General features: G+C 67.6%; 51 protein-coding genes (2 of these 51 only partly in view). 33 read left to right on the top strand and 18 right to left on the bottom strand.

The genetic code is table 11. The features are described from left to right. The 5 genes in view from ACJEIK_RS00300 to ACJEIK_RS00320 are tightly spaced (at most 55 nt apart) and all read left to right on the top strand, a layout consistent with a single transcriptional unit that may run on beyond the window. A protein-coding gene (locus tag ACJEIK_RS00300; RefSeq protein ID WP_234789627.1) for a metallophosphoesterase crosses the window boundary here: on the top strand, positions 1-539 show its final stretch. The gene continues 1,093 nt to the left of window position 1, outside the view; only the last 539 of its 1,632 coding nucleotides appear in the window; the start codon falls outside the window, past its left edge; the stop codon is at positions 537-539. Between the two features lie 48 nt (positions 540-587). Beyond that, positions 588-2,270 (top strand): serine/threonine-protein kinase, encoded by a 1,683-nt coding sequence (locus ACJEIK_RS00305; RefSeq protein ID WP_409430840.1) that lies wholly within the window; start codon positions 588-590, stop codon positions 2,268-2,270. 55 nt (positions 2,271-2,325) lie between these two features. Further along, positions 2,326-2,952 carry a TetR/AcrR family transcriptional regulator gene (locus ACJEIK_RS00310; RefSeq protein ID WP_135357135.1) on the top strand — a complete coding sequence of 209 codons (627 nt, stop codon included), beginning with the start codon at positions 2,326-2,328 and terminating at the stop codon, positions 2,950-2,952. Next, on the top strand, positions 2,949-3,605 hold the full coding sequence (locus ACJEIK_RS00315) for an enoyl-CoA hydratase-related protein (RefSeq protein ID WP_135357136.1): 657 nt from the start codon (positions 2,949-2,951) through the stop codon (positions 3,603-3,605). Before ACJEIK_RS00310 ends, ACJEIK_RS00315 begins: the two co-directional genes overlap by 4 nt. Positions 3,606-3,638: 33 nt before the next feature. Further along, on the top strand, positions 3,639-4,145 hold the full coding sequence (locus ACJEIK_RS00320; protein WP_409430841.1) for a pyridoxamine 5'-phosphate oxidase family protein: 507 nt from the start codon (positions 3,639-3,641) through the stop codon (positions 4,143-4,145). Positions 4,146-4,194: 49 nt separating this feature from the next. Here ACJEIK_RS00320 and ACJEIK_RS00325 read toward each other — a convergent pair whose 3' ends face one another. Together ACJEIK_RS00325 and ACJEIK_RS00330 are read right to left on the bottom strand one after the other, a co-directional pair. Then, positions 4,195-4,506: a GNAT family N-acetyltransferase gene (locus ACJEIK_RS00325; protein ID WP_061010601.1), complete on the bottom strand. Its 312-nt coding sequence runs from the start codon at positions 4,504-4,506 to the stop codon at positions 4,195-4,197. 78 nt (positions 4,507-4,584) lie between these two features. Then, on the bottom strand, positions 4,585-4,881 hold the full coding sequence (locus ACJEIK_RS00330; RefSeq protein ID WP_029104857.1) for a WhiB family transcriptional regulator: 297 nt from the start codon (positions 4,879-4,881) through the stop codon (positions 4,585-4,587). A 350-nt stretch (positions 4,882-5,231) separates the two neighbouring features. Here ACJEIK_RS00330 and ACJEIK_RS00335 point away from each other — a divergent pair, with 350 nt between their 5' ends. Further along, positions 5,232-6,002, top strand: a complete 771-nt coding sequence (locus ACJEIK_RS00335) for a transcriptional regulator (RefSeq protein ID WP_409430842.1) — start codon at positions 5,232-5,234, stop codon at positions 6,000-6,002. 12 nt (positions 6,003-6,014) lie between these two features. On the opposite strand, the gene ACJEIK_RS00340 is transcribed toward ACJEIK_RS00335, so the two are convergent. Further along, positions 6,015-7,199, bottom strand: coding sequence for a MinD/ParA family protein (locus ACJEIK_RS00340; protein WP_082762263.1), 1,185 nt, complete (start codon positions 7,197-7,199; stop codon positions 6,015-6,017). A 519-nt stretch (positions 7,200-7,718) separates the two neighbouring features. On the opposite strand from ACJEIK_RS00340, the gene ACJEIK_RS00345 reads away from it, so the two are divergent. The 16 genes from ACJEIK_RS00345 (at position 7,719) to ACJEIK_RS00420 (ending at position 28,452) form a co-directional block, all read left to right on the top strand. Beyond that, complete coding sequence (locus ACJEIK_RS00345) at positions 7,719-8,579, top strand: ESX secretion-associated protein EspG (RefSeq protein WP_138247555.1); 861 nt, start codon at positions 7,719-7,721, stop codon at positions 8,577-8,579. Between the two features lie 2 nt (positions 8,580-8,581). Then, complete coding sequence (locus tag ACJEIK_RS00350; RefSeq protein WP_409430843.1) at positions 8,582-9,100, top strand: YbaB/EbfC family DNA-binding protein; 519 nt, start codon at positions 8,582-8,584, stop codon at positions 9,098-9,100. Beyond that, positions 9,093-10,814 (top strand): type VII secretion AAA-ATPase EccA, encoded by a 1,722-nt coding sequence (gene eccA / locus ACJEIK_RS00355; RefSeq protein WP_061000020.1) that lies wholly within the window; start codon positions 9,093-9,095, stop codon positions 10,812-10,814. Before ACJEIK_RS00350 ends, eccA begins: the two co-directional genes overlap by 8 nt. 3 nt (positions 10,815-10,817) lie before the next feature. Further along, positions 10,818-12,293, top strand: coding sequence for a type VII secretion protein EccB (eccB, locus tag ACJEIK_RS00360; protein WP_133425722.1), 1,476 nt, complete (start codon positions 10,818-10,820; stop codon positions 12,291-12,293). Next, positions 12,290-14,527 (top strand): type VII secretion protein EccCa, encoded by a 2,238-nt coding sequence (eccCa, locus tag ACJEIK_RS00365; RefSeq protein WP_409430844.1) that lies wholly within the window; start codon positions 12,290-12,292, stop codon positions 14,525-14,527. The genes eccB and eccCa overlap by 4 nt, the downstream gene beginning before the upstream one ends. Further along, positions 14,524-16,269 (top strand): type VII secretion protein EccCb, encoded by a 1,746-nt coding sequence (eccCb, locus tag ACJEIK_RS00370; RefSeq protein ID WP_064858597.1) that lies wholly within the window; start codon positions 14,524-14,526, stop codon positions 16,267-16,269. The genes eccCa and eccCb overlap by 4 nt, the downstream gene beginning before the upstream one ends. Positions 16,270-16,441: 172 nt before the next feature. Then, a complete protein-coding gene (locus ACJEIK_RS00375; RefSeq protein WP_061000009.1) occupies positions 16,442-16,738 on the top strand; it encodes a PE family protein in 297 nt (98 codons plus the stop codon). A 72-nt stretch (positions 16,739-16,810) separates the two neighbouring features. Further along, the gene (locus ACJEIK_RS00380) at positions 16,811-18,115 is read left to right on the top strand and encodes a PPE family protein (RefSeq protein WP_409431777.1); all 1,305 of its coding nucleotides are present in this window, start codon (positions 16,811-16,813) and stop codon (positions 18,113-18,115) included. Between the two features lie 96 nt (positions 18,116-18,211). Then, entirely contained in the window at positions 18,212-18,517 is a 306-nt protein-coding gene (locus ACJEIK_RS00385) for a WXG100 family type VII secretion target (RefSeq protein WP_061000007.1), read from the top strand. A gap of 47 nt (positions 18,518-18,564) precedes the next feature. Next, positions 18,565-18,849, top strand: a complete 285-nt coding sequence (locus ACJEIK_RS00390) for a WXG100 family type VII secretion target (protein ID WP_061000005.1) — start codon at positions 18,565-18,567, stop codon at positions 18,847-18,849. 105 nt (positions 18,850-18,954) lie between these two features. Next, complete coding sequence (locus ACJEIK_RS00395) at positions 18,955-20,352, top strand: MinD/ParA family protein (RefSeq protein WP_061000004.1); 1,398 nt, start codon at positions 18,955-18,957, stop codon at positions 20,350-20,352. Further along, positions 20,349-21,893, top strand: a complete 1,545-nt coding sequence (eccD, locus tag ACJEIK_RS00400) for a type VII secretion integral membrane protein EccD (RefSeq protein WP_082762262.1) — start codon at positions 20,349-20,351, stop codon at positions 21,891-21,893. Before ACJEIK_RS00395 ends, eccD begins: the two co-directional genes overlap by 4 nt. A 100-nt stretch (positions 21,894-21,993) precedes the next feature. Then, positions 21,994-23,055, top strand: coding sequence for a hypothetical protein (locus ACJEIK_RS00405; protein WP_064858596.1), 1,062 nt, complete (start codon positions 21,994-21,996; stop codon positions 23,053-23,055). A gap of 101 nt (positions 23,056-23,156) precedes the next feature. Next, a complete protein-coding gene (locus ACJEIK_RS00410) occupies positions 23,157-24,635 on the top strand; it encodes a neutral zinc metallopeptidase (protein WP_064858595.1) in 1,479 nt (492 codons plus the stop codon). Positions 24,636-24,690: 55 nt separating this feature from the next. Beyond that, positions 24,691-27,738, top strand: a complete 3,048-nt coding sequence (locus ACJEIK_RS00415) for an ATP-binding cassette domain-containing protein (protein ID WP_163693174.1) — start codon at positions 24,691-24,693, stop codon at positions 27,736-27,738. A gap of 33 nt (positions 27,739-27,771) precedes the next feature. Then, positions 27,772-28,452: a sensor domain-containing protein gene (locus ACJEIK_RS00420; protein WP_064858593.1), complete on the top strand. Its 681-nt coding sequence runs from the start codon at positions 27,772-27,774 to the stop codon at positions 28,450-28,452. Between the two features lies 1 nt (position 28,453). Here the strand turns inward: ACJEIK_RS00420 and ACJEIK_RS00425 are convergent, their stop codons facing one another. The 11 genes from ACJEIK_RS00425 to ACJEIK_RS00475 form a co-directional block, all read right to left on the bottom strand. After that, the gene (locus tag ACJEIK_RS00425) at positions 28,454-30,472 is read right to left on the bottom strand and encodes a serine/threonine-protein kinase (protein WP_061000557.1); all 2,019 of its coding nucleotides are present in this window, start codon (positions 30,470-30,472) and stop codon (positions 28,454-28,456) included. 10 nt (positions 30,473-30,482) lie between these two features. Further along, a complete protein-coding gene (locus ACJEIK_RS00430) occupies positions 30,483-31,676 on the bottom strand; it encodes a hypothetical protein (protein WP_064858592.1) in 1,194 nt (397 codons plus the stop codon). A 138-nt stretch (positions 31,677-31,814) separates the two neighbouring features. Continuing rightward, positions 31,815-32,999 carry a hypothetical protein gene (locus ACJEIK_RS00435; RefSeq protein ID WP_061000554.1) on the bottom strand — a complete coding sequence of 395 codons (1,185 nt, stop codon included), beginning with the start codon at positions 32,997-32,999 and terminating at the stop codon, positions 31,815-31,817. 10 nt (positions 33,000-33,009) lie between these two features. After that, entirely contained in the window at positions 33,010-33,348 is a 339-nt protein-coding gene (locus tag ACJEIK_RS00440; protein ID WP_020099970.1) for a YbaB/EbfC family nucleoid-associated protein, read from the bottom strand. Further along, positions 33,345-34,910, bottom strand: coding sequence for a PPE domain-containing protein (locus ACJEIK_RS00445; RefSeq protein WP_064858590.1), 1,566 nt, complete (start codon positions 34,908-34,910; stop codon positions 33,345-33,347). The genes ACJEIK_RS00440 and ACJEIK_RS00445 overlap by 4 nt, the downstream gene beginning before the upstream one ends. Before the next feature lie 14 nt (positions 34,911-34,924). Next, positions 34,925-36,310 carry a type VII secretion protein EccE gene (gene eccE, locus ACJEIK_RS00450; protein WP_064858589.1) on the bottom strand — a complete coding sequence of 462 codons (1,386 nt, stop codon included), beginning with the start codon at positions 36,308-36,310 and terminating at the stop codon, positions 34,925-34,927. Next, positions 36,307-37,653, bottom strand: coding sequence for a type VII secretion-associated serine protease mycosin (gene mycP, locus ACJEIK_RS00455; protein ID WP_061009391.1), 1,347 nt, complete (start codon positions 37,651-37,653; stop codon positions 36,307-36,309). The genes eccE and mycP overlap by 4 nt, the downstream gene beginning before the upstream one ends. A 193-nt stretch (positions 37,654-37,846) precedes the next feature. Next, on the bottom strand, positions 37,847-38,104 hold the full coding sequence (locus tag ACJEIK_RS00460) for an HPr family phosphocarrier protein (RefSeq protein WP_061000546.1): 258 nt from the start codon (positions 38,102-38,104) through the stop codon (positions 37,847-37,849). 44 nt (positions 38,105-38,148) lie between these two features. After that, on the bottom strand, positions 38,149-40,167 hold the full coding sequence (locus ACJEIK_RS00465; RefSeq protein WP_064858587.1) for a fructose-specific PTS transporter subunit EIIC: 2,019 nt from the start codon (positions 40,165-40,167) through the stop codon (positions 38,149-38,151). A gap of 25 nt (positions 40,168-40,192) precedes the next feature. After that, complete coding sequence (gene pfkB / locus ACJEIK_RS00470; RefSeq protein WP_409430845.1) at positions 40,193-41,170, bottom strand: 1-phosphofructokinase; 978 nt, start codon at positions 41,168-41,170, stop codon at positions 40,193-40,195. Further along, a complete protein-coding gene (locus ACJEIK_RS00475) occupies positions 41,167-41,946 on the bottom strand; it encodes a DeoR/GlpR family DNA-binding transcription regulator (protein ID WP_064858585.1) in 780 nt (259 codons plus the stop codon). Before ACJEIK_RS00475 ends, pfkB begins: the two co-directional genes overlap by 4 nt. Before the next feature lie 102 nt (positions 41,947-42,048). Between ACJEIK_RS00475 and ptsP the strand changes: the two genes are divergently transcribed. Continuing rightward, a complete protein-coding gene (gene ptsP, locus ACJEIK_RS00480; protein ID WP_409430846.1) occupies positions 42,049-43,788 on the top strand; it encodes a phosphoenolpyruvate--protein phosphotransferase in 1,740 nt (579 codons plus the stop codon). A 63-nt stretch (positions 43,789-43,851) separates the two neighbouring features. Further along, positions 43,852-44,826: a pirin family protein gene (locus ACJEIK_RS00485; RefSeq protein ID WP_409430847.1), complete on the top strand. Its 975-nt coding sequence runs from the start codon at positions 43,852-43,854 to the stop codon at positions 44,824-44,826. On the opposite strand, the gene ACJEIK_RS00490 is transcribed toward ACJEIK_RS00485, so the two are convergent. Then, positions 44,827-47,001, bottom strand: a complete 2,175-nt coding sequence (locus ACJEIK_RS00490; protein WP_409430848.1) for an FUSC family protein — start codon at positions 46,999-47,001, stop codon at positions 44,827-44,829. A gap of 257 nt (positions 47,002-47,258) precedes the next feature. Here ACJEIK_RS00490 and ACJEIK_RS00495 point away from each other — a divergent pair, with 257 nt between their 5' ends. The 7 genes from ACJEIK_RS00495 (at position 47,259) to ACJEIK_RS00525 (ending at position 53,318) form a co-directional block, all read left to right on the top strand. Next, the gene (locus ACJEIK_RS00495) at positions 47,259-47,894 is read left to right on the top strand and encodes a TetR/AcrR family transcriptional regulator (protein ID WP_061001337.1); all 636 of its coding nucleotides are present in this window, start codon (positions 47,259-47,261) and stop codon (positions 47,892-47,894) included. Between the two features lie 27 nt (positions 47,895-47,921). Further along, complete coding sequence (locus ACJEIK_RS00500) at positions 47,922-48,854, top strand: class I SAM-dependent methyltransferase (protein ID WP_061001336.1); 933 nt, start codon at positions 47,922-47,924, stop codon at positions 48,852-48,854. Positions 48,855-48,935: 81 nt separating this feature from the next. Then, positions 48,936-50,336 (top strand): aldehyde dehydrogenase family protein, encoded by a 1,401-nt coding sequence (locus ACJEIK_RS00505; RefSeq protein ID WP_061010633.1) that lies wholly within the window; start codon positions 48,936-48,938, stop codon positions 50,334-50,336. A gap of 109 nt (positions 50,337-50,445) precedes the next feature. Then, positions 50,446-51,309, top strand: coding sequence for an SDR family oxidoreductase (locus tag ACJEIK_RS00510; RefSeq protein WP_133425754.1), 864 nt, complete (start codon positions 50,446-50,448; stop codon positions 51,307-51,309). Positions 51,310-51,312: 3 nt separating this feature from the next. Beyond that, complete coding sequence (locus ACJEIK_RS00515) at positions 51,313-52,284, top strand: NADPH:quinone oxidoreductase family protein (RefSeq protein WP_409430849.1); 972 nt, start codon at positions 51,313-51,315, stop codon at positions 52,282-52,284. Then, a complete protein-coding gene (locus ACJEIK_RS00520) occupies positions 52,285-52,770 on the top strand; it encodes a DUF456 domain-containing protein (RefSeq protein ID WP_409430850.1) in 486 nt (161 codons plus the stop codon). It abuts the gene before it with no gap. After that, complete coding sequence (locus tag ACJEIK_RS00525; RefSeq protein WP_409430851.1) at positions 52,740-53,318, top strand: YceI family protein; 579 nt, start codon at positions 52,740-52,742, stop codon at positions 53,316-53,318. The genes ACJEIK_RS00520 and ACJEIK_RS00525 overlap by 31 nt, the downstream gene beginning before the upstream one ends. Here ACJEIK_RS00525 and ACJEIK_RS00530 read toward each other — a convergent pair. The 3 genes from ACJEIK_RS00530 to ACJEIK_RS00540 form a co-directional block, all read right to left on the bottom strand. Then, on the bottom strand, positions 53,315-54,124 hold the full coding sequence (locus tag ACJEIK_RS00530; RefSeq protein WP_061000482.1) for a tyrosine-protein phosphatase: 810 nt from the start codon (positions 54,122-54,124) through the stop codon (positions 53,315-53,317). The genes ACJEIK_RS00525 and ACJEIK_RS00530 overlap by 4 nt on opposite strands. Next, complete coding sequence (locus tag ACJEIK_RS00535; RefSeq protein ID WP_406783984.1) at positions 54,124-55,341, bottom strand: acyl-CoA dehydrogenase family protein; 1,218 nt, start codon at positions 55,339-55,341, stop codon at positions 54,124-54,126. Before ACJEIK_RS00535 ends, ACJEIK_RS00530 begins: the two co-directional genes overlap by 1 nt. 126 nt (positions 55,342-55,467) lie before the next feature. Next, entirely contained in the window at positions 55,468-55,698 is a 231-nt protein-coding gene (locus ACJEIK_RS00540) for a hypothetical protein (RefSeq protein ID WP_061000477.1), read from the bottom strand. Positions 55,699-55,904: 206 nt separating this feature from the next. Here ACJEIK_RS00540 and ACJEIK_RS00545 point away from each other — a divergent pair, with 206 nt between their 5' ends. Together ACJEIK_RS00545 and ACJEIK_RS00550 are read left to right on the top strand one after the other, a co-directional pair. Then, positions 55,905-56,546, top strand: a complete 642-nt coding sequence (locus ACJEIK_RS00545) for a response regulator transcription factor (protein WP_061000475.1) — start codon at positions 55,905-55,907, stop codon at positions 56,544-56,546. Positions 56,547-56,556: 10 nt separating this feature from the next. Beyond that, a protein-coding gene (locus ACJEIK_RS00550; protein WP_061000473.1) for a sensor histidine kinase crosses the window boundary here: on the top strand, positions 56,557-57,671 show its 5' portion. It continues 109 nt past the right edge of the window; the window shows 1,115 of its 1,224 coding nt (coding positions 1-1,115); it begins with the start codon at positions 56,557-56,559; its stop codon lies off the right edge, out of view.

Genomic DNA, 57,671 nt, shown 5'->3' on the forward strand with positions numbered 1-57,671 from the left:
ACCCCAACATCGATTTCATCGTCTGCTTCTTCCATCACTGCGCGTACTCGACCACCGACTCGCACGCCAGCGACGGTGGCGTGCGGGCGGCCTGGTGCGAGCTGTTCGACCGTTATCAGGTCGATCTCGTGCTGCAGGGACACAACCACGTGTACGAACGCACGGACCCGATCCGCGGCGACCGCCCCACCAAGGTCGCCGGGGACAACTCGACCGTCGACGCGGAAACCGACGGCACCGTGTACTACACCGTGGGCTGCGCCGGCCGGCCACGGTACGGCTTCCAGCCGGGCGAGCCCGAGAGCTACCGCGGCCACGAAGCGCCCGACACCTTCGTTCCGAACAGCTATGTGTGGACTGCGGACGGCAAGAAGAAGGCGGAGGCAGTCGGCTGGTCGCGGGTGCGTTTCCGCAATTACGCCTTCATCCGCGTCGACGTCCGGCCCGGGCAGCTGCTGAGCGAGATGGACGTGACCGCGGTCGACGAACACGGCCGGGAATTCGACAAGGTCACCTATCGCCGCAGGGTGCGTGCGTAACCACGCATCAGCCGGGTACGGCGGTCATGCCTGTCTTATGGTTAGCCGGTGGAAGGGACACCGTTCGGCCGGTACCGGCTGATTGAGCTGCTCGGTCGTGGCGGCATGGGTGAGGTGTGGAAGGCCTACGACACCACCATGAAGCGCGTCGTCGCGATGAAGGTGCTGCCGCCGACCTTCGCCGACGACGAGCAGTACCAGGTGCGTTTCCGCCGGGAGGCCCACGCCGCGGCCGGGCTCGATGAACCGCACATCGTGCCGATCCACGATTTCGGTGAGATCGACGACCGGCTGTTCGTGACGATGCGGCTGATCGACGGCAAGACCGTTCAGCAGCTGTTGGCCGACGGCCCGCTGGCACCCGAGCGCGCCGTCTCGATCGTCGAGCAGATCGCTGCCGCGCTCGGCGCCGCGCACGGTGTCGGGCTGGTGCACCGCGACGTGAAACCCGCCAACATCCTGGTCACGCCAGACGATTTCGCATACCTCATCGACTTCGGCATCGCCCGCGCCGCCGGCGAGACGAAACTGACCCACACCGGCGCCACCATCGGCACCGTCGCATACATGGCGCCCGAACGCTTCACCAGCGACCGGTGCGACGCGCGGTCCGACATCTATGCGCTGACGTGCGTACTGCACGAATGTCTCACCGGCGGCCCGCCATTTCCGGGCGACAGCATGGAGCGGCAGATCACCAGCCACCTCTACTCGGATCCGCCACGGCCGTCGACCATGCGGCCGGGGATTACCGCATACATGGATCAGGTCATCGCCACCGGCATGGCCAAAGATCCCGAACTGCGTTACGCCACAACCAAAGACCTGGCCGGCGCCGCCCGCGCCGCGCTGACCGGGCCGGCGCAGAATGCGCAACCCGCTCAGCAGACACCGCCGCCGGCGTGGGCCGCGCCGGCGGTCCCGTACCCCACGACCGGCCCCGAGTCCTACCCCGCGCACGCGCACACGCAGTACGCGACCCCGGCACACGGTCCGGGTGCCGGGTCCGCGCAGTGGTCGCCGCCCCAGATGACGAATGCCCAACCCGCACAGTCATGGTGGCGCAACTCGGCGGTGGTGATCGTCGCGGCGTTGGTCACGGTGGTGATCCTCGGGGGCGCCGGCGTGGCCTATGTGATGTGGTCCGACAGCGGTTCGGGCGACCAGCCTCAGGCAACCAATGACCCCAGCGCACAACTGTTTCCGTCGCGGCCCACCGGCACCGGCGGGACGGGCGCGTACCCGACCGGTGGCATGTCCACGCCGGCGTCGACCGCCGCGTCGACGCCGGCGGGACCGAGCCAGCTGCAGACTGCTGACGGTCTGACCGACCTGATCGGGACCATCAAGGCGAAGTTCGGGGACGCCATGGGATTCAAGCTGGTGGTCTACCCGGATTACGCGATCATGGATCGCGTCTCTCCCACGAACAAGCACGTCGACCAGAGCTTCATGTACCGCGGCGGCAGCTGGAACAAGTGGGGCTCGGACACCTCCACCAGTTCGTTCGATGTGCTGGCCGACCTAAGCGCCATCAACGCCCAGGCCGTGGCGGCCACCATGGCCGGCGCGCCGCCGCAACTGGGCGCGGAGCCCGGCTCGCAGATGTACCTCATCATCGAGGGTGAAGAGGGCGGCGGTCTGGGTCTGGCGATCCACTCCACGGCGCCGGGGACCGGATACATGCAGGTCAATGCCGACGGGACCATCAAGCAGATCTATCCGCCGTAACGGGCCGCGCCCCCGCTGCGCAGTAACGGAGCGATTGCTCTGTTATGGTGTGCCGGTGCCCCGGCCTCGTGTGTATGACCTCGACTCGGTGCTCGACGCCGCCGAATCGGTGGCCGTCGAGGCCGGGCCGGCCGGTGTCACCACCCGTTCGGTGGCGGCCGCGGCGGGCGTCTCCAACGGCGCGATCTATCACAACTTCGGTTCGCGAACCGAGCTCGTCGCCCGCACGTGGCTGCGCGCCGCACGCCGATTCCTCGATGTACAAACGGAATTGGTCGACGCCGCGCTCGCTGACATCGCAGCAGACCCCGTGGACGCCGTCGTCGCCGCCGCCCAAGCACCCGCGGTGTTCTACGAACGTCAGCGGCAGTCGGCCCAACTGGTGTGGCGGGTGCAGCGCGACCAGCTGCTGGGCCCCGACCTACCGGCGCCCCTGGCAGCCGAACTCCAAGACCTCGACCGTCAGCTGATCGACCTGATGGTCCGGCTGTCATCGCGTCTGTGGGACCGGCGCGACGGCGCGGCGGTCGATGCCATCACGGTCTGCATCGTCGACCTGCCGACCGCAATCATCTTGTCCCGCAACAGGATCAGCAACAGCTGGGCGCGTGATCGGCTGGCCGCAGCCGTGCGTGCCGTCCTTGCCGCCGAACCCACCCCAACCAGGAGGAAACAACCATGACCATCACTGTCACCTACCAGGACAAGATCGCCATCCTGAACCTCGGCGACGACGAGAACCGCTTTTCGCTCGGTTTCCTCGACGACATCAACGGCGCCATCGACGATCTCGTCGCGGGTGGCGCTCAGGCTCTGGTAACGACCGGCGCCGGGAAGTTCTACTCCAACGGGCTGGATCTCGACTGGCTGATGGCGCACGGCGACCAGATGCAGTCGTACGTCGGGCGGGTCCATGCGCTGTTCGCGCGCGTGCTGACCCTGCCGATCCCGACGGCGGCCGCGGTCAACGGGCACGCCTTCGGCGCCGGCGCCATGCTGGCGATGGCGCACGACTACCGGACCATGCGCTCCGACCGCGGGTTCTTCTGTTTCCCCGAGGTCGACATCCGGATTCCCTTCACCCCCGGCATGGCCGCACTGATCCAGGCCAAGCTGACGCCGCAGGCGGCCATCGCGTCGATGACCACCGGCCGGCGTTTCGGCGGTGACGACGCCGCCAAGTACGGGCTCGTGGAACTCGCCGCGGCCGAGGACGCGGTGGTCCCCGCCGCGGTGGAGCTCGTGATTCCGGTGGCGGGCAAGGATTCCCAGACCATGGCCGCCATCAAGTCGACGATGTTCGGCCCGGCGATCGCGGCGCTGCGGGGCGAGTAAACGCCGACCGGCGGGGCCTGATAGGCATAGAGCGTGGGACAGAACGAGCGCAAGAAGATCGTCATGACCGACGACGAGATCGTCGAGTTCATCGATCGCAGCCGGACCGCGACCATGGCCACCGTCCTGGCTGACGGCCGGCCGCACCTGGTGGCCATGTGGTACGCCGTGCTCGACGGCGAAATCTGGTTCGAGACCAAGGCCAAGTCGCAGAAGGCCGTCAACCTGCGCCGCGACCCGACCATCACCGTGATGATCGAGGACGGTGACACCTACGGCACCCTGCGCGGCGTGTCGATCGACGGCACCGCCGAGATCGTCGACGATCCCGACACGTGCCTGCGTGTCGGGATCAGCGTGTGGGAGCGCTACACCGGTCCCTACACCGACGAGGTGCGCCCGTTCGTCGACCAGATGATGAACAACCGCGTCGCGGTCCGCGTGGTGCCGAGCCGCATGCGCAGCTGGGACCACCGCAAGCTGGGCATGCCGGACATGCCGATCAGCGGCTCGACCGCGCAGTACCTGGACCGGCAGTGATCTCGGCGCGCCCCGTATCACTCTCCGATACGGAGCGCGCCCAAACCACTCAGGCCGGGTCGACCAGCGGCGCGTACTCCGGATGCTTGTCGATGTATCCGCTGACCATCGAGCACGCCGGGACGATGCGCAGCCCGGCGGCGCGGGTCGCGTCCAGTGCCTCGGCGACAAGGATCGTCGCCAGCCCGCGGCCGCCGTACTCGGGCTGAACTTCGGTGTGCGGGAAGATGCGTCGGCCGTCGCGGTCGATGTAGTCGATCAGCCCGACCGTCTTGCCCTCGACGGCGATGGTGAATCGTCCGTCTTCGGCGGTGACGGTGGTGGGTGCTCCGGTCTTGTCGGTGGTGCTCACAGTGGCCATACGAGCCACGGTAACCCTCGTGCGTAAAACCGCTGCCCGCGCTGCCGCCCCCTCAAACGGCAGCGTGGGCAGCGGGTACTACGCGACTTCGAGGAAGATGCGGCGCTGGCGGCGGACCGGGTAGCCATTGGCTTCGGCCAGGGATCGCAGCTGCTTCAGCGCGAACGTCCGGCCGCGGCCCTCTTCGGCCGGGATGACGATGCCGGCCCAGAGCCCTTCGGCACGGGGCAGTTCGACGGCGTCACGCGCGCAGGCCCAGCGGCGCGGGCACTGGCGGCAGAGGCTCTTCGCCTCTTCGCTGGCGATCGTCGTCCACTGCTCCGGGCTCCGGGTGCACTCGCCGAGCGGCAGGCCGTCCATGGCAATTGCGGTCATCGGAGTACTCCTTTGTTGTTGCGCTGCGACTGTTCCGTCGCGGTTGAGAAGAATCTATAGCACCAGACTGCAGTAACGCAACAGTTAAACCGTAGCGTTACGAATAATCGCAGGTCAGCGGGCTGTAACGAGACCCAAATCATCCGAATGGTCCGGAATAACATTGGTGAAAGTCGGTGTTTGGGGAGGGTGTACGGTCTAACTGAAGCGCTTGGCGCCACACCGATACGGTTCAGTGACTGTCAACGCAATAGTTATGCGGGACTGAACGGGCTAAGCTGTATCGGGCTGCCGACGGTGCTCCGGATTTCGTGTTGAGCGCGGGCCGCAAGGGATGGAGGTGACATCGGGTGCCGAACATCGATCCCGATGACGTCACCGAATACATCGCCCTGCCCGCAGTCGATCCCGGAATGGAGCGCGCCGGCGCGGCCGCTGCCGCTCGGCGCCGTGAACTGGACATCAGCCAGCGCAGTCTGGCAGCCGACGGCATCATCAACGCCGGAGCGCTGATCTCCTTCGAGAAAGGCCGGAGCTGGCCGCGGGAGAGAACGCGCTTGCGCCTCGAAGAGGTGTTGCAGTGGCCACCGGGAACCATCGCACGGATCCGTAGCGGCGAGCCGGTCCCTACGCAGATGCCGGCCGTGCCCCAGGTGCAGGCCGCTCCTGCCCCGCCGTTGACCAACGCCGGCGAGGTGCCGCTGATCGCGCAGGCCGTCGTCGCGGCGGTGAACACGTTGGGCGCCACGGCCGATGCCCTGCCGGCGATCGAGGATTCCGAATTCACGCCGTGGGTCACGCAGATCCTGTCCGACCTGCGGCAACTCGAAGCCGTCGCCGCCAGCGCCGCCCGGCTCGGGCCGGTGTCGCCGCCGCTGATCAAGGCATTGGGACTGGTGCGCGCCCGGATCGACGAACTGACGTTGCTCGGCGCGAAAGCGCCTACCGCGACGCTCGGACAGCGGCTGTACGCAGCCCGCCGCGGTGCCAATCTGACCATTCAGGAGACGGCGCTTGCGGCCGGGGTCCCGGAGTCTGTCGTGGTGGGTGCCGAGGCCGAAGCGGCGGTGTCCGACCAGGACAAGGAATTGGTCGAAAAGCTGCTAGTGCAGCTCGTCTAGCCACCCCAGGCGTCAGGATCGCTCGCGATGCCGGTCGTCACTGGTCGGGAAGTTCGCCGCGAGCGCGGCGGCGATCTCGATGAACTTGCGCCGCGTCGCCGGTGCCATCTCCCGCGTGCCGGCGATGACGCCGCCCGGCCGCAGGTGCCCGTCGAACGGCACCTCGACGACGGCCTGTCCCTGCCCAGCGAACTGCTGGGCCAGCACCGAACGCGTGCGTTTGTCGGCGTGACCGTCGGAATCGTTGAGTACCACCACGGTTCGCTGCAGCAGGCCATTGAGGCCGTGTGCCGCCAGCCAGTCGAGCGTCTGCCCCGCGGCGCCGGCACCGTCGACCCACGGTGACGACACCACGATGAGCGCGTCCAGATCCCGCAGCACCTCCTGCGTGACGGGGCTGTCCATGGTGGAACTGCAGTCGATGATCGAGATGGTGAAATGGCGGTCCAGCCGGGACGCGGCCTCCCGGTAGACGGCGGGATCCAGCACCCTCCGGCGGGCTGGGCTCGCCTCGCCGGCCAGCACGAACAGCCCGGCGGCGTTGCTGCCGACGCGGTTGCGGATGTCGGCGAAACTCTCCAGGTGCTGGTCGGAAGCCAACTCCCAGTACGAGCTCAGGGCCTTGGGGTCGACGCGGCTGCCGAGCTTGCCGAACGCGGTGTCGGCATCGACGGCCACCACCCGATCCTCCTGCCGGAGCTCGGCGAACAGCGACCCGATCGAGGCCGACACCGTCGTCTTGCCGACGCCACGCTTGCCCATCACGCCGACCTTGTAATGGCCCGACAGCGCCGACCGGATCCGGTTGATCTGCTGCGCCTCCTGGATCTCGTCGGGTGACGGACCCAGGTTGACCAGCCCGAACGTCGCCTTGAACAACGTCTTGCGCCAGCCGCGACCGGGCTCGGGCTTGCGGGTCCGGAGCAGGTCGTCGCGGCGGATGGCATCGGCGTACGACCCTGGCGGCACGAACTGACCCTGGGGACCGTGGGGCCACGGCTGCTGTGGTGGCGGTCCGGGCTGGACCGGGCCGGGCTGTGGTGGGTAGCCGGTCCTGCGCTGCAGCGGTTCCGTGTGCTGCATACCGGTGTTGTGCGCTGCCGGATTCACGCGCGGCCAGGCCGGCGGCGTGTTGACGGGATGTCCGGCGAAAGCGCTTTCCGGGGGGCCCGGCTGCGGTTCGAAGTGGTCAGTCACCGAATACGCGCTTTCTCTCCTGAAGTTCGCTCGACGCAGGTGCCAAGACGCGGATGCCATCCCAGTATCGACCACGCCGGCGTCGACGGCGGGATGGCCGGGCCCAATCGCGTCGCCGCCCGTTCGATGGGCGGTTCGGGTGCAACTGCGGTGGCACCGCTGATCAGCTTGTCCGCCAACGTTTTTCGCGATACGGCGGCCGTGTCGGCGGGGCGGGCGGCGCCGGCGAATTGGTGCGGATCCGGCGGCGGACCCGCTGGTAGGCTCGATGCGGGTTGTGGGGAAGCGCTGTGGGGGTGGTGTGGGGCCGCCCGCGCAGGTCAGATGCCGTGACTCGCGTAGGAGTTTGGCCATCGGCCTGCCGTCCGTCAGGTGGCGTACCAAGATGGTCACGGAGGACAGCGATGCCCGGCGCCTGGCGCCGGGAACAGGGGGTAGAGCCGAGATGCAGCGGGTGGACACATGCGCCGGGCGTGATGCCGGGTCGTCTGGTTCGGCTATGTCGTCGGGGTGGTTGTCGTGACCGGCCCGTACACCGCCGCCGGCACCGCCTCGGGCGGCATCGACGACGTCATCGCGGTCGAGGTCACCATCGACGGCATGCTGGTCATCGCCGACAAGCTCGGTCTCATGGATTTTCCGACGAGCCTCGGCATCCGGCCCAACATCCCGCAACTGGACCTGCGGGACATCGTCTGGGAGCAGGTGCGCCGCGATCTGTCGGCGCAGGGCGTACTCGACATCTACGGGAACCCGCATCCGGAAGTGGCCGCGATGGTCGACACCCTCAGCCGCGCCGACCGCACGATCGAGGGCCGTTGGTGGCGCCGCGATGTCGGCGGGAAGATGCTGCGGTTCGTGGTCTGTCGCAAGGGCGAACGGCACGTGGTCGCGGCCCGCGACGGCGAGATGCTGGTCGTGCAGCGGGTCGCCCCGCAGGTGGGCCTGGCCGGCATGGTCAATGCCGTGCTCGGATCGGCCAACCCCGCGAACGTCGAGCCCCTCACCGCGTCGACCAGCCGTCTCACCGACGCCCGCACGCCCGACCAGCTCACCCAGTTCGGCATCAGCCTGAGCTCGGCGCGGACCTACTCCGAACTCATCGCCAACCCCGATTCGTGGGTCGAGCTCACCGCCAACGAGCGGCACGCCGGCGGCACGTACAGCCAGGCCGACGTGGCTGCCGGTGTCCTCGACTCCCGGCTGGGCCGCATCGTCTCCCTGCCGCGGAAGGTCAGCGGCGAGCTGTACGGCAGCTTCCTCGCCGGCACCGACGAGAACCTGGAACGCGCCCTGCAAGGGCTGTTGGAGTTCCTGCCGTCGCGGTCCTGGTTCGACACGCCCGCTGCGGGCGCCGCCGGCGACGACTACCAGGACTGACGTTGGCGGCCCACCATGATGACGGGTTCGATGACGAGCCGTCGGGCGATGATCCGGACGACGGCTCGGACGACGACCTCGGCGGCGCTCTCGACTACCTCTACGCCGACGACGATGTGGTCACCTCCGATGCCGGGGGCGCCGAGGACGACGTGCCGGACCGCGATGACGAACCGTCCCAGTTCGGGTACACGGTCACGAACCCGCCTCAGACGGTGACGGTCACGGCCCTCATGGACGGCCGGATCCACCGGGTCCGGCTCGCCCCGGGCGTCACCAACATGACGGAAGTCGAACTGGCGGAGGAAGTTCTCGTGATCGCCGGCCTGGCCCGCCAGGATGGCAGGTCGGCGCAGTACGACGTCATGTACTCGGGACTCCGGGACCTGGGCCACGACCGCGCCGAGGCCAAGGATTTCCTGTCCCGCAGTCTCGACCTCCCGTCGCCGGAAGACGCCGCCGCGACCCGCGCCCACATCTTTGCCACCAGATATTCAGGGGAAGTAGACGCCAATGAGTGACCAACTCGCCGCCATGTTCAACAACGCCGTCGGCATGCTGGACACCGCGCCGGCGCGCTCGATGCAGCTGTTCACCGAGATCACCTCGGTCGACGACACCGCGTGTGACGCGTGGATCGGGCGCATCCGGTGCGGTGACGCCGACCGGACCACGCTGTTCCGCGCCTGGTACTCGCGCGGCAACCTCGGCATGCTCGCCGGGCAGGCCGAGGTGTCACTGGCTCAGGTCAACGCGCGCGTGCGGATCGGCGGAGAGCTCGGCGACATCACCTACCCGGTGAACTCGCCCCTGGCGCTCACGCTGGCGTTCGCCGTCAACGAGGCCGCCGAAGGCAACTACGCCGATGCGCTGGAGGCCGTCGAGAGCGCGGCGGTCGGTGGTTCGGAGCATCTGGTGGCGTGGGTCAAGGCCGTCATCTACACCGGTGGCCAGCGCTGGACCGACGTCATGGAGGTGCTCCGCGGTTCGGAGAGCTGGCCGGACGCCTTCCTGGCCGGCGCGGCGGGCGTGGCGCGCGGCGTCGCTGCGGCCAACCTCGGACTGTTCACCGAGGCCAAGGACAAGCTGACCGAGGCCAACGAGTCGCCGGCCGGTACGGCGTGCGGCCGGCCGATCGCCTGGTACCTGGCCATGACCTTCCGGGATCAGGGCAACGAAGAGGGCGCCCGGCGCCTGCTGGAGTGGCTGCAGGCCAACTTCCCCGAACCGAAAGTCGCTGAGGCGCTTCGTGATCCGAACTACCGGCTGCAGACCACCACGCCGGAGAAGATCGCCGCCCGGTCGGACAAGTGGGATCCGAACAGCGTCGTGGCGGACACCTCGGCGCGCGACAAGATGCTCAGCGACGCGCAGGCCGAACTCGACCGGCAGATCGGCCTGGCCAAGGTCAAAGAACAGATCGAGACCTACCGCGCCGCAACGCAAATGGCGAAAATCCGGGCCGCGCGCGGCATGAAGGTCGCGCAGCAGTCCAAGCACATGATCTTCACCGGGCCGCCGGGAACCGGTAAGACCACCATCGCCCGGGTGGTCGCGAACATCCTGGCCGGCCTCGGCGTCATCGCCGAACCCAAGCTGGTCGAGACGTCCCGCAAGGACTTCGTCGGTGAGTACCTCGGCCACACCGCCGTGAAGACGTCGAAGGTCATCGACCGGGCCCTCGGCGGCGTGCTGTTCATCGACGAGGCCTACACGCTGATCCAGGACGGGCTGCAGGGCGGCGACGCCTTCGGTTCGGAGGCCATCGACACCCTGCTGGCCCGCATGGAGAACGACCGCGACCGACTGGTCGTCATCATCGCCGGCTACAGCTCGGACATCGACCGGCTGCTGGAAGCCAACGACGGTCTCCGGTCCCGGTTCGCCACCCGCATCGAGTTCGAGTCGTACTCGCCCGAAGAGATCGTCGAGATCGCGAAAGTCATTGCCAAGAGCAACGATTCGGCGATCGACGACGAAGCGGCCAAACACGTCCTGGAAGCGGCGACGACGTTGTATCAGCACGAGCTCAACGGCAAGCCGGCCATCGACATCGCGGGTAACGGCCGCTACGCGCGCCAGCTGGTCGAAGCCGGCGAGCAGGCCCGCGACATGCGACTCGCCCGGTCGATGGACATCGAGAGCCTCAGCGTCGAAGCGCTGGGCGAGATCACGGGCGACGACATGGCTTCCGCGATCAGCGGGGTGCACCGGCGACTGAACATCGGCGAATAACCGATGGCAGATTTCCGGCTCACCACCAAGGTTCAGGTCAGCGGCTGGCGCTTCCTGCTCCGTCGGGTCGAGCACGCCATCGTGCGGCGCGACACCCGCATGTTCGACGACCCGTTGCAGTTCTACAGCCGATCGGTGTCGGCGGGCATCGTCGTCGCGGTCATCGTCTGCCTCGGTGCGGCGATGCTGGCCTACTTCAAACCTCAGGGCAAGCGGGGCGAGGATGCGCTGCTCGTCGACCGCAGCACCAACCAGCTGTACGTCGTCATGCCCGGGACGCAGCAGATCCGTCCGGTGTACAACCTCACCTCGGCGCGGCTGGTCCTCGGCCACACCGGCGAGCCGCAAGTGGTCAAGCCGGCCGAGCTGGCGAAGATGCCGAAGGGCCAACCGATCGGCATTCCCGGTGCGCCCTACGCGACGGCGGTCAACGGCACCTCCGGTACGTGGTCGGTGTGCGACACCGTCACCAAGCCCGAGAGCGTCACCCCGACCGTCGAGACGTCGGTGCTCGTCGAACCCGTTGTCCTGGGCGGCGGCGTCGGCCCCATCCGTCCGGACCAGGGCGTGCTGGTCAAGTACCAGGACAAGACCTGGCTCATCACCAAGGACGGTCGGCATTCGATCGACCTGGCCGATCGTGCCCTGACCTCCGCCGTGGGAATCCCGGTCGGCTCGAAGTCGGCGCCCATCTCGTCGGGCCTGTTCAACGCACTGCCGAACGTCGGGCCCTGGGCCTTGGCCCCGATCCCGGCCGCGGGGGCGCCCAACACCGTCGGCCTGCCGCCGAATCTCGTGAACGGCACGGTGTTCCAGACCATCACCGACAACAGCAAGCAGCAGTACGTCGTGCTGCCGGACGGCGTCGCGAAGGTCAACGACACCACGGCGGCCGCGCTGCGGGCCACGAACTCGTACGGCCTGATCTCGCCGCCGTCGGTGGAATCCAGTGTCGTCGCGAAGATCCCCGAGCAGACCTACACTTCACCGCTGCCCGCCAAGCCCATGACGATGCTGCTGCCGCAGGACGATCCGACGGTGTGCTGGTCGTGGCAGCGCGAAGCCGGTGACCAGGGTGCCAAGACCACCGTGATCGTCGGCCGGCACCTGCCCATCCCGGCGAGCTCGATGGGCAACGGCATCAAGCAGATCAGCGGCGACGCCACCGTCTACATCGACGGTGGGCAGTACATCCGGCTGCAGTCGCCCGACCCGCGCTACGGCGAGGCCCGGTACTACGTCGACGCCCAAGGCGTCCGGTACGGGATAGCCAATGACGACACGGCCAAGGCCCTCGGCCTCAGCGGCGCCACCACGGCGCCGTGGCAGGTGGTCGGCCTGCTGATGGAAGGCCCGGTCCTGTCGAAGGAGGCGGCGTTGCTCGAACACGACACGCTGCCGGCGGATCCGAAACCGCGGAGGGTGGGTGGCGGCAACGACGAGGCCGCGGCTCAGCCGCATCCGGGAGGTGCGTCATGACGACCAAGAAATTCACCCCGTCGATGAAGCGCGGCCCGCGTCTGACGCCGGGCGAGATCAACTTGACGCCGCCCGACGACCTGGGCATCGAAATCCCCGCGTCCGGCATGCAGAAGGCGATGCCGTATGTCATGGGTGGCGGCATGCTCGGAATGATCGCGATCATGATCTTCACCGGCGTCCGCCAGCTGTCGCCGTACATGCTGATGATGCCGCTGATGATGATCATGGGCACCGTCGGCTACATGGCCAGCGGCGGTGGCGGCGGCAAGAAGGTGCCGGAGATCAACGAGGATCGCAAGGAGTATCTGCGGTACCTGGCCGGCCTGCGGACGCGCGTGACATCGTCTGCCGACGCTCAGGTCACGTTCTTCAGTTACCACGCACCGCATCCCGAGGACCTGCTGTCCATCGTCGGGACACAACGACAGTGGTCCCGCAGTGTCAGCGGCAACAACGCCGATTTCTTCATGGGCGCCCGCATCGGTATCGGCGCGCAGGCGGCGGTCGACCGGCTGCTCAAGCCGAACATCGGGTCGGACCTGGCGGGCCCGATGGCCGCACCCCAGGCTCACCTGGAACCGGTCAGCCACATGTGGGTGACGAAGTTCCTGCGCACCCACGGTCTCGTGCACGACTGCCCGAAGCTGGTGATCCTCAAGAGCTACCCGACCATCGCGATCGGTGGTGATCCGGAAGGGTCGCGCGGTCTGCTCGCCGCCATGATCTGCCACCTGGCGGTCTTCCATCCGCCGGACCTGCTGCAGATCCGGGTGTTGATGGAGGATCTCGACGATCCCGACTGGGCGTGGCTCAAGTGGCTGCCACATGTGCAGAGCCAGACCGAGTTCGACGACGCCGGACCCAAGCGCCTGGTATTCACCAAGCCCGACGGGTTGGCCGACCTGACGGCGCGTGGTCCGCACAGCGCCGACGCGCCGCCTTCCGGTCCCTATGTGCTGGTGGTCGACCTGACCGGCGGCAAGGCCGGCTTCCCGGTCGACGGCCGGGCCGGCGTCACCGTCATAACGAAGGGCAACCACCGGTCGGGCTACCGCATCAAGGTGAATCCGGATGGCTCGTGCGAGGACCGTACGGCGTCCCAGCCTTGGCGTGAGGTGACCACCGTGACCGACTCGGTGACCCCGACGTCGGCGGGCCGGTTGGCGCGCAAGCTTGCGGGATGGTCCATCACCGGCACGATCATCGACAAGGGCACCCGTGTCCAGAAGAAGGTGTCGAGCGAGTGGCACCACCTGGTCGGCGCGCGCAGCGTCGAGGAGGTCACGCCGCGACGTTGGCGGATGTACTCGGATACGGATCAGGATCGGTTGCGGATTCCGTTCGGCCACCAGCTCAAGAATGGCGAGATCATGTATCTCGACATCAAGGAAGGCGCCGAGTTCGGTGCCGGTCCGCACGGCATGCTGATCGGTACGACGGGTTCCGGTAAATCGGAATTCCTTCGCACGCTGATCCTTTCGCTGGTTGCGACGCACCATCCGGATCAGATCAACCTGCTGCTTACCGACTTCAAGGGTGGTTCGACGTTCCTCGGTATGGAGAAGCTGCCGCACACGGCGGCCGTTGTCACCAACATGGAAGAGGAAGCCGAACTCGTCGGTCGTATGGGTGAGGTGCTCACCGGTGAACTGGACCGCCGGCAGAACATCCTGCGACAGGCCGGTATGCAGGTCGGCGCGGCCGGCGCGCTGTCGGGCGTCGCCGAGTACGAGAAGTACCGCGAGCGCGGGGCCGATCTGCCGCCGCTCCCAACGCTTTTCGTCGTCGTCGACGAGTTCGCGGAGTTGCTGCAGAATCACCCGGACTTCATCGCACTGTTCGACCGCATCTGCCGCGTGGGCCGGTCGCTGCGCGTGCACCTGCTGCTGGCGACGCAGTCACTCAACACCGGTGGCGCCCGCATCGACAAACTGGAGCCCAACCTGACGTACCGAATCGCGTTGCGTACCACCAGCTCCGCCGAATCCAAGGCGGTGATCGGTACGCCCGAGGCGCAGTACATCACCAACAAGGAGAGCGGCGTCGGCTTCCTCCGGGTCGGCATGGAGGATCCGGTCAAGTTCAAGAGCATCTACACCGGCGGCACCTATGTGCCGACGGCAGCGGAGAACGACGACGGTGACGACGCGCCACGAGTGGTGGCGCAGAACAACTTCCGGATTCGGCCGTTCACCGCCGCGCCGATGGCAGATTCGGGGATCGGGCGATGACGAATACCGAGCAGCGCGCGCTGCGTGAAGTGGTGCTGAACCAGCTGACGACCGGTGAGAGCCGGGCGTACAAGATGTGGCTGCCGCCGCTGCTGGATCCACTGCCGGTCAATGAACTGGTGGAGCGTGACCAGCGTGCCCCGTTGCGGTTCGGCCTGGGCATCATGGATGAGCCGCGTCGCCACAAGCAGGAAGTGTGGGGTATCGACACGTCGGCGGCCGGTGGCAACATCGCGGTCGGCGGTGCGCCGCAGACCGGGAAGTCGACCTTCCTGCAGACGCTGGTGCTGTCGGCGGCCGCGACCCACTCCCCCAGGCAGGTGCAGTTCTACTGCGTCGACCTCGGCGGTGGTGGCCTGATGTATCTCGAGGACCTGCCGCACGTCGGCGGCGTCGCCACCCGTTCCGAACCGGACCGGGTGCAGCGCGTCGTCGCGGAAATGAAAGCCGTTCTACGGCAACGGGAGTTGACCTTCAAAGAGCTTCGTATCGGGTCGATCGCCAGTTATCGGCAGTTGCGTGAAGATCCGAATCATCCGGCGTCGCAGGATCCGTTCGGTGACGTCTACCTGATCATCGACGGCTGGCCGGCATTCATCGGTGAGTTCCCGGACCTGGAGCCGGTGGTGCAGGACCTTGCCGGTCAGGGCCTGGCGTTCGGGGTGCACGTCATCATCTCGACGCCGCGCTGGACGGAACTGAAATCCCGTGTCCGTGACTACCTGGGCACCAAGGTCGAGTTCCGGCTCGGTGATGTCAACGAGACGCAGATCGACCGCATCACCCGGGACATCCCGCCGAATCGCCCCGGCCGCGCGGTGTCGATGGAGAAGCACCACCTGATGATCGGCGTGCCCCGGATGGACGGGGTGCACAGCGCCGACGACCTCGTGCCGGCCATCACCGCGGCTGTCGACCACATCGCGTCGCTGCACACGGATATGGCTCCGCGGGTTCGCGTGCTGCCCGAGCGGATCTACCTGAACGAACTCGATCCGACCCCGCCGGGACCGGAGAACGACTACCGGACCCGCTGGACGGTGCCGGTGGGCGTGCGCGAATCCGACCTCTCGGTGGCGTACAACCACATGTACAACACGCCACACCAGCTCATCTTCGGTGCGCCGAAGTCGGGCAAGACCACCATCGCGCATGCGGTGGCGGAGGCGATCTGCAAGCGCAACAGCCCCGATCAGGTGCGGTTCATGTTGGCCGACTTCCGCTCGGGCCTGCTCGACGCGGTGCCGGAGACGCATCTGCTCGCGGCGGGTGCGATCAACCGCAACATCGCCGCGTTGGAGGAGTCCATCAAGGCGCTGGCGGTCAACCTGAAGAAGCGGTTGCCACCGCCGGACCTCACGACGTCGCAGTTGCGCACCCGCTCCTGGTGGAGCGGTCCGGACGTGGTGCTGCTGGTCGACGACTGGCACATGATCGTCGCGGCGAGCGGTATGGGGTCGCCGATGGCGCCGTTGGCACCGCTATTGCCGGCCGCCGCGGACATCGGGCTGCACATCATCGTGACGTGTCAGATGAGCCAGGCGCACCGTTCCACGATGGACAAGTTCGTCGGTACGGCGTATGGCGCCGGAACGCCGACGATGTTCCTGTCGGGCGAGAAATCGGAGTTCCCGTCGAGTGAGTTCAAACTGCGCCGTAGGCCCCCTGGCCAGGCACTTTTGGTCTCACCGGACGGTAAGGAGGTCATCCAGGCGGCCTACGTTGATCCTCCCGCGGAATAAGTGTAGGTGACCCCCCAAAACCCTCGGTAGTATCTGTTTCAGACGTTCAGCAACGCTAAACGCCCGCTGATCGGCAAAGGGGGAACGGGGGTTCCGTGGGGATCTTCAATTCGTTTCTGTGCCGTTCGCACAATTCCATACCGCGATCTTGAATTTGGTAAGGAGAAATGAAATGCAGCCTTTGCAGCACGAAGAGGGCGCAATTGGCGTCGGCACCCAGGTTGTCGCCAACGGAGCCCGTGGAGTTGCGACCGGTACTGCCACCATGACGGAGGCCAGCACTCTGGTTCCGGCCGGTGCGGATGAGGTGTCGATGCAGGCCGCCATGGCCTTCGCCGTCGAGGGCGTCGAGGTCATGGGCATCAACGCCTTCGCGCAGGAAGAGCTGGCGCGTGCCGGCGCCGCGTACGTCGAGGCGGGTGCCATGTATGAGGCCACCGACGTGGCCACGTCAGCGACCCTGATCTAGCCACCGCGTGCGACGAGCCCACACAGAGCCTGAGGACAGCTAATTATGGTGGCACTTCCCGCCATGCCGGCGATGTTCTATGGAGCATTCCCGCCGGAGATGAACACCGGCCGACTCATGGCCGGTGCAGGCCCTGCGCCGATGCTGCAAGCAGCCGCCGGGTGGGAAGCGTTGGCCGTCGCCCTGGAGACGCAGGCGGTGGAGCTCGCCGCCAGCTTGGCGGAGCTGAGCGCGAACTGGTCCGGTATGGGCAGTGAACGAGCCGTCACCGCCACCACACCGATGGTGACCTGGCTACACACCACTGCCATGCAGGCACAGAAGCGCGCGATGCAGGCGTTGGCACAGGCCGAGTCTTACAGCTTGGCTTTGGCCACCACTCCGCAGCTGCCGGAAATCGAGATGAACCACGTCACGCACGGCGTCCTCGAGGCCACGAATTTCCTGGGTATCAATACGGTGCCCATCGGCTTCAACGAGGCGGACTACGCGCGAATGTGGGCGCTGGCGGGCTCGGTGATGGAGACATATCAGGCCGAGACCACGATGAACACGTTGTTCGAACCCATTCTGCCGCCAAAGCCCATCGTGATGCCTGGTGTCGGCGAGGCAACGGAAGCGGCCATCGTCGCGCGAGCCGCGATGGGGGTTTCGGAGGCGGTGGCGCGCAATTTGGTCATCTCGCAGGTGGCCAGCCAGTCGGCAATCGAAGATGCGGCGTTGATGGTGGGCAATGCTGCGGCGCAGGCGAATTTCGCGGGACAACGTGCCCAGGGGCAGGCGTCCAAGGTGGAATCGGCGGCGCAGCGTGCCAGCGAGCAGCAGGACAAAGGCCAGCAGGGCTCGCAGATGATGATGCAGGTGGTGTCGCAGGTCGGTTCGCAGGTCGCGCAGCTTCCGCAGCAGCTCGGTCAGCTCATCACGCAGCCGGTTCAGCAGTTGAGCCAGCCGATGCAGCAGGCGACACAGATTTTCAGTCAGCTGGGAAGCAGCTTCGGTCAGAACAACGGGCCGCAGATCGGCCTCATGGGCGCCAGCCCTTTCTCCAACCATCCGCTGGCGGGTGGTTCGGGCGCGACATCGGGCGCGGGGCTGGTGCGCGCAGCGTCACTGCCGGGCATGGGCGGTTCCGCACCGCGGACGCCGCTGATGGCCTCGCTGGTCGGTGGCCCCGATGGTGCCTCGACCGCTTCGTTGGAGACCGGCGCGGCGGCGGGCGCTTCCGGCGCCGGAAAGGCGCCGGTGAGCAGTGCCGGCGGGGCGGGGGCCGGAATGGGTCCCGGCAGTAAAGCAGAGAAGGGCGGAGGGACGAGGGAGGCCCTCAAAGCACCTGGGGTACTGGTACAGGACCTCGACGACGATGACGACGATTGGTGAATTGTCGTTTCACACAAGGCTTTCCGGCCCAGGGGGGTCGGCAAGGACTCGCCATTCCCGTGGTGAGGACACAGGAAACAGAAAAGGTGATCCAGCATGACGAGCATGAATACAGATGCCGAAGTCCTCGCCTCAGAGGCAGGAAATTTCGATCGCATCGCGGGCGAGCTGACCGGCGTGAAGACCCACGTCGATGCGGTAGCGGGCCAGCTCGCGGCGCACATGAAGACCCCGGAAGCGGGTATGGCCGCGCAGGCCGCTCTGGCGCGCTTCGACGAGGCCATGACGCAGCAGCTCAAGGAGCTGGCTGACATCTCCGCCAACATCCAGACCGCCGGCGTGCAGTACACCGCGGCCGACTCCGACGCCGGGTCGTCGCTGTCGAGCCAGATGCAGATCTAGTTAGACATCGACCACCACGTACAACGATTTAGAAGCGGAGAAGACAAATGGCACAGGATTGGAATTTCGCGGGCATCGAAGGAAGTGCCGGCGACTTGGCTGGTGCGGTGAACACGACGCACGGCCTGCTGGACGAGGGCAAGGCCTCGCTGGCGAAGCTGGCTTCCGTCTGGGGCGGCTCGGGTTCCGAGGCCTACCAGGCCGTCCAGCAGCGTTGGGACAACACTGCGATGGAGCTCAACAACGCGCTGCAGAGCCTCGGGCATGCCGTCAGCGAGGCCGGCGGCAACATGCAGTCGACCGAGCACGGCGTCACCGGAATGTTCGGCTAGGCGATACACGCGACGCAACACAGGAGGTGGGCAGGTCGGCGTAGGGTCGACTCTGCCCACCTCATGTGCGTTCCCGGGTAACCAACACACAATCGAGAGGTACTCATGTCCGCCGACTACGACCGGCTTTTCAACAACTCGCCGGGCCAGGCCGACAACGAGGAAGCCACGCGCACCGTCGACCATGCGACCCTTGCTGCCGCCGCGCAGATGTCGGCCTCAGCGGCCGCTGCCTCGGCTGCAGGGGCCGAATCGCCGTCCGGTCTGCCCATTGCTGGGCAAGCGCAGCAGCCGCCGGGCATGGTCCCGCCGCCGCGGCCGTCTGAAGTGACGACTCAAATGCCGCCTACGCCACCGCAATTCATGCAGAACGGCCTGATGCGCTCGCCGCAGGGCGCCCCCATGGCCGGCGCGCAGTACGAGCAGCCGCAGCACGCTCCGATGATGATGCCGCCCCCACCGCGGCACATGCAGCCGCCGCCACAGCACTACGCCATGGATCATCCCCAGGCCGACATGCAGTGGACCGAGCAGCACATGCCGGACCAGACGTCGGCCGCCACCATCGGCGACCACCGCGCCATCGACGCGCTGTCCCACGTGGGTGTGCGGGCCGGGGTGAAGATGCCGTCGCAGCGCGGCTGGCGCCACGTGCTCTATCTGCTGACGCGCATCAACCTGGGCCTGTCGCCCGATGAGCTCTACGAGTTGGACCTCTACACCCGGATTCGCCGGAACGCCCGCGACTCGTACCAGATCGGTGTGCTGGGACTGAAGGGCGGCGTCGGCAAGACGGCCGTCACCGTCACCCTGGGCTCTGTCATGGCGAAGGTCCGCGGCGACCGGATCCTGGCTGTCGACGCCGATCCGGACGGCGGCAACCTGGCCGACCGCGCCGGCCGGCAGTCGGCCGCGACCATCTCGGACCTGTTGTCCGACAAGGAACTTGCTCGCTACAACGACATCCGCGCCTACACCAGCATGAACGCCTCAAACCTCGAGGTGCTGTCGTCGGCCGAGTACAGCGTCGCCCGCCGTGACTTCAACGAAGAGGACTGGGCCGCTGCGGTCAAGATCGTCTCGCAGTACTACAACCTGGTGCTCGCCGACTGCGGCGCAGGCTTGTTCCACCAGGCCTCGCGTGCCGTGCTGTCGACCGTATCCGGTCTGGTGATCGTGGCCAGCGCCTCGATCGACGGTGCCCGCCAGGCCGCGGTGACCATGGACTGGTTGCGGCAGAACGGATATCAGGACCTGCTGGGCCGGGCATGTGTGGTCATCAATCACGTGACCCCGGGCAAGACCAACATCGACGTCGACGACCTGGTGCAGCAGTTCGAGCGGCATGTGCCGGCGGGCCGCGTCGTCGTGCTGCCGTGGGACAAGCACATCGCCGCCGGTTCGGACATCCAGTTCGATCTGCTGGGCAAGACGTACCAGCGCCGCATCACCGAGCTCGCCGCGGCGCTGTCGGACGACTTCGACAGGCTCGAGCGTCGGTGACCGCATCGGCCGGCCCCGCAACCGCTGCGCCTACCGCGGCAGCTGACAGTCCGACAAGGCAGTCGACCACCCGGGTCACCATCCTGACCGGTCGACGCATGACCGACCTGGTCCTCCCGGCGTCCACGGCGATCGAGACTTATATCGACGAGACAGTGAACGTCCTTGCCGATCTGCTCGACGACACCCCGGCGGATGTACTGGCCGGATTCGACTTCAAAGCGCAGGGCGTGTGGGCTTTCGCGCGCCCGGGCTCACCGCCGCTGAAGTCCACCGAGTCGCTCGATGACGCCGGCGTGGTCGACGGGGCCTTGCTGACCTTGGTGTCGGTGAGCCGCACCGAGCGGTACCGGCCGCTGGTCGAGGACGTGATCGACGCCATGGCGGTGCTCGAGGAGTCTCCTGAGTTCGACGGTCAAGCGCTGAAAAAGCTGGTCGGACTTGCTATCCCAGTCGCAACGTTCGCGACGACCGGGGCATCGTTGTGGGCGTGGTCGCAGTCCGGCCACGGTTGGTGGTGGCCGGTCGCCCTCGGGCTGCTCGGTGCCTTGGTATTGGCCGGCAGCTTCATCGCCAAGGGGCGGTACGACAACGCCGATCTGTCCGAGAGTCTTCTCGTGGCGTCGTTGCCGCTGTTGGGCGGCGCCGCGGCACTGGCGGTTCCGCTGCCGTACGGGATCAACGACATGGGTGCGCCCCAGCTCGCGGGTGCGGCGGCGGTGATCCTGATCGTCGTACTGGCAACCCGCGGCGGGCCGCGGAAACGCGCCGCGGTGGCGGCTTTCCTGGCGGTCATCGCGGCCGCGGTGACGGGCGCGGCCATCGCGTATGGATACGGCGGAGCGTCGTGGGTTCCGGCGGGCGCCATCGCCGTCGGTCTCATCGTCATCACCAACGCGGCGAAGCTCACGGTCGCGGTGGCGCGGATCGCGCTGCCGCCGATTCCCGCGCCGGGTGAGGTGATCGCGAACGAGGAACTCCTGGATCCTGTTGCTGCGCACAGTGATGTCACCGACGAGGAGTCGGCGACATGGCGCGCGATCATCGACTCGGTGCCTGATTCCGCGGCGCGGCTGACCGAACGCAGCACGCTCGCGCGGCAGCTGCTGATCGGCTTCCTGAGCGCAGGTGTCACGGTGCTGACCTACGGTGCCATCGCGATCGTGGTGCAGGGACACTTCTTCGTGCACTCGCTGATCGTCGCGGGACTGGTGACAGTTGTGTGCGGCTTCCGGTCGCGACTGTATGCCGAGCGGTGGTGCGGCTGGGCACTGCTGGCTGCAACGGTGTCCATCCCGACCGGCGTGATGATCAAGTTGGTCTCTTGGGACGCTGATAGCGCCTGGCTGGCGATCGTGCTGTATGTGGGGCTCGCGGTCGTCGCGCTGATCACGGTCGGCGCGACCGACGGTGTCGGCCGTGTGTCACCGGTGACCAAGCGGATCCTGGAGCTGACCGACGGTGCGGCGATTGCCGCGGTGATTCCGTTGCTGCTGTGGATCGCCGGCGTTTACGACAGCATCCGGAACATCCGGTTCTGACGGGTTCGTGCGGCGCGCAGCGCGTGTGACACCGCTGCGCGATTGCGCTGTCGGCGCCCGTACGGTGTCTTGAGTAGTCAATTTTTAGGGAGACCACGATATGTCCGAAAATCACGAGGCCGGCTCGGTGAGTGAGCAGCCACCGGCGGCTGGTGATCTCGAGGAGAAGACCCAGTTCGTCGACCGGTCGGCGTTGCAGCCGACGGCCGCAGCCGCTCCGGAGGCGGGCGACCAGACGCAGGTCGTTCCGCCGACCGTCGCGACCCCACAGTGGCAGCCGCCGCAGCCTCCCGCCGCGCCGAATCCCTATGGCCAGCAGGTGCCGCCCGCTGCTCCGCAGTGGCAGCCGCCGCAGCCCGGCTATCAGCCGCCGGCTCCGCAGCCGCAGTTCGGTCAGCCCGCAGCGCCGGTGCCACCGCAGCCCGAGCAGTCGTGGAATCCGGCGGGTGCGCCCGTGCCGCCGCCCCCGCCGGGGTTCGGCGCGCCGACCTACGGCGCCCCTGGCTTCGGTGCCCCGGGTTTCGGTGCGTCGGTGCCGCCGCCAGGCTTCGGTCCGGGTGGTGCCCAGCCTGGCTTCGGCTCACCCCAGCCGGGTGGATACCCCGGTCCGGGCGGGCAGCAGTTCGGCGGACCGGCGGGTCCGCAGCAAACGCCCGTCGACATGGCGAAGTCGCTGCTCACGAAGGGTGATTCGTTCATCTTCCGGTTGATGACGCGCGGTGTCCGCGGCGAGCTGATCCAACAGCCGTGGTTCCAGAACATGCGGAACAACCCCCAGGGCTCCAACCAGTTCGTCTACCTCGGCTACGGCGGAGCGGTGCTCATCGGGTTGTTCCTGAGCCTGTTCGGCGGGATCGGTTCGCTCATCGCAAGCGTGATCTGGCTCGGATTGGCCTACTGCTTCCTGGCCTTGGGCACGAAGCTGGCTGCGCAGTTCGTGGCCTACGGGATCTGCGGTGTGGGCGCGGTGGCCAGCCTGCTGGGTCTGTTGTTCGGCATCATCGGCCTGGCGGGTGTCAGCAGCAGCCCCTACGTCAGCGGTAGCCTCACGGCAATGCTGATCCTGGCTGTGGTGATCAACGGTGTCATCGCAGTTGTGCTGGGCTACATCGGAATTCAGGTCCACAAGGGTATTCAGAAGATCGCTACCGGTCAGTTCTGACAGCCCGACCGATGAACGGTGCACCCTGAAATCGGGGTGCGCCGTTCGCTGTTCTGAAGCTGCCGGCAGGCCATAGTCTGAACCGAACGTCAGGGGGCACGATGACAGGCGATTTCGGATTGCGGGTGAGAAGCGGAACGGCGCTGCGACGTTCGGTGGCGCTGTGCGCGGTGGCGATGCTGGCCGGCTGCGCGCCGACCGTCACCGGTACCGCGGTGTCGCCGGTCAACGACCCCTTCCATGTCGCCGACCTCCCGGCCAAGGACGGGCCGAGCGGGTTGCGGGACAACGCACCGGCCGCGGTCGGCAAGGTGCAGAACACCAACAACAGCGACGTCGACCGACTGGCGTTGCAGGCGATCAATGACATCGCCGAGTACTGGCAACACGACTTCAGCGCGTCGGGTTTGAAGGGTTCGTTCAAGCCCATCGAGAAGTTCCTGTCGTACGACGCCCGCGATCGGAACAGTCCGGAAGCGTGTGACGAGGACACCGCCGGTCTGGTGAACGCCTTCTACTGCCCGAGCGAGAAGCTGATGGCCTGGGACCGCGGCATCATGGTCCCGACGGGGCGCAAGTACTTCGGTGACGTCTCCGTCGCGGGGCTGATCGGGCATGAATACGGCCACGCGATCCAGTACATGGCGAAACTGGTGACTCGTAGTACACCTGTCATCGTCCGTGAACAGCAGGCCGACTGCTTCGCCGGCGCGTATCTGCACTACGTCGCGGCGGGTGATTCCAAGCGGTTCATGATGAGCACCGGCGACGGCCTCAACCATGTGCTCGCCGGGCTGATCACCGTCCGAGATCCAACGCTGGGACCGCACGACGACGACATGCTCACCGACGGACACGGCACGGCGCTGGACCGCGTGAGCGCGTTCCAGCAGGGCTTCACGGTCGGACCGCAGGCGTGCGCGGCCATCGATCTGAACGACATCAAGCAGCGCCGCAAGGGCCTGCCGATGGAGCTCGAAGATGAGCCGATGGACGACGAGCACCGGTCGGCCGACCTGCCCGTCGACAAGGACACGATCGGCACCCTGGTTGAGTTGCTCGGGGTGATCTACTCGCCGAAGCAGCCGCCGAAGTTGACGTACGGTGCAGCGAAATGTGATATCTCCCAGGGTGATTCACCTGCTTCGTACTGTCCGTCGACCAACACGATCTCCGTGAATCTGCCGGCACTTGCGCAGATCGGCACGCCGGCGGACATGGCCGAGAAGAGTCTCATTCAGGGCGACAACACGGCGTTCTCGATTGTGGTGTCGCGGTACATGATGGCGCTCGAGAGCCAGCGCGGGGTGAAGCTCGACGACCCGACGGCCGCCTTACGCACGGCCTGCTTGACCGCACAGGCCCAGCGTCAGATGGCCAAGCCGCACGACCTGCCCAGTGGGGCCAGCCTGCAGCTGACCGCCGGCGACTTGGACAAGGCCGTCGCCGGGCTGCTCACCAACGGCTACGTCGCCACGGCCGTCGACGGACAGGGTGTTCCGGCTGCGTTCACCCGGATCGCGGCGTTCCGGGCCGGGCTGTCCACCGACGACGAGGGCTGCTACAAGCGCTACCAGTGAGGAGAGTGCATTCGTGAGCTCCGTCCCGCCGCTCATCGTGACGCTCGGCGGCGCAATGTTCACCTTCCCGCCCGGCAAGGAGGTCACCGTCGGTCGTGGCGAGGCCTCGGACGTCAGGATCCCTGACGCCGGCCCCGGCGCCAAGCACGTGGTGTCCCGGTTGCATCTGATCATCCGGGTGGATCCCGGAGTCGGTCAGTGGGTGGCAATCGACAAGTCCCGCAACGGAATCTTCGCCAACCGGACGCGTGTGCCGTCGGCTGTCATCAGTGACGACCTCGTCCTGGCTGTCGGTGCTCCGGACGGACCGCAGTTGCATTTCCGGACCGCCACACAGGTCATCCCGGTCGCCAAGTACCGGCAGCCGCCGCCACAGACGGCGGCCCCGCGTCCTTCGCAGCCGGCTCCTCCATTGCCGCCACGGCCGGTTCAGCGGCAGTCGCCGCCTCCACCGCCGCGCCAGCCCGCCCCCGCGCCACAACGCTCGTCGGGTCCGCCCCCTGGGGCCGTCACCATCGGGCGACACTCGACTGCGACCATCAAGGTCGAAGATTCGCTGGCCTCCCGAATTCACGCCTACCTGGTGCCCGCCCCGACCGGAACGCAGTTGTACGACAACGGTTCGGGCAATGGCACTTTCGTCAACGGGCACCGGGTCGAGGCCGTCACCCTGCGTCCCGGTGACGTCATCACCGTCGGCAACACGGATCTGGTGTTCACCGGCGGTACCGCGGTCCAGTCGCGGCAGGCAGTCGCGACCGGTGGCATCGAGGTACGCCAGGTCGGACTCGCCATCGACGGCCACCAACTGCTCACCAACGTCTCGTTCGACGCCCGGCCCGGCACCCTCACGGCGGTGATCGGACCGTCGGGCGCGGGCAAGTCGACGTTGATCAGGCTGCTCGGCGGTGTCACCAAACCGACGTCCGGGCAGGTCACCTTCGACGGACACGACGTGCACGCGCACTATGCGTCGCTCCGGTCGCGGATCGGCATGGTGCCGCAGGACGACGTTGTACACCGCCAACTGACGGTCAGCCAGGCGCTGAACTATGCCGCCGAACTTCGGTTGCCGCCGGATACGAGCAAGGACGATCGAAGCGCGGTGGTGGAACGGGTGCTCGCCGAGTTGGAACTCACCCAGCACCGCGACAAGCGCGTGGACAAGCTGTCGGGCGGGCAGCGCAAGCGCGCATCGGTGGCGCTCGAACTACTTACCGGCCCTTCGCTTTTGATCCTCGACGAGCCCACTTCCGGTTTGGACCCGGCGCTGGACCGCCAGGTCATGCAGATGTTGCGGCGGCTGGCCGATGCCGGGCGCACGGTGCTGGTGGTGACGCACTCCCTCACTTACCTGAACATGTGTGACCAGGTGCTGCTCCTGGCGCCCGGCGGCAAGACCGTCTACGCGGGACCGCCGCAAGCGGTCGGATCGGCGATGGGAACGCAGGACTGGGCGGACATCTTCGCCTGGGTATCGGCCAATCCCGATGCGGCGCATGCCGTCTTCCTGCAGAACAACCCCGCTGCCAACCAACCGCCGGCACCGCCGGAACCTGCCGGCCCGCTCGGCGCACCGGCGCGCACCAGCACCGGTCGCCAGATGCTTACCGTCGCGCGCCGGCAGTTGCAGCTGATCTTCGCCGATCGGATCTACACCAGCTTCTTGTTGCTGCTGCCGTTCATCCTGGGGGCGATGTCGCTGATTGTGCCGGGGGACACCGGATTCGGGGTGGCGACTGTGGGCCACTCCCCCAACGAGCCGAACCAGTTGCTCATCGTCGCGAATATCGCGGCAGTGTTCATGGGAACCGCACTGACGATCCGTGATCTGGTTGGCGAGCGCACCATCTTCCGCAGGGAGCAGGCGGTCGGGCTGTCGGCCGCCGCGTACCTTTCCGCCAAAATCGTTGTGTACAGCGCGTTCACCGCGATTCAGACTGCGATCGTCGTGGCGATCGTGGTGATCGGCAAGGGCGCGCCCACGCAAGGCGCATTGTTGCTGGGCAGCGCGACCCTGGACTTCTACGTGAGTCTGACTGTGGCAGCAATTGTTTCGGCGATCCTGGGCCTGCTGCTGTCCTCGCTGGCGCGGTCCAGCGAGCAGATCCTGCCGATGCTCGTCGTCGTCATCATGCTGTCGATCGTGTTCTCCGGCGGCATGATCCCCGTGACGGGACGCGTCGGCCTGGACCAGGCGTCGTGGTTCCTGCCAGGGCGATGGGGATTCGCGGCGTCGGCGAGCGTGGTCGACCTGCTCAAGATTGCTCCGCTGATGTCCGTCGACGACCAGCTGTGGCACCACGAATTGCGCTGGTGGGCGCTGGATATCGGTGTCCTGTTGCTGCTGGGCGCGGTTGCCGGTTTCGTGGTGTACCGACGACTTCGGCTGCCGGGCGGCACGAAAGCGGGTCCCCCGAAAGCTGCGATGATCGCGGTCGCCGTAGTGCTTGCGGCAGGATTTGTGGCCGGCATGACCTACCTGACCCGCGACTCCGGAAACCGGCCGACGCAGCCGACGGCACCCGCGGCACCGCCCAAGGCGGCGGTCCCCACCCACCGCATCGATCTGGCGAACCTGCTCCCTGACGGAAAAGCGGTGAGCGCCGTCATGCAGTCGCCGCCGATGGCGAACGCGACCATCGTCACCGCGGAAACTCCACGGGGTGGTACGGCCACTCCCCCGCCGTGTGCCGGTGTCGCGGACGCGGGCAGCTCCGGGACCTTCGCGCCCGGATTCACGGGAATGTCGGGAATGGAACTGCACAATCCGGCGGATCCGAATGTGTGGATGGTGGCGTACACCGTAGGCTACCCGGCACCTCAAGCGGCAGAGCGGATTCCGGCCGCGGCGACGTGGCCCGGCTGCGCGAACACGGCCGTCACGTTCACGGCCGACGGCCAGCCGCCGCGGCAACTGGCGGTCGGTGCGGTCACGTCCGGCGCGGGCACACTCACTGCGGTGTTCACCGAGCCGGGACGCAGTTGTCAGCACGTGCTGACGACCAAGGTTGATGTGGTGATCGACGTATTGGCGTGCAGTTCGGGTGGCGGCGCTCAGGCCACGGACCTGGCCAAGCAGATCGCTGACAAAGTCAGCTGACGGAAGGACCAGATGAACCCCAGGCGTACTGGAATGCTCATCGGAGCGGTGGTCGTCGTGGCGGCGGGTTGTTCGGTCACCGACCGGAAGGTCTCGGGCACGGCCACGACAGCCACGGCTGTCGCTTCTCCGACGACGTCGACGTCAGCTGTCGCCAAACCTGTTGATGATGCCGGCCTGCCGAAGTTGTTGGGCTCTCCCTCTGAGATCAGCGATCTGGTGGGCGTCGCCATGACGCCGGAGGCGATCTTCAGGAAGCCGGATACCAAGCTGAGGGTGGAACCTATTCGGTGCCTCGAAGCTGTCATGCCGGCTCTCGACACTATTGGGTACTACGGCCGAACAGGTTTCGCGGGGCAGCTGCTCCACGGTGATCAACATGCTCAAGTCGTGCAGGTGGTTGCCGCGTTTCCCACAGATGCGGAGGCGGCGGACTTTCGTGACAGGACCGCCCGACACTGGCGGTCATGCCAGAACCAGCAGGCGACGGTCACGGGCGGTCAGGTGCCCCTCACGTATGCGCTGGAGAAAGTTGAATCGGTCGATTCCGTTGCGAGCGTTCCGGTGTCGGGCATGGCCGGCGATGGCACCCGAGTTCCTTGTCAGCACTCATTGGGTGCACGAAGGAACGTGATCATCGATGTGCGGGTGTGTGCTCCGAACGTCGGGAACAAGGGGCGCGACCTGGTGGCGAAGATTGCGGCAGGCCTGTGACTCAGCGGATGACGCTCATCAGCGGAACAAAGTTGGCGTTGAGATACTCAGTAGCCAGGTAACCACCGGGATCGGCAAGTGCTGCAACACTATTAGGGTCATCCACGATGATCATCGATCCGCGGTAGGCGGCCAATTGGTAAGGAAGCCCTGCTGCCCCACCGTTGCCGGCCGCTTTGTCGGTGCGCACGACGACCAGCACTTCGCTGTGAATCAAGAACAATTTCCCAAGGTCTGGCATCGACCGGGTTGAACTACTGTCGCCTGACTTGCGACGCAATTCGGCGTCGTAGTTCAAACCGAGCGAACTGAGATAGTCCGCCGCGTTGGATGGTGTCAGCGTCTGGCTGACGCCGTCGTCCGACACGTGGATCACCTGGACGCTCTTCCCTGCGGCTCGCGGATTCTGATTCTTCAGGTCGGTCTGCTGGGACGACACCTGATCGATGAGGTTGTCGGCGTCCTTGTCGCGGCCGAGAATCTTGCCAACCCATTTGAGCTGGGTCTGCCAGTTCCATGCCCGGCTGGTGTCTTTCGGCTGAGTCACGGTCGGGGCGATAGCAGCGAGGCGCTGGTAGGTCGCGTCGTCGATCTCGCCGGTCGCGATGATGACGTCGGGTTTGGCGGCCTGGATGGCGCTGGTGTCGATGAAACCGACGGTGTCCTTGACCGACGGGTTCCCGGTGATCTTGGACTGCAACCACGAAGGCAGGGACGTGCCTGCGCCGGCGATGGCCACCGGTTGTAGGCCGAGAGACAGCACTGCATCGGCGTCGCCGGGGCCAAGGGCGGCGACAGCTGTTGGTGCCTTGGTGATTTCGGTGCTGCCGTGGGCGTGGGTGAACGACTGCGCGGTGTAAGCCGGGGCACCGGGCTTGCCGATGAGCAGTATCGAGGCGACGACCACGATGACGGTGACCACGGCAGCTGCCGCGGCGCCGATGACCAGTCGACGTTTGCGCGAACTCTTCTGTTGCGGGGCTGGAGAATGGGGTGCCGCCATCTGGCGAGGCATCGGGCCGCGTGGTGGTCCGGGTGGGTAGGGACCGCTGAACTGCCCGCTCGGATATGTCAGCACGCCGCTGGGCGGCGTCGGCTGATGCGGCGGCCATGATTGCGGTCCCGGAGGTGGCAGTTGGCCGGGTGGCTGTGGCGCGGGCCCGGTGTTCGCAATGGCGGCCGTGGCCGCGGCGGCGAATTCGCGCGCGGTCTGGAATCGAGCGTTGGGATCTTTTGCCATCCCCCGGGCGATCACTTCGTTCAGTGCCCACGGCAGGTGGGGCACGCGGTCAGTGACACGCGGTATCTCTCCTGTCACGTGTGCCGCGGCGATCGCGGCTATGCCGCCGGGCAGACCACCGTACGGCGTCCGGCCGGTGAGCAGCACGAAGAAGCTGCAGGCCAGCGAATAGACATCTGCTCGAGAATCGACGTGCTGCCCGCTCAGTGCTTCGGGCGGGGCGTAGGCGATGGACGCCATGACCGAACCATCGGTGGTCAGGTGCGCGGCATCGTCGAATGCACGAGCAATTCCGAAGTCCGCCAGGAAGACCCGTTCGTCATCGCCGGGATCCTCTGGATTGGCCAGCAGGAAATTGGCGGGCTTGACGTCGCGGTGCATGATGCCGCGGCGGTGTGCGTAGTCGAGAGCCTTGGCAACTTCGGTGATGATGCGGGCCGCCCGCGCGGGTGACATTCGCCCGGACCGGACTTCCTGGTCGGCGTCGGTGCCCGCGACGTATTGCATGGCGATCCACAGCTGGCCCGCCTCGGTTTCGCCGCGCGAGTAGACCGCGACGATGTTGGGGTGGTCGAGGGTGGCGGCGACGTTGGCTTCGCGGAGGAAGCGCTCACGGAACTGGCCGTCCCCTTGAATGGAGGTGGTGAGAACCTTCAGGGCATCGCTGCGAGGCAGCTGGGGGTTCTTGGCCTTATAGACCACACCCATGCCGCCGACACCGAGGACGGATTCGATGGTGTAGCCGGCCACGATGTCGCCGGGATTGAAGGTCGAGGTCATTGTCGTCCGATTATTTCGCAGTCAGCAGCAGATATTGGGAGGCCATCCGCTGGGTGGCGTCGAATGGTTGCAACGATGCTGCGGTATAGACCCACCGGTCCAGTGCTGCAGCGCAGGAGTAGACCCGCGCCTTTATCTCGGCGGCGTCGGTTGCCTGGCACTTCGCGGAGGGGAGACCGGCTACGGCGGGGCCCGGTTCGGTGGGATTCTTAGCGTCGGGCTCGGCGAACTTCTGCGCGAGCTGCGTCGCGGCCGCGGCGTCCTTGGCACGGTAGATGTGGGTGCCGCGTACCGAAACGACGTCTACGCCGGCTGCCGTCAGGTCGGTACCCGTTTGCAGTGGGTCGTCACTGAAATGAAGTATGCCGCGCGGCCCCCATAGGCCCTGATTGCCCGTGTGTTCCTTCGTGGGAACCGTCCGGCTGAGCAGGCCTTCAGGATCGGTCTGCATGGTGGCGAACTGTGCTGGATCGGTTGGCTGGAACTTGTCGATGCGCGAAGTCTGCAGGTCCAACGCCTTGGCAACGAACTGTGTTGCGGTGTCGACGTTTACGTCACTCAACGCGTATTGATAGAGCACGTATGGCCCGTGCGGCGTATACGCACTGACCGTGAAACTACGGTCTGCTGTTGTGGACTCATGAGCGAGCGCTTCCGGGTGTCCGGGAATTGGTATCGGTTGATTGGGTGCGGCCCGATCGATGACCGGCGCCTGCTCTGAGAATTGGCGGGCGGCATCGTTGGCCAAGTCAGCAGTTGGGAAGCGCAGCACCAGAATCACCAATTGGTTGTCGTGATCCGCGCCGCGGTTGGTTCCGCGACCGGAACCGAACCCATTGATCAGTTGATGATCTTTCGCGATCTGCTTCATGGGACCGGGTTCGACGCTGTTCAGACGGTCGGCATCGAGAAACAGGCCCGTCACGTTCACCCCGATGCTGATCAGGGTGGGATCCACTTCCCACGGTCCGACGACGAATTCGCCGAGCCGTTCGGCATCGATGAGGCGTCCAGATTCGGCGCCTGGTTTCATCGCGGGCCCGGGCTTGGGTGCCGTCGGATAGTTTCCGGGATTGAGGAGGCTCACGATGGCGTCGCCTGACTTGAATGACGGGTCTTTGGCCGCGTCACCCGTCGTCACCGTTGTGCAGCCCGCCAGCACTGACACTGCGGCAGTCGCTGCGGTCAACCTGGCGATCTTCATGACGCTCCCCATCGTCTCCCCGGACTGCGCAACGCCGAGGCAGTGCGCAGTTACTCTCCGCGAACTGTACGCATTCGAGTGTTTGAGTGCCTCAGTCGCCGTGGCTCGGTGGTCGGAGCGCGTTGAACCGAGGTGGCGCTATTTCGCAGTCAGCAGCAGGTATTGGGATGCCATTCGTTGTGTGGCGTCGAATGGCTGCAACGAGGACGCCGTATACACCCATCGGTCGAACGACGTGACGCAGTCGTAGACGAGCGCCTTCACGTCGGCATAATTGATCGCCCGGCACTTGGCCGAGGGCAGGCCGGGTACGACGGGGCCCGGTTCACTGGGGTTTTTGCCGCCAGGCTGGGCCAACTTCTGAGCCAGCTGCGTCGCAGCCGCGGCGTCCTTGGCTCGATAGAGGTAGGCGCCGCGCACCGAGATGACGTCTACGCCGGCCGCCGTCAACGCCGCTGCGGTTTGGACCGGGTCGTCATCAAAATGAAGCAGGCCACGTGGCCCCCACAAGCCTTGATTTCCCTTGTGTTCCTTGGTGGGCACCGTCCGCGTGAGCAATCCTTCAGGATCGGTCTGCATGGTCGCGAACTGGCTGGGATCAGTTGGCTTGAAGTCATCGATCCTGGGCGCCTGCATATCGAGCGCTTTGAGGGCCAATTGCAGGGAGACGTCGGCGCTTTCCTGTGCCATGCCGCTTTGGATCAAGACATATGGGCCATGCGGCGAAATGATCGAAGTGGCGTACGTCCCGTCCGGCATGGTGGTTTGGAGCATCCGCGACTCCGGGTGTCCAGGTACCGGAATGTTGGGTTTCGTCGAGGGGTCGTGGATGCCCGGGTGCTGCGTGTAGAGATCAGATGCTGCGGCAGCCGCTTCGTCGGGATTTGGAAAGCGCAAAACGGTGTTCTGTAGTTTGCGGAGGTGGTCGGCGTTGGCGTCCGTGTGGCGGCCAGAGCCGAATCCGTAGATCAAGTGATGCTGTTGGGCCAGTTGGTCTAGCTCTGGCGACAGGAGCGATACGACACTGAACAACAAGCCGGTCGAAATGAAGCCGACGTGCAGCAGCTGCGGATCAACCTCCCACGGCCCAACGACGTACTCGCCCATGCGTTCGCCGTCGATGATCCGGCCGCTCTCGGCTCCCGGTTTCATCGCAGGCCCTGGCTTCGGTGCCGTCGGGTAGTTGCCCGGGTTCAGCAGGCTGACAATGGCGTCACCCGGTTTGAACGACGGATCTTTTGTCGCATCGCCGGTCGTCACCGTCGTGCAGCCGGCCAGCAGTGCAACGGCCGCAGTCGCCGCGGCCAGTTTGGCGGTCGTCATCCAGTGACCGCTACGGCTGCGCGGGCGGATTACTGGCCGTGATCTCGGCGACCAGCTCGTTGAGACGGGCCCGGTCGGCGTCAATGGACTCGGTGGCCTTCGCGGTCGCGTTACCCAGGGCCTCGTTGATCCGGGCTTCCACGGTGTCCGCGCCGAGGCGGAGCAGGCCGTCCTCGATGAACAGATCCGTCAGCCAGTGGTGCCCGTTGAGGGTGACCTCGACGGTCTTGGCTTCGTCGGTCGCGGTGAACGACTCGGTGTTCATCTTGGCGAGCTGCTCGTCCATGACCGACTGCAGGCGCTGGGCCTGCTGGAGAACCGCAGCGACCTCGGGATGCATCTCGATCATTTGTTGTCCTTCTTGTCATCGATCTTGGTGCGGCGCCGGTGCCCGATGACGCCGTCCGTGAACGCGCGGTCCTCCTTGTACAGGACCTCGTCGGGAGAAAGATTCGCGTTGCGCTTCTTCTCCTTGCCGCCTTCGCGGCCGCCGGCGCCGTGGCCCATGCCGCCCATGCCGCCGCCCATACCGCCGCCGACAGGGGGACGACCCGCAGCCTGGCTCGCGCCGCCTGCTGCCGCACCGCCGGCTGAACCCAACGCGGGTGCGACGGCCGCCGGCTGCATGGGCTGGCCGCCCAGTCCACCGCCACCGCCGCCGGATCCCCCGCCCGCGCCGCCGCCGGCGGAGGCCGGGCTCACGCTCGGGCCGTCGGGCAGGCTCGGCATCTCGGGCTTGTCGCCGCCCAAGCCGCCGGGCATCCCGCCGCTCGGTGAACCCTGTCCGGATCCGCCTGACGGTGAGCCGCCGCCGGAAGGTGAACCGCCAGAAGGTGATCCGCCGCCCTCGGGCTTCTGGGCACCGGCGCTGGCTGGGCTGACGCTCGGCGATTCCGGCATCGACGGCGCTCCACCGCTCGGCGTCCCACCGCCGCCGCCGGACGGGCTGCCCCCGCCAGGCGCTTGGGGCGTGCCCGTGCCATTGCCGTCTTTCTTCGCCACATCCCCAGGCTTTACGGCGGGCCACGCGGTCGACCCGAAGTTGGGTGGTGGCGGTGTGACGAGAGAACGAATGGTCGCCTGTTGGGCGTACCTGGCCCGCACAGTGTCGGATTCCTGCTGCTTGGTCGCGTGGCCGGTGAAGAAGTCGTATGCCGCCTGACCCACCGTCGCGAGCACGCTGGCGTTCTCGTAGTCCGCCACGTCCTGCATGCTGGGGTGCTCAGGTCGCCTGCCGCCATGGATCGTGGATAGTTCGATGGCCTGGACGGCCAGGTTGTTTGCTGCCGCGGTCATCGCCGTCAACCAGGTCGAATAATCCTTGAGCGCATTTTCTGCGGCTTCGGCGGCGTCGCCTTCCCACTCGACGCCGGACATATTGAACTTGCTGTTCAGTTCGGCCAGTTTCGCTGCCACTGCGGTCATTTTCGCGCCGAACTCGATCATCGAGGCCCCTTGGTCGCCGCCGTTGATCTCCTTGGCGGCCACCTCCCAGTCCATGCCGGGATTACTGGGATGCGATTCGGCTCCGCCAAGCGATTCGAGCATCCAGGGCAAGCTGCCGACCGGGTCAGCGGGGGCCGGAGCCGGCGGCAGGTTGGGGGTGATCGGTGCACCCCCGCCGGCGCCCAGCTTGGTGGCGTCGATGCCGGATTTCCCGGCCGCGTCGGCGGCGTCGTAGGCCGCGGCAGCCGCCCGCAGGCAGGCGGCCAGTCGCCGATTCTGAGCTCGCCCAGCCTTGAGTGCAGCGTCGAGCTGCTGCAGGTTGTTCATGAGGAAACCGGTGGCCTCTTGCGCGATTGCCAACTCACATGGCGCTTTGGGCGCCGGCGGCAAAGTCGGCAGGTCCACGTCGACTTCAGCGGCCTTTGCGTTCAGCGTCTCCGAGGAGACTTTCAGTTTTCCAGCCATCTACTTGCTCCCCCTTACTTCTCCAGCGCCATCTGGAACCGGCTCTCCTCGCGCGGGTTGATCAGCTGGATGGGCAGCTGACGGTGGCGAGGCGTGTCGATAAAGTTGTGGCGCAACAGAATTCGTGAAATACCCGGGTGTGGACCCAGATAGGTGGTGGCGTTGGGCCACACCACCTTCGGAACATTCCCGATCCGGGCGTTGATGAACCCCGCAAATTCCTTGAACTGCGGCGCCAAGGTGACGACGGCGCCCGCAGCCGCCGAGCGGACGACGAACTGCGTGAACACGTGCGCGTCGCCCAGGTTGATCGTGGAGTCCACGTTGTCGAACGGCATGTAGACCGGGTACCGGTCGGCCGTCTCCCCCACCAGCACGCCGGCCGAGCCGATCGGCAGCTCGTAGTGCCGGTCGGTGATCGGGCTCAGCCCCTCGAGCGCGGCGCGCTGCCCACCGAACAGACACGAGAAGCCGCGGGGTGTCGTCGGCGTGGCCAGCGTCGTCAGCAGCACGGTCGCCGTCGGCGCGTGTCCCGGCTTCACCCGGACCCTGGTGATCGTGTGGTCGGCGCGGGCCGACCACCACATGTTGGGGCCGCCGGGTGCCGAGTAGGCCGCGGTAAATGTGCTGCGGCCCTTGATGGTTGACCATGTCTCGCGCTCGAAGCTGATCGCGGTCGCGCGGTCGTACTCCTCGAAGCTGCGGGCGGGGCGGGCGTCGATGCCGTGGCTGGCCAACTGGTCGGCGATGCGGGTGGTGGTCGCCACCAGGTAGCTGGCCAGGCCGGAGATCCCGGTGCCGCGGCGCAGGGCCGACCGGCGGGTCTCGTCGGGGTTGGCGCGCAACACGATCCAGGTCCGCCGATTGGCCGGGGCGGCGTAGGGGCCGACCACCTGCTCGTACAGCGCGACGACGCTCGACGGGGCGGTCTTTCCGACGCGGTAGCCGGCCGAGACGATGTCCGCCTCGAGGTCCGGTCCGTGTGCCGCGAGTAACTGCTCCACCAGTCGGGTGTCGAGGTTGTCGTCGGTGAATGCCTCGCCGTTGACGATCACCGTGGGGGTGAACGAGCGCGGCACCAGTTCGACCACCGAGATCAGGTGGTCACCCAGCCAGCGCACCGCGACGTGGTCGCCGGGCATGACGGTCGCTCCGACGGCCGGCTCCGAGGGCGCCGGTGGGGCCACCTTGTGCCGGCGCCGCCAGGCGAACATCGCGGCGATCCAGCCCGTCAGCCGCCGTCCGCGGATGGCGAGGACCGAGAACAGCGCGATCAGGACACCGAGGGTGATGCCGAGCCACAGCAGGTTGAAATGCATGCACAGCAGCACGACGGCCGGCACCAGCGTGGCCGCCCACAGCAGGTGCCCCGTGGTGAAGCGGAGCCCGAAGTGTCTCATCGGCGCCTCAGCGCACGGCGGGTCACCGCGCCCAGGCCGAGCAGTACGATCAGCGCGGCACCGGCCACGACGACCATGGTGATGGGTCCGCGGTCGGGCGGCGGGATGTACACCGGCGGCGGAATGCTCTTGACCTGGTAGGGCGCCTGCTTGGGGCCGGCGGGAACGTCCCAGGTCAGCGCCGCCACCGGGTCGATGACACCGGCGCCGACGTAGTTGTCCACTCCCCCACCGGGATGCCGCGCCGTCGCGGTGATGCGGGTGACGATCTGCGCGGCCGTCAGGTCGGGGAACCGCTGCCGCAGCAGTGCCGCCAGGCCCGAGACGTACGCGGCCGCGAACGACGTGCCGTTGATCGGGATCGGGCCGTCTTGGCCGGTCAGCGCGTTGACGGGATTGCCGTCGTAGCCCAGCGCGGTGTCGCCTTCGGCGGGCGCGGCCGCGCCGACCCAGGGGCCGGACATCGAGAAGTTGCTCGGCTGGCCCTGCGGTCCGATGCCGCCGACGGTCAGCACCAGCGGCGAGTACCAGGCAGGCGAGACGATGGTCTGCACCTGCTTCCAGCCCCGCGGGTCCGACGGCACGGCGGCGTCCGGCGGCGGGTTCTGGCTGCAGTCCTGGCCGGTGTTGCCGGCCGCGACGACCACCACGGCGTTCTTGACGTTGACCGCATACGCGATGGCCGACCCGACGGTGGTCTCGTTGATGGCCCGGGTCACCTTGTAGCAGGCGGCTTCCGAGATGTTGATGACCTGGGCGCCGAGGTTCGCGGCGTGCACGATGGCGCGGGCCAGGCTGCGCAGCGACCCGGCGGTCTGCGTGGTGTTCGGGTCATTGGGGTCACTGCGGGAGTCCTTGGGCTGGAACGCCTCGGAAGTCTGGCGCAGCGACAGGATGCGGGCTTCGGGGGCGACGCCGACGAACGCGTCCGTCGGCGCCGGGCGGCCGGCGATGATCGACGCGGTCAGCGTGCCGTGGGCGTCGCAGTCCGACAGGCCGTTGCCGCCCTTGTCGACGAAATCGCCGCCGGGCTCGGCCGGAACCCGCGGCGAGGCGTTCACACCGGTGTCGATGACGGCGACGGTGACGCCCGCTCCGGTGGCGAACTTCTGTGCCTCGGCGAGGTGCAGATAGTCGGCCGCCCAGGGCTTGTCGGCGAAGTTCGTGTTCGGCAGCACGGTCGGCGCGGAGCAGATCTTGCGCTGCTCCATCGGCTGATCGGGGCCGGTGTCGTCGGGCGGGACGGCGCCCGGGTCGATGGCCGGCGGTTCGATGGCCAGCGCGGGCGGTGCGCTGGCGACAGCCAGCAGCAGCGCCGCAGCCAGGGCGGCTAGACGGCGCACGAGCTACCGCCCCCACCATGGGGACGGCCGCTCGTGATCTTCCGAGTCCCCCGTGACATTTTCCCCGCTACGACACCGCCGTGTTCCGCGATGCCCTCCCCGTACGCATCTAGCACGAATTCATACTAGTGGTGCGTAGCGGGGGCTCTGTGCGCTTTCTGTGGCTGCCGGGAGCGACCCCGAGCGACGCGCGTCAGGCGTCGAGGTCCTGCGACACCAGGTCAGCGATGGTCGCCACGGCGGTTTCGTCGTCGGACGCCACCGTCACCTGCGCTCCGTTGCCTGCGCCGAGCGTCATGATCATCAGGGCCGAGCCGGCGTCCACGGGTTCCCCGCCGTCGACCGCCAGGGTGACCTGCGCTCCGGAATTGATGACGGCCTCGGAGATGACGGCTGCCGGACGGGCATGCAGGCCGACGGCGGATCCGACGGTGACGGTCTTGCTGGGCATGGCTTCTCCTTGTGTTGTTGGGTTGGTTCCTTGATCGGGAAGTTTCAGCTGGCGGCGGGCTGCAGGGCCGCGGTCGTGTCGACCGGCGGAAGCGACCTGCCGGCGCTCTTGGCGGCGATGACCGCAACTGCACTGCAGACGGCGCCGACGAGCACCGCCACCACGAACCAGATGAGGTTTCCGATGGCGAAGAAGACGAAGATGCCGCCGTGCGGTGCCTTGGACGTCACGTCGAACGCCATCACCATGGCGCCGGTGACGGCGCCGCCGAACATCATCGACGGGATGACGCGCAGCGGGTCGGCGGCGGCGAACGGGATGGCGCCCTCACTGATGAAGCAGGCGCCGAGAAGCCATGCGGCCCGGCCGTTCTCGCGTTCGGGTTCGGTGAACAGGCGGGGCCGGAGGGCGGAGGCCAACGCCATGGCCAGCGGCGGCACCATGCCGGCCGCCATGACGGCGGCCATGATCCGCAGCGATGCGACGTCGGTGATGTTGAGCCCGGCGGCGGCGAAGGAGTAAGCGGCCTTGTTGACCGGTCCGCCCAGGTCGAAGCACATCATGAGGCCCAGGATGACGCCGAGCAGGATCAGCGAACTGCCGGACATGCTGCCGAGCCAATGGGTCAGACCCGAGGTGACGGCCGCCAGCGGACGGCCCAGCAGCAGGAACATCGACAGGCCGACGATCAGCGAGGCGCCGAGCGGGATCACCACCACCGGCATGAGGCCGCGGAACCACTGGGGCACCTTGAACGACGCGATCCACAGTGCGGCGAAGCCGGCGATGAGGCCGCCGACGATGCCACCGATGAATCCGCCGCCGACGGTGACGGCCACCGCGCCCGCGGTGAAACCCGGTGCGATGCCGGGGCGGTCGGCGATGGCGAAGGAGATGTACCCGGCGAGCGCCGGGACGAGGAAGCCGAAGGCCAGCCCGCCCAGGGTGAACAGCACCGCGCCGAGGTACTGCATCAGGCCGCCCGCGGGCAGGTTGGTCAGCGAGTTGGTGGTCGCGATGATGTGCGCGAGCGAATCCGATTGTCCGGCAGGCTTGTTGGCGATCTCGTAGCCCCCGAACAGGAAGCCCAGCGCGATCAGCAGGCCGCCGGCCGCCACGAACGGGATCATGTAGCTGACGCCCGTCAGCAGGATCTGGCGCAGTCGGGTGCCCCAGCCCAGCCCGCCGCGGTTCTCGGTGGCGGGCGCCGCGGCGTCGCCCTGGACTCGGGCGGCCTGCGGATCCTTCGCCGCCGCAACGGCTTCGGCGATCATGGTGTCGGGTTCGTTGATGGCCCGCTTGACCCCGGAGGCGATGACGGGCTTGCCGACGAAGCGCTGCTTGTCCTTGACCCCGACATCGGTGGCGAAGATGACGGCGTCGGCGGCGGCGATGGTCTCGGCCGACAACGGGGTGGAGCCGGACGAGCCCTGGGTTTCGACGGTGAAGTGCACACCGGCGCGGTCGGCGGCCAGTTTCAGGGCGTCGGCGGCCATGTATGTGTGGGCAATTCCGGTGGGGCACGCCGTGATCGCGATGATCGAGGCCTTGGGTGCGGGCTCGGCGGCGGGAGCGACCGGAGCCGGCGTCGCGGATGCGGCCGTGGCTGCCGGTACCGGGCTGACCACACCCTCGACGAGTGCGACCACTTCATCGGCGGTGCCCGCGGCACGCAGCTGTTCGACGAAATCCTTGCGGACCAGGGCCCGGGCCAGGCTCGACAGCAGCTTCATGTGCTCGGCGCCGCCGGATTCCGGTGCGGCGATGAGGAACGCGAGGTCGGCGGGACCGTCGGGGGCGCCGAACGGGACCGCGGGCGCCAGGCGGGCGAAGCCGATGGTCGGTTCGTCGACATGGGGCGATCGGCAGTGCGGGATCGCGATGCCGCCGGGAAGCCCGGTGGCCGACTGGGATTCACGCGCCAGGGCGGCCTCGACGAGTCCGTCTCCGTTGGTGGCACGGCCCGTTTCGGCCATCCGGGCGGCCAGTAGTTCGATCACATTCTGCTTGTCGGGACCGGCGTCGACGTCGAGTGCGACGAGTTCCGAGGTGATGATCGGCATGGGTGTTCCTTTTGGATCAGACGGATCAGAGGTGGGCGGAGGCGGACGTGACAGCCTGGACCCGAACGGCTTTCACGTCGATCTGGTCTGGGCTGGGCAGTGCTGAGCCCGGCAGGGACGCGGCGGCGCTGCCGTAGGCGACGGCGGTCTGGAGCCGCTGCTCCGGCGCGGCGCCGGCGATGGTGGCGGCGAGGTATCCCGCCAGTGACGCGTCACCGGCGCCGACGGTGCTGCGCGGCACGATCGACGGGGCCGTGGCCGCCCACGTCCCGTCCCGGTCGACCAGGACGGCGCCCGCGCCGCCGAGCGTGACGAGCACGGTGCCGGCCCCGCGGTCGACGAGCTGACGGGCCGCGGCTACGACGGGCAGCGGATCACCTTGCGCGGCGGCGTCTTCCAGTTCCTGCGCGGAACGGCCGGTCAGCCAGGCCAGTTCCTCGGAGTTGGGCTTGATGAGGTCAGGGGCGGCGGTGGCGAAGGCTTCGGCCAGGGCGGTGAGCGGACGCTCGGAGGTGTCCACCGCGACGCGGCACGGCAGTGCCGCCAGCCGGGCTGCGACGTCGGCGTACCAGTCGTCGGGAACCCCGGGCGGCAGCGATCCGGACAGCACCACCCAGGAGGCTTCCGCGGCGCGGTCGCAGACGACCGCGGTCAGGGCTGCCAGCGCGGCGGCGTCCAGATGTGCCCCTGGTTCGTTGAGTTTGGTTGTGGTGCCATCTTTTTCGGTGATGGTCAGGTTGCTGCGGACGACGCCCGGGATGGCGATGTTGTGGAACGGCACGCCGCGGGCCGCCAGCCCCGCCAGGATCGGATCGTGGTCGGCGGCCGGCAGCAGCGCGACGGTGTCCACACCGTTCTGGGTCAGCGCGCGAGATACGTTGACGCCCTTGCCTCCCGGCTCGGTGGAGACGGGTGTGAGGCGGTGTACCGCTCCCCTGGTCAGCGGCTCGTCGAGCGACAGGGTGCGGTCGAGGCTCGGGTTCAGGGTGACGGTGACGATCATGCGCCGGCCTCCGCGCAGATGACGTCGACGCCGGCGTCGATGAGTTGTTGACGCTCGTGGGCGCGGATCTCGGTGTCGGTGACGACGGTTCGCACCGCCGACAGTGGCGCGAAACTGACCAGGTCTTCCCGGCCGAACTTGCTCGAATCCGCCGTCACGACAACGTGGTTGGCGCAGTGGACCATGGCGCGTTTGATGGCGGCCTCGTCGCTGTCCGGGGTGGAGAAGCCGTGCCGGACGCTGATGCCGTTGGTGCCGAGGAAGGCGACGTCGACGCGCAGGGAGTCGAGTGTGCGCAGGGCCTGCTCCCCCACCACGGCCTGGGTGATGCTGCGGACGCGGCCGCCCAGCAACTGCAGGGACGCCGTCGGGTTGGACGTCAGCTTCGCGGCCGCCGGGATGGAGTTCGTGATGACGACGAGGTCGCGGTCGGTGGGGATGAGGTCGGCGATGCGCGCGGTGGTGGTGCCGGCGTCGATCAGCACCGTTCCGCCGGTGGCGGGAAGCAGGGCGACGGCTGCCGCCGCGATGGCGGCCTTCTGCTGGGTCTGGGTGGAGTCCCGCTGGACGACACCCTGCTCGACGAGGTGCAGGGTGCGGGCGGGTACCGCTCCCCCGTGCACCCGCCGGATGACGCCGGCCTTGTCGAGGACGTCGAGGTCCCGGCGCACGGTTTCGGTGGTGACGTCGTAGGTCTCGGCGAGTTCGTTGACGGAGGCGCGACCGTCGGCGAGGACTCGCGCGGCGATGGCTTGCTGCCGTTCTTCCGCGTACATGACCCTCCAGTGGTGTGGGAACGCATCCGATTCGATCTTTGTATTGTTTGTTTTACGCTTGGATGTGTTGACTTGTCAACGGTTCGGAGTAATCTACATCACATGAGTCAGACATCTGTGAGCCCGTCGCCTTTGGTGGTCGACGTGGAAACCGATCGTTCGCCCAGCGGTGCACCTGTGGTGCTGCACGGGGTTCCCGCCGTCGGCGGAGTGCGGTACGCGCCGGTGCTGTGGCCGGGGGCGCGACCGAAGCCGGACGCCGACGGCATCGCCGCTGAACTGGGAGAGCCGGAGCGGCCGGGGGAGCGGGAGCGCTTCGCGGCAGCCTCGGTGACGGTCGCGGACCGGCTTCGCAGCCGCGCCGCGCGAGCCACCGGAGCCGCTGCCGAGGTACTGGCCACCACCGCGACCCTTGCGCAGGACCGCGCTTGGGCGTCGGCGACGGACAAGCGCATCGCCGACGGCATGACCGCGGTGCGTGCGGTCGTCGCGACGGCGGACCAGTTCGTCGAGATGTTCACGCGCATGGGCGGACTCATGGCCGAACGCGTCGCGGACCTCAGGGATATCCGGGACCGGGTGATCGCCGAACTGCGCGGGCTGCCCGAGCCCGGCGTGCCGGTGCCGGACGTGCCGTCGGTGCTGTGCGCCGAGGATCTGGCGCCCGCCGACACCGCCGGGCTGGACCCGAATCTGGTGGTGGCGTTGGTGACCAGCCTGGGCGGGCCGACCAGCCACACCGCGATCATCGCCCGGCAACTGGGCATTCCGTGTGTCGTGGCGGTCGCCGGACTCGAGCAGGTGCAGTCCGGAACGATGGTGCTGGTGGACGGCACCAACGGCACCGTGGAGATCGAGCCCGACGCGACGTCGGCCGCCGCTGCCGTGGCCCGGGCGCGCCGTGAGGCCGACCTCGCCGACAGCTGGCGCGGCCCCGGTGCCACCGCTGACGGACATCAGGTCGCGGTGCTCGCCAACGTGCAGGACGGTGCCGCAGCGCACGCGGCGGCCGAGACCCCGGCGGAGGGCATCGGTCTGTTCCGGACCGAATTGTGCTTCCTGAACCGGGATCTCGAACCGACCGTCGACGAGCAGGCGCAGATCTACGGCGACGTACTCGCCGCGTTCCCCAATCGCAAAGTGGTGGTGCGGACGCTCGACGCGGGTTCGGACAAGCCACTGCGCTTCGCCGGGCATGTCGATGAGGCGAATCCGGCGCTTGGCGTCCGCGGCATCCGCATCGCCCAGGGCAATCCGGAGTTGCTGACCCGCCAACTCGAGGCCATCGCGGCTGCGGCAACCGCGACCGGCCAGCGTCCGTGGGTGATGGCGCCGATGATCGCGACGCCCGCGGAAGCCAAAGCCTTTGCGGCACAGGTACGGTCCTTCGGCCTGACGCCCGGCGTGATGATCGAGGTGCCCGCCGCGGCATTGTTGGCCGATCGGATTCTGCGCCACGTCGACTTCTTGTCGATCGGTACCAACGATCTGACGCAGTACACGATGGCCGCGGACCGGATGTCGGCCGATCTGGCCACGCTGAGCGATCCCTGGCAGCCGGCGGTGCTGGCTCTGGTGGGCACGGCCGCCAAGGCGGGTGCCGAACAGGGCAAGCCGGTCGGGGTGTGCGGGGAGGCTGCGGCCGATCCGGCGCTGGCGTGCGTGCTGGTCGGATTGGGCGTGACGTCGCTGTCGACGGCAGCAGCCGCGGTGCGTGCGGTCGGCGCCGCCCTGTCCGGGGTGACGCTCGAGCAGTGCCGGGCAGCCGCCGACGCGGCGTTGGCCGCTGAGTCGTCTGCGGACGCCCGCAGCGCGGCGTTGGCCGCGCTGTCGACCCCCTGACCGGCGGATTTCGGGTGCAGTAGCATCTGGAATTAATCGGACCGCAGTCCGGTTATACGTGACATGCCTGCTATCACTGCTGACACGATCAGCTTGCCGCGTATTGCTTCCGCTGCGCCGAGCGACACAGAACGCCCGGTGCGGTCCATCACCACCGGCCCCCGTGGCTATGAGGGCGAGGGTTTCCCGGTGGTCCGAGCCTTCGCCGGGGTCAGCCCGGCCGACCTCGACCCGTTCGTCCACCTGGACCAGATGGGTGAGGTCGAGTACGAACCCGGTGAACCGAAGGGCACCGACTGGCACCCGCACCGCGGGTTCGAGACCGTGACCTACATGATCGACGGCCGCTTCGCGCACCAGGATTCCCATGGTGGCGGCGGCCTGATCACCGACGGCGCCACGCAGTGGATGACCGCTGGGTCGGGCATCCTGCACATCGAGACGCCGCCGGCCGAACTGGTCGAGAGCGGTGGCCTGTTCCACGGCCTGCAGCTGTGGGTGAACCTGCCCAAGAAGGACAAGTTCGCCGCCCCCAGGTACCAGGCCATCGAGGGCACCGATGTGACGCTGCTGTCGTCGGACGACGGTGGCGCGCTCGTGCGCGTCATCGACGGCGAGATCGGCGACGCCAAGGGCCCGGGTGGGACGCACACGCCAATCACCATGGCGCACGCGACAATTGCGCCCGGAGCGCGACTCGATCTGCCGTGGAACCGCAAGTTCAACGCGCTCGTCTACATCCTCTCCGGACGTGGCACCGTCGGACCCGTCGGCCACCCCATCCACCAGGGTCAGCTCGCGGTGCTGGGGCCGGGGGACCGGATCACCGTCGCTGCCGACGAGGGCCAGGACTCCAACCGGCCTGCGCTCGAGGTGCTGCTGCTCGGCGGCCAGCCCATCCGGGAACCGGTCTTCCACTACGGCCCGTTCGTGATGAACTCCAAATCGGAGCTCATCGAGGCGTTCGAGGACTTCCAGTCCGGCAAGTTCGGCAACATCCCGCCGAACGCGTTGCAGCCGCACCGGCCCGGGCACTGATCACGCGGGCGCTGCATCCGGATAGAGCAGTTCCAGCTCGCCGAGGCTGGCGGCGACGGTCACCAGAGGCAGCGCGGCCTCGACCGACAGGTTTCCGCCGCCGGTCTCGGCACGCAGGGCGAGCACGAAGTCGTCACTGATGGGTGTGCGCCCTGCGGCGCCGGGGTCTTCTGTGCCCGCGATCCGGGCGCAGATCGAGGCGGTGTGCGCTTCGAGGACATCGCGGGCAGCGCGGTACGGGGCAAGTGGCGGCGGCACGACATCAGCGATGAGGTCGGCCGCCGCCCGCAACCGGACCGTCTGATTGGCGGCCCGGACCACCGGTGCCCGCAGTTCCGTGGCCCCGCTGCTCTCCGAAAGGAAGTGGCGCACCGCATCATCCACGGTCCGCGAGGCCGTCAGGGCGTCGAAGCTCAGCGCGTGCACCCGGTCGGTGGCGGCTTCGGAGGCACCGCGTGTCACCCGCCGCACGGCCGCGGTCAGATACCGTGTGCCGGCGCTGCGGGCCGCCTCCAGCGTGCGCTGGACGACCGCAGCGGATCCGCGCGGCCACAGCAGCAGCGACACCACCACACCCACGGCGGCGCCGACCAAGACATTCTCGAGCCTGATCAGCCCGACGCGCCAACCGGCCGGGCTGATGAGGTTGTAGATGGTGAGCACCAGCATCGTGAACATCGCCTGGCCCGCGACGAACGAAAACACATCGGGCACATAGGCAGAACCGAACGCCACGATCGGAAGGACGAACCACAGCAGCACGGGGTTCGCGCCGATCAGATGGATCACCACCGTGCCGAGGAGGAATCCGATCGCGGTGCCACCCACGGCGCGCAACACGCGGGTCCCGGTGGTCAAAGCGCTGCTGCGCAGCACCGACAGCGATGCCATGGCGATCCAGAATCCGTGCTGCAGCGGAAACAGATGCACGACGGCTACGGCTACAGCCAGTCCGATTCCAGTGCGAAGACTGTTCTGTACCACCACCGCTCGCGTGGCCACGAAACCCGACGGGATGGCCGACACGGCCTGGGATTCGGACAGCACCCGGTCGAGGTTCCCGTGCGCAGGCAGCCGCCGACCCAGCACGCGGGCCCATACCGGCCGGGCGTCGGCGTCGGCCGCCAGTCCGATGACGCGGCCCGTGGCCCCGATACAGGCCGAGAAGGTGCGCAGCCGCAACAGTTTCCGGCCCGTCGCGACGGCCAGCAGATCGTCGTGCTCGGCCCGGATCTGCTCGATGTCTTCGCGGTAACGCCCGCGGGTCGCGGCCCGATGCGCGGTCAGGGCGTCGGCCAGGTCGGCGCGGTAGCGATCGCGGCCCGCGGCGCGCGGCGTGCTGAGCACCTGGGCACAGTCGTTCAGCACCCGGATCGCCGGCCCACGCGTCTCCGCGAGCAGGGAGCCGGTGGCGTCCGTGGCGCGGTCACACAGCCAGCGCAGGTCGTCGACGACCCGCACCAGGGCGCGGCTGCCGGCGGTCAGTCCGACGGGCCGGAAGTCGGCGCCGAGGAAGTTGTCGGCCAGGGCCTCCATCGCATCGGAGAGCTCCTGCGCCGTGGCGGACCCTTCCAGCCGGGCCGCCAGCAGGCGGCACACCTGCGCGGCGTGCTTGCGCAGGTCGTCGTGGTGGGTGGGCGGCAACAGGAACAGTGCGGCCGGGACGGCGATCGCCCAGGCGACGGCCCAGCCGAGCAGTCGATCAGGGACCGGCCCCGCCGGCGTGCACACCGGCAGCACGAACGTCATGAGGGTGGAGCGCTGCCCGGCGGCGATGATCTCGCTGAGAACGCCGGAAAAAGTCACCAGAAATCCGACGGCGAACATCGCCGGCACCGCCAGCCACGGATGTGGGGACAGCAACGTGCCCAGGGTGATCAGGACCGTGCCGTTCAAGCCGAGCCCGGCGTAGGCCAGCGCCCGCGCCGGGCGGTTCCCGGGGAAATCCACCACCACCAGCAGCGCGACCGCGCCGAAGATGGCGAACATGGTCGTCTGCGACCTGCTCCCGACGGCGGTGCCCACGGCCAGTCCGGCGATCGCGACGACCGGGAGCACCACACCGGCACGGGTCGCTCGCCGGAGGGCGTCGTACTCCGGATCCTTGTCGCGCAGCCGGGTGACAAGCCGCTGCCGGCGCAACGTCGGCGACTCTCGCGACACCACGCCCGTCATGGCGCCCAACATTAATTTGGCTGACGCCGCCATGCGTCGGCAACAACACGCCTGTGGTCCCGGTCTCCCGCGGCCGCCGGCCGCCCCGGGGTCGTTCCTGGCCCGGCTACCGATCGGGACCGGGCGGGGGCCGGGAACCGCGCGCCGCACAGCAATCGGTTGTTGACAGAACTGCAAGTTTGCTGGAAGAGGCGATTTTGACGAGCGTGCGTCGCATACGAGCAGGGTCGGGCCGAGATCTATGGCACAATTTGACGATGCCGTACATCGCCACCCGAGGCCCGGGTCGCCCTCCCGCGGCGAAGGCGGCCGAAACTCGTGAGCGCATCCTGCGCGCCGCACGCGAGGTTTTCAGTGAACTTGGTTATGACGCAGCAACATTCCAAGCCATTGCGATCCGCGCAGATCTCACGCGCCCAGCGATCAATCACTACTTCGCGAACAAGCGCGTGCTCTATGGCGAGGTCCTCGATCAGACCAATGCCATGGTCGTCGCTGCGGGTCGTCGCCGGGCCGAGGAGGAGACCACCTTCATCCGGCGCATCTCATCGTTTTTCGTCGCCGCCATCCAGGCCGACTCCGAGGACCGGTCCGCCGCGGCGTTCCTTGTGACCTCGATCCTCGAGGCACAGCGGCATCCCGAATTGCGCCAGGAGGAGCACGACGCGCTCGTGGCCTCCCGCGACTTCGTGACCTGGGCCGTCACCGACGCCATCGAACGTGGTGAGCTGGCCGTCGACACCGACGTCTCCACCGTGGTGGAGATGCTCATCGCCGTGATGTGGGGCATGGGTTTCTACGCCGGGTATGTGGGCAGCCACCAGGAGTTGACCGCCGTCATCGAGCGGCTCGAACTCTTGCTGGCCAACAAGCTGTGGCAGGTCACCGAATAGACCGGCCTCAGCTGGTACATCTGATACATGGGTAGCGAACGCTCCGACGACGACACCTGGGATATCGCTAGCAGTGTGGGCGCGACGGCGGTGATGGTGGCTGCCGCCCGTGCCGGGGAAACCGAACGCGATGACGCGCTGATCCGCGATCCGTTCGCGAAAATCCTGGTGGCCGGCGCCGGAACAGGTGTGTGGGAGACGATCCTCGACGCCGACTTCAACAACCGGATGGCCGGCGCCGACCCCGAGGTGGCCGCGGTCCTCGAGCACATGGGCAACTACCAGGCGGTGCGTACGCATTTCTTCGACGCCTACTTCGCCGACGCCGCCGCGGCCGGCATCCGCCAGGTGGTGATCCTGGCGTCCGGGCTGGATTCGCGCGCCTACCGATTGGACTGGCCGGCCGGGACGACGGTCTTCGAGATCGATCAGCCGAAGGTGCTCGAGTACAAGGACGAGACCCTCAGGGCGCACGGCGCTACGCCGGCGGCAGCACTGCATCAGCTGCCGATCGACCTGCGCAATGACTGGCCGAAAGCGTTGCGGGAAGCGGGATTCGACGACTCGACACCGGCCGCGTGGCTGGCGGAAGGGCTACTGATGTACCTGCCCGCCGAGGCGCAGGACCGCCTCTTCGAGAACATCACGGCGCTGAGCGCGCCGGGTAGCCGCATCTCGGTCGAGACGGTCGGCGAGCACGCCGCAGAACGCCGCCAGCGGATGCGGGACCGGTTCGACAAGCTCGCCGGGCAGTTCGGCATGGGTCAGGTCATGAACGTGCAGGATTTGATGTACGAAGACCCCGACCGCGCCGATGTGGCTGAGTGGCTGGATTCGCATGGCTGGACGTCGACGTCGGTCACCTCGCAGGAGGAGATGCGCCGGCTGAATCGTTGGGTGCAGGTCGATACCACCGATGACAAGGCGTTTTCCACCTTCGTGACCGCGCACAAGGGCTGATCCCGAGGACTTGACCCTTCAAACCAACCGGCTGGTTGGTTAGGATTCCGGTGTTGCCTGGCTCACGTAAGGACGTATGTCATGACCCTTGATTCAGCTGTATCTGTCGGCCACACAGCTGCTGACATCCCGGCGGTTGTCGCCGGACTCCGCAAGACCTACGCGACCGGGCGCACCCGTGACCTGCAGTGGCGCAAGCGCCAGCTACTGGCGCTGGCCCAGGCGATGGAGGAGAACGAAACGGCCATCGCCAAGGCGCTGGAGGCCGATCTCGGCCGCAAGCCCTTCGAGGCGTGGCTCGCCGACAGCGTGGGCACCATCGCCGAGGCCAAGGACGCCGCCAAGAACCTGAACAAGTGGGCGAAACGTCGCTACCGGCTGTTGGAGCGCTCGCAGCTGCCCGGCCGTGGCTGGGTGGAATACGAGCCCTACGGCACGGTTCTGATCATCGGCGCCTGGAACTTCCCGTTCTACCTCACGCTGGGCCCGCTGGTCGGTGCCATCGCCGCGGGAAACACGGTGGTGCTCAAGCCGTCTGAGTTCGCCCCGGCCTCGTCGCGGCTGATGGTCGAGCTGGTCGAGAAGTACCTGGACACCTCGGCCGTCGCCGTAATCGAGGGCGACGGCATGGTCAGCCAGGAGCTGATCGCGCAGGGTCTGGACCGGATCATGTTCACCGGTGGCACCGAGATCGGCAAGAAGATCATGGCGGCCGCGGCGGAGCACCTGACGCCGGTCACGCTGGAACTCGGCGGCAAGAGCCCGGTGATCGTCGCGGCCGACGCCGACATCGACGTCGCCGCCAAGCGCATCGCCTTCGCCAAGGTCGTCAACTCCGGCCAGATCTGCGTCGCGCCGGACTATGTGGTGGCCGAGAAGCCCATCCGCGACGAGTTGGTCGCCAAGATCCGGGACGCTGTCGTGGCGTTCACCGCCGACGACGCCGACGGCCTGCCGATCGTCAGCGAGCGGCAGTTCAACCGGCTCAGCAGCTACCTCGGCACCGGCGGGGACGTCGTCACCGGCGGCGGCACGAACCCGGCCCGGCTCACCATGCAGCCGACCGTCGTGGTCGATCCGCCGCTCGACGCACCGGTCATGACCGAGGAGATCTTCGGGCCCATCCTGCCGGTGATCACGGTCGACTCGCTCGACGACGCCATCGCGTTCGTCAACGCCCGGCCCAAGCCGCTGGCCGCGTACCTGTTCACCAAGGCGAAGGCCGTCCGCGAGCGGTTCATCCGCGAGGTCCCGGCCGGCGGCATGCTGATCAACCACCTGATTTTCCAGGTCTCGACCGCGCGGCTGCCGTTCGGCGGCGTCGGGCCGTCCGGCATGGGCGCCTACCACGGTCGCTACGGCTTCCTGGAGTTCAGCCACGCGAAGTCGGTGATGACCAAGCCGACGCGGCCCGACCTGGGCAAGCTCATCTACCCGCCCTACACCGACAAGGCGTGGAAGATCGCGCGCAAGTTCTTCTAGACCCGACCCGACGACGCGGCGGCCGATCGGTCGCCGTATACACAAGGGGTGGCCCCACCCGAAATAGATGGGGCGGGCTGTCCAATTTCTGTTCCATGAGAGGAAACCCATGCCCGGAGTGCAGGATCGCGTCATCGTCGTCACCGGAGCCGGTGGCGGCCTGGGTCGTGAATACGCGCTGACGCTGGCCCGCGAAGGCGCCTGCGTCGTGGTCAACGACCTCGGCGGCGCCCGCGACGGCACCGGCGCCGGCCACAACATGGCCGACACGGTCGTCGAGGAGATCAAGGCCGCGGGCGGCCGCGCCGTCGCCAACTACGACAGCGTCGCCGAGCCCGAGGGGGGCGAGAACATCGTCAAGACCGCGATCGACGCGTTCGGCAAGATCGACGGTGTGGTGTCCAACGCGGGCATCCTGCGTGACGGCACCTTCCACAAGATGACCGCCGAGCAGTGGGACATCGTGCTCAAAGTGCACCTGTACGGCGGGTACAACGTGATCCGCGCCGCGTGGCCGCATTTCCGCGAGCAGAGCTTCGGCCGCGTTGTCGTCGCCACCTCGACCAGCGGTCTGTTCGGCAACTTCGGCCAGGCGAACTACGGCGCGGCCAAGCTGGGTCTGGTCGGCTTGATCAACACGCTTGCCCAGGAAGGCGCCAAGTACAACATCAAGCTGAATGCCATCGCGCCGATCGCCGCGACCCGCATGACGCAGGACATCGTGCCGCCGGAGGTCTTCGCGAAACTGTCTCCCGAGTATGTGGCGCCGGTGGTGGCTTACCTGATGACCGAGGAACTGCCCGACACCGATTCGATCTTCATCGTCGGCGGCGGCAAGGTGCAGCGCACCGCGCTGTTCCAGAACGAGGGCATCACCTTCGGTGATGTGCCTTCGGTCGATGACGTCGCCGCCAAGTGGGGCGAGATCACCGATCTGTCCGCTGCCAAGGCCGCCAGCTTCTCGCTCGGCTGATAGGTGAAAGCGCTTGTCGCGCAGTCGCTGACGGGCCCATCGGGCCTGGCCTACACCGACGTCGATGACGTCGCAGACCCCTCGGGCAATGCGGTCGTCATCGATGTCGGTGCAGCCGGCGTCTGCTTTCCCGACCTGCTGCTGATCCGCGGCGAGTACCAGCTCAAGCTGCCGCCCGGGTTCACCCCGGGTATGGAGGTCGCGGGTACCGTCCGGTCGGCGCCCGAGAGCTCGGGTTTCGTTGCCGGTCAGCGGGTTTCGGCGTTCACCATGATGGGCGGCTATGCGGAACGTGCGCTGGCGCTGCCGGATTCGGTGATCCCGACACCCGATGGCCTGGACGACGCCGCCGCGGTCTGCCTGCTGGGCAACTACTACACCATGTACTTCGCGCTGGCCCGCCGCGGCCGGCTGCTGGCGGGGGAGACGGTGCTGGTGCTCGGCTCGGCGGGCGGTGTCGGGGTCGCGGCCATCCAGGTCGCAAAGGCCATGGGCGCCAAGGTGGTTGCCATGGTGCACCGTGCCGAGGCGCTGGACTTCGTCGCGTCCGTCGGTGCCGACGTGGTGCTGCCGCTGACCGACGGCTGGCGCGATACCGCGCTGGCGGCGACCGATGGTCGGGGAGTGGACCTGGTGGTCGACCCGGTCGGCGGAGACGCGTTCGACGACGCGATCCGGGTGCTGGCCCCCGAGGGCCGGCTGCTGGTGCTGGGTTTCGCTGCGGGCCAAGGCATCCCGTCGGTGAAGGTGAACCGTCTGCTGCTGCGCAACGTCAGCGTGGTGGGTGTCGGGTACGGCGAGTTCATCCGCCAGGTACCCGGTGCGGACGCCGAGGTGGGTGCGGGCCTGGCGAAGCTGGTGCAAGCCGGCTTGCGGCCACCGGAGCCGATGCGCTTCGCGTTGTCCGACGGTGCCGCCGCGCTGCAGGCGTTGGCAGACGGGAAGATTCACGGCAAGGCAGTGCTGGAGCCGTAATTGAACACCTTGGGAACAGTGCTGGTGGCGCTGGTCATCGCGATCGGCCTCGTCGGCATCGTGGTACCGGTACTGCCCGGTGGCTTGCTGGTGTTCCTGGCGATCGCGGTGTGGGCGGTGGCCGTCCACACCGCGACGTCCTGGGTCGTGCTCGGCGTCGCGGCGGCACTGTTCCTGGCGGGCGAGGTCATCAAATATCTCTGGCCGATGCGCCGGATGCGCCGGGCCGACGTGTCGACCCGCAGCCTCGTCATCGGTGGAATCCTCGGCGTCATCGGGTTTTTCGTGATCCCGGTGCTGGGCCTGGCCCTGGGCTTTGTGCTCGGCGTCTACCTGTCCGAGTACTCGGCGTTGCGGGACACGAGCCGGGCCTGGACATCGACCAAACACGCCATCAAGGGCGTCGCCCTGGCAATGGGGGTGGAGTTGACGGCCGCCCTGCTGGCGACCGTCGCATGGGTGGCGGGGCTGGTGGTCGGGAGTTGACCGCGGCGAAACGTACTCTCGACGGATCATCCGGCGAACTGCTTCTGCACACCGGCGTCACCGGCAGCGCAGCCCGGATGGGACACCGGTTGACCATCGTGATGCGATCGTGGCGGGCGACCGTCGACCTCGACGGAGACGAACCCATCGCCGTCGAGGTGACCGTCGACCTGGACTCGCTGGACGTGCTGGCGGGTGAGGGCGGCATGACACCGTTGTCCGGCGCAGAAAAGACACTGGTCCGAAACAATGCGCTGAAGTCATTGCAGGCCAAGCGGTTTCCGCAGGCGATATTCCGTTCCTCGTCGATCGAACGGGGCGAAGACTCGTGGCGGCTTGCCGGGACGCTGGACCTCAGCGGTCAGAGCCGTGAGCAGACCGTCGTCGTCCACGTGGTGGGGGACGACGCCGACCTGCGGATCACCGGTGAGGCGCTGGTACGCCATAGCGACCATCGGATCAAGCAGTTCTCGATGCTGATGGGCGCGATGAAAGTCGCTGACGAAGTCCGGGTGACACTCACCGCGCAACTGGGGGACCCGACCTAGCCCCTGAGCACGGTCTGCAACCGCGTGACCTGCTCCTCGGTAACGCCAATGGCGGCAAGGTAATTCGGCAGCGAGCCGTACTCGGCACCGACGACCTCCAGGGCCGCGTCCAGATACTCCTCGCGGACGCCGAGCACCTCTTCGGTGAGCCGGGCCTCGGCGAACGTGACGACCTCGGCCGTCTCGCCGGCCCGGGTCCGGAGGGTCTCGAGGATGCCCTCGCGCAGCTGCGGCACGGCGTCGTTGCTCCGCAGGAAATCGGTGAGGATCGCGTCGCGATCGATGCCCACGGCACCCAACACCGTCGCTACCGTGAAGCCGGTGCGGTCCTTGCCGGCGAAGCAGTGTGCGATCACCGGCCGCGAGTCGGCGAGCATCGAAATGACCTGGCGTATCGCAAGATGCGCACCGGGCAGAGTGGGGAAGCGGCGGTACTCCTCGACCATGAAGCGGCCGGCGGCGACTGCGACGTCCTCGTCGTCGGGCTTCGCGGTCATCATCTTCTCGAAGGCGTTCTCGTGCGGCGCCTCGGCGGTGTCGGTCCCGGCCGCGGCCAGCTCGTGGAACGGCAGCAGGTGGATCGCGACGCCGTCGGGCACCTGGCCGGGACCGCGGCGCTCGACCTCGCGCAACGACCGGAGGTCCGCGACGTCGGTGATGCCATAGTGCTGCAACGCTTTACGGCCGTCTTCGACGAGCCCGCTGAGCTCGCTGGAGCGGAACAGCCGGCCGGGGGCGATGCCCGTCTCCTCGGCGACGTCGCGGAAGTTCCAGGCGCCTGCCAGCTCGAGACCGGTGGACCGCATCACTGCCCCAACGCCGCGGCCGCCAGTGCCGATTTCTCGCGACCGAGTTCGGCCCGCGCGATGGTGCGCATGTGCACCTCGTCGGGCCCGTCGAACAGGCGCATGGCGCGGTGCCAGGCATAGAGCCGGGCCAGCGGTACGTCGTCGCAGATACCGGCGGCGCCGTGCACCTGGATGGCGCGGTCGATCACGTCGCACGCGACCTGCGGGGCCACCGACTTGATCTGCGACACCAGCACATGGGCGGCCTTGTTGCCCTGCTGGTCGATGGTCCAGGCGGCCTTCTCGCACAGCAGCCGGGCCTGGTCGATCTCGTTGCGGGACTTGGCAATCGACTCGCGCACCACGCCCTGCTCGGCCAGCGGCTTGCCGAACGCCACGCGCGTGGACACCCGCTCGATCATCAGGGCCAGCGCGCGCTCGGCGGCACCGAGTGCACGCATGCAGTGATGGATGCGACCCGGCCCCAGCCGCGCCTGCGCGATGGCGAAACCGGAACCCTCCTCATGCAGCAGGTTCTCGGCCGGCACGCGGACGTTGTCGAAGACGATCTCGCAATGCCCGTGTTGGTCCTGCCACCCGAACACCGGCAGCGAGCGCTGGATGTCCACGCCGGGGGTGTCGGCCGGGACCAGGATCATCGACTGCTGTTGGTGCGAGGCCGCGTCAGGGTTGGTGCGGCCCATGACGATCAGGATCTTGCAGCGCGGGTCCGCGGCCCCGGTGATCCACCACTTGCGGCCGTTGATGACGTAGTCGCCACCGTCGCGCAGCATCGTCGTCTCGATATTACGGGCGTCGGACGACGCCACCGCGGGCTCGGTCATGGCGAAGGCGCTCCGGATTTCACCACCCAGCAGCGGATCGAGCCACTGCTTGCGCTGCTGCTCGTTGGCGAACAGGTGCAAGGTCTCCATGTTGCCGGTGTCCGGCGCCGCGCAGTTGATGGCCTCGGGCGCGATCTCCATGCTCCAACCGGAAATCTCGGCCAGCGGGGCGTACTCCAGGTTGGTCAGCCCCGACTCCGACGGCAGGAACAGATTCCACAGACCGCGCTTGCGCGCCTCGATCTTGAGCTCCTCCACCACCGGCGGCACCGTGTGGTCCTTCGGGCCCTTCTCCTCGCGATACGCGTGGTAGGACGCCTCGGCCGGCAGTACGAGCTCGGTCATGAACTCGGTGAGCCTGTGCTGGTAATCCTGCGCTTTTGCCGACAACGCGAAGTCCATGCCCGCCACGATATGCCACTTGTCTAACGATGTGACGGGCGGTCGACGTCCGGTCCACGGCAACGGATTCCCTCCCCGCGACGACTTCGGGGAGGGAATCCGGGTTCGGGGCGGTCAGCGGCCCTGCAGGGCCGCGACGCGGTAGACGCCGCGGTGCCAGATCGCGCCGGGCAGTGGCATGCTCGCCGGCGGTGCGGTGATCGACGGGGTGGCGACGATGGCCGGCGGCCGGACATCGGGTCCGAGGGTGGTGGCGCCGGCGGCGCCGGCCAGGCCGAGGGCCGAGCCACCCAGGATGCCGGCGGCGACGATCGAGAGGCCGAAGGTGCGGGCAGTGATGCTCATGTGAATTCTCCTGTGTCAGTTGGTCTTTGGTGTCCTGCTCCGGTGTGTTCCGGTGATGACTCAAGAGTGCCCGGGCGCGGGCTCGGCGGGTATCGGGCAATCGGCCGGTAGGCCGGTGGAATCGGGCGTCCCCTGATCGGGGGACACGCGGCCGTCAATTTGCGATCGGAGTTACTTTTCGCTGGTCGCCGTGCGACGCTGACGGCATGACCGACGAACGGGTTCGCGTGGTGGTGGGTGACGACCACCCGATGTTCCGCGACGGCGTCGTCCGCGCGCTGACGGCGAGTGGCGCCATCGAGGTACTGGCCGAGGCCGACGACGGCACGTCGGCGTTGGAGGCGATCCGCGTGCACAAACCTCAGGTCGCGCTGCTGGACTACCGGATGCCCGGCATGGACGGCGCCGAGGTGGCGGCAGCGGTGGTGCGCGACGGTCTGCCCACCCGGGTGCTGCTGCTCTCTGCCCATGACGAGGCCGAGATCGTGTACCGGGCCCTGCAGGACGGCGCGGCCGGCTTTCTGCCGAAAGAGTCGACGCGCAGCGAGCTCGTACACGCGATCCTCGAATGCGCGAAGGGCCGCGACGTCGTCGCACCGAGCCTGGCCGCGGGCCTCGCGGGCGAGATTCGGCGCCGAGCCGAGCCGGACGCCCCGGTGCTCAGCCCGCGCGAACGCGAGGTGCTGCAGCTGATCGCCAAGGGCGCGACCATCCCGGCCATGGCCAAGGAGCTCTACCTGGCGCCGTCGACGGTCAAGACCCATGTGCAGCGGCTCTACGAGAAGCTGGGGGTCGGGGACCGCGCGGCGGCCGTGGCCGAGGCGATGCGTCGGAAGCTCCTGGACTGACGTGAGGCCGATGCTCAGCCGGATCGGGGAGTACCTGGCCGCCGAACCGGTGCGGATCTCCGCCGGGCTGCGGCTCCCGCTGATCGCGCTGATCGGTGTCCTGGTGTGGATCTGGGAAGTCGACCACTGGCTGCCCGAGTTGTACGCCGTGATCCTGGGCCTGTACGCCGTCGCCGCGGTGATCTGGCTGGTGGCGGTGCTGCGCGGACCCGTGCCGCGGTGGGCGGACTGGGCATCCACCGGCATCGACCTGGTCGTGATCCTGGCGCTGTGCCTGGTGTCCGGCGGCGCGACCGCGGCGCTGCTGCCCGTCTTCTTCCTGCTGCCGATCTCGGTGGCATTCCAGGACCGTCCGTTGATGACCGCGGCCATCGGCACGTTGACGGCCGCGGGCTATCTGGCGGTGTGGATCTTCTACTCCAAGCACGACGACCGCATGGGCCTGCCGAACATGGTCTACACGCACTTCGGGTTCCTCGTGTGGCTGGCGGTGGCCACCACCGTGTTGTGCTTCGTGTTGGTGCGCCGCCAGGAGCGGGTGCAGGCGCTGCAGGAGGTGCGCCGCCAGTTGGTGTCCGAGGCCATGCAGTCCGACGAGCGGCACAACCAGGAAGTCGCCGAAGGGTTGCACGACGGTCCGTTGCAGACGCTGCTGGCGGCCAGGCTGCAGCTCGACGAGGTCCGGGAGCGGACCCCCGGGCCCGAACTCGACGCGGTCTACGCCGCGTTGGAGGACACGGCGACGGCGCTGCGCTCGACGGTCACCGAACTGCACCCGCAGGTGCTCGCCCAGCTCGGGCTGACGCCGGCGGTACGGGAACTGTTGCGGCAGTTCGAGTCTCGTAGCCGGGTCGCGGTGCGGGCCGACCTCGAGGAAGTGGGCAAGCCGGATGCGCAGCAGCTGGTGTACCGGGCGGCACGTGAGCTGCTGACAAACATCGGCAAGCATGCGCAGGCCACGACGGTGTCGGTGCGGTTGGGCCGCATCGGCAATCGCGTCGTCCTGTCCGTCGCCGACGACGGCATCGGCTTCGACCCGGCGGTGGTGGCTCAATATGTGGCCGACGGGCACATCGGGCTGGGCTCGCTGCTGGCCAGGTTCGATGCGATGGGTGGCTCGATGCT

The sequence above is a fragment of the Mycobacterium sp. SMC-16 genome (assembly GCF_046250085.1).
In the GTDB taxonomy this organism is placed as follows: Bacteria; Actinomycetota; Actinomycetes; order Mycobacteriales; family Mycobacteriaceae; genus Mycobacterium; species Mycobacterium phocaicum.

Bases quoted from the DNA above. Each gene is read 5' to 3' on its own strand.
- ACJEIK_RS00315 (WP_135357136.1), top strand. From the start codon at position 2,949: ATGACCATCACTGTCACCTACCAGGACAAGATCGCCATCCTGAACCTC.
- ACJEIK_RS00325 (WP_061010601.1), bottom strand. From the start codon at position 4,506: ATGGCCACTGTGAGCACCACCGACAAGACCGGAGCACCCACCACCGTC.
- ACJEIK_RS00330 (WP_029104857.1), bottom strand. From the start codon at position 4,881: ATGACCGCAATTGCCATGGACGGCCTGCCGCTCGGCGAGTGCACCCGG.
- eccA (WP_061000020.1), top strand. From the start codon at position 9,093: ATGAGTGACCAACTCGCCGCCATGTTCAACAACGCCGTCGGCATGCTG.
- eccB (WP_133425722.1), top strand. From the start codon at position 10,818: ATGGCAGATTTCCGGCTCACCACCAAGGTTCAGGTCAGCGGCTGGCGC.
- eccCa (WP_409430844.1), top strand. From the start codon at position 12,290: ATGACGACCAAGAAATTCACCCCGTCGATGAAGCGCGGCCCGCGTCTG.
- eccCb (WP_064858597.1), top strand. From the start codon at position 14,524: ATGACGAATACCGAGCAGCGCGCGCTGCGTGAAGTGGTGCTGAACCAG.
- ACJEIK_RS00375 (WP_061000009.1), top strand. From the start codon at position 16,442: ATGCAGCCTTTGCAGCACGAAGAGGGCGCAATTGGCGTCGGCACCCAG.
- ACJEIK_RS00380 (WP_409431777.1), top strand. From the start codon at position 16,811: ATGTTCTATGGAGCATTCCCGCCGGAGATGAACACCGGCCGACTCATG.
- ACJEIK_RS00385 (WP_061000007.1), top strand. From the start codon at position 18,212: ATGACGAGCATGAATACAGATGCCGAAGTCCTCGCCTCAGAGGCAGGA.
- ACJEIK_RS00390 (WP_061000005.1), top strand. From the start codon at position 18,565: ATGGCACAGGATTGGAATTTCGCGGGCATCGAAGGAAGTGCCGGCGAC.
- ACJEIK_RS00395 (WP_061000004.1), top strand. From the start codon at position 18,955: ATGTCCGCCGACTACGACCGGCTTTTCAACAACTCGCCGGGCCAGGCC.
- ACJEIK_RS00405 (WP_064858596.1), top strand. From the start codon at position 21,994: ATGTCCGAAAATCACGAGGCCGGCTCGGTGAGTGAGCAGCCACCGGCG.
- ACJEIK_RS00410 (WP_064858595.1), top strand. From the start codon at position 23,157: ATGACAGGCGATTTCGGATTGCGGGTGAGAAGCGGAACGGCGCTGCGA.
- ACJEIK_RS00415 (WP_163693174.1), top strand. From the start codon at position 24,691: ATGTTCACCTTCCCGCCCGGCAAGGAGGTCACCGTCGGTCGTGGCGAG.
- ACJEIK_RS00420 (WP_064858593.1), top strand. From the start codon at position 27,772: ATGCTCATCGGAGCGGTGGTCGTCGTGGCGGCGGGTTGTTCGGTCACC.
- ACJEIK_RS00425 (WP_061000557.1), bottom strand. From the start codon at position 30,472: ATGACCTCGACCTTCAATCCCGGCGACATCGTGGCCGGCTACACCATC.
- ACJEIK_RS00430 (WP_064858592.1), bottom strand. From the start codon at position 31,676: ATGAAGATCGCCAGGTTGACCGCAGCGACTGCCGCAGTGTCAGTGCTG.
- ACJEIK_RS00435 (WP_061000554.1), bottom strand. From the start codon at position 32,999: ATGACGACCGCCAAACTGGCCGCGGCGACTGCGGCCGTTGCACTGCTG.
- ACJEIK_RS00440 (WP_020099970.1), bottom strand. From the start codon at position 33,348: ATGATCGAGATGCATCCCGAGGTCGCTGCGGTTCTCCAGCAGGCCCAG.
- ACJEIK_RS00445 (WP_064858590.1), bottom strand. From the start codon at position 34,910: ATGGCTGGAAAACTGAAAGTCTCCTCGGAGACGCTGAACGCAAAGGCC.
- eccE (WP_064858589.1), bottom strand. From the start codon at position 36,310: ATGAGACACTTCGGGCTCCGCTTCACCACGGGGCACCTGCTGTGGGCG.
- ACJEIK_RS00460 (WP_061000546.1), bottom strand. From the start codon at position 38,104: ATGCCCAGCAAGACCGTCACCGTCGGATCCGCCGTCGGCCTGCATGCC.
- ACJEIK_RS00465 (WP_064858587.1), bottom strand. From the start codon at position 40,167: ATGCCGATCATCACCTCGGAACTCGTCGCACTCGACGTCGACGCCGGT.
- pfkB (WP_409430845.1), bottom strand. From the start codon at position 41,170: ATGATCGTCACCGTCACCCTGAACCCGAGCCTCGACCGCACCCTGTCG.
- ACJEIK_RS00475 (WP_064858585.1), bottom strand. From the start codon at position 41,946: ATGTACGCGGAAGAACGGCAGCAAGCCATCGCCGCGCGAGTCCTCGCC.
- ptsP (WP_409430846.1), top strand. From the start codon at position 42,049: ATGAGTCAGACATCTGTGAGCCCGTCGCCTTTGGTGGTCGACGTGGAA.
- ACJEIK_RS00485 (WP_409430847.1), top strand. From the start codon at position 43,852: ATGCCTGCTATCACTGCTGACACGATCAGCTTGCCGCGTATTGCTTCC.
- ACJEIK_RS00490 (WP_409430848.1), bottom strand. From the start codon at position 47,001: ATGACGGGCGTGGTGTCGCGAGAGTCGCCGACGTTGCGCCGGCAGCGG.
- ACJEIK_RS00495 (WP_061001337.1), top strand. From the start codon at position 47,259: ATGCCGTACATCGCCACCCGAGGCCCGGGTCGCCCTCCCGCGGCGAAG.
- ACJEIK_RS00500 (WP_061001336.1), top strand. From the start codon at position 47,922: ATGGGTAGCGAACGCTCCGACGACGACACCTGGGATATCGCTAGCAGT.
- ACJEIK_RS00505 (WP_061010633.1), top strand. From the start codon at position 48,936: ATGACCCTTGATTCAGCTGTATCTGTCGGCCACACAGCTGCTGACATC.
- ACJEIK_RS00510 (WP_133425754.1), top strand. From the start codon at position 50,446: ATGCCCGGAGTGCAGGATCGCGTCATCGTCGTCACCGGAGCCGGTGGC.
- ACJEIK_RS00525 (WP_409430851.1), top strand. From the start codon at position 52,740: ATGGGTGGCGGGGCTGGTGGTCGGGAGTTGACCGCGGCGAAACGTACT.
- ACJEIK_RS00530 (WP_061000482.1), bottom strand. From the start codon at position 54,124: ATGCGGTCCACCGGTCTCGAGCTGGCAGGCGCCTGGAACTTCCGCGAC.
- ACJEIK_RS00540 (WP_061000477.1), bottom strand. From the start codon at position 55,698: ATGAGCATCACTGCCCGCACCTTCGGCCTCTCGATCGTCGCCGCCGGC.
- ACJEIK_RS00545 (WP_061000475.1), top strand. From the start codon at position 55,905: ATGACCGACGAACGGGTTCGCGTGGTGGTGGGTGACGACCACCCGATG.